General features: G+C 64.7%; 47 protein-coding genes and 1 tRNA gene (2 of these 48 cut by a window edge). 32 read left to right on the top strand and 16 right to left on the bottom strand.

Features of this window, described 5'->3' with window-relative positions; all coding sequences use genetic code 11:
- From UUA_RS02720 to UUA_RS02810, 19 genes are all read left to right on the top strand, one after another.
- Nucleotides 1-838: the 3' portion of a P-loop NTPase family protein gene (locus UUA_RS02720; RefSeq protein WP_008434062.1), read on the top strand. 74 nt of this gene lie to the left of the window's left edge; 838 of the gene's 912 nt are visible here — the last part of the coding sequence; its start codon lies beyond the left edge, outside the window; it ends in the stop codon at nucleotides 836-838.
- A complete protein-coding gene (locus UUA_RS02725) occupies nucleotides 839-2,377 on the top strand; it encodes a TIGR03016 family PEP-CTERM system-associated outer membrane protein (RefSeq protein WP_039953447.1) in 1,539 nt (512 codons plus the stop codon).
- A 7-nt stretch (nucleotides 2,378-2,384) separates the two neighbouring features.
- Complete coding sequence (locus UUA_RS02730; protein ID WP_039953448.1) at nucleotides 2,385-3,443, top strand: AAA family ATPase; 1,059 nt, start codon at nucleotides 2,385-2,387, stop codon at nucleotides 3,441-3,443.
- Nucleotides 3,440-4,351: an XrtA system polysaccharide deacetylase gene (locus tag UUA_RS02735; protein ID WP_008434067.1), complete on the top strand. Its 912-nt coding sequence runs from the start codon at nucleotides 3,440-3,442 to the stop codon at nucleotides 4,349-4,351. Before UUA_RS02730 ends, UUA_RS02735 begins: the two co-directional genes overlap by 4 nt.
- A gap of 11 nt (nucleotides 4,352-4,362) precedes the next feature.
- Complete coding sequence (locus UUA_RS02740; protein WP_008434068.1) at nucleotides 4,363-5,424, top strand: FemAB family XrtA/PEP-CTERM system-associated protein; 1,062 nt, start codon at nucleotides 4,363-4,365, stop codon at nucleotides 5,422-5,424.
- Nucleotides 5,425-5,427: 3 nt separating this feature from the next.
- The gene (locus UUA_RS02745) at nucleotides 5,428-6,678 is read left to right on the top strand and encodes a TIGR03087 family PEP-CTERM/XrtA system glycosyltransferase (protein ID WP_008434069.1); all 1,251 of its coding nucleotides are present in this window, start codon (nucleotides 5,428-5,430) and stop codon (nucleotides 6,676-6,678) included.
- On the top strand, nucleotides 6,675-8,243 hold the full coding sequence (gene xrtA / locus UUA_RS02750) for an exosortase A (protein WP_008434071.1): 1,569 nt from the start codon (nucleotides 6,675-6,677) through the stop codon (nucleotides 8,241-8,243). The genes UUA_RS02745 and xrtA overlap by 4 nt, the downstream gene beginning before the upstream one ends.
- Nucleotides 8,240-9,436: a TIGR03088 family PEP-CTERM/XrtA system glycosyltransferase gene (locus UUA_RS02755; RefSeq protein ID WP_008434072.1), complete on the top strand. Its 1,197-nt coding sequence runs from the start codon at nucleotides 8,240-8,242 to the stop codon at nucleotides 9,434-9,436. Before xrtA ends, UUA_RS02755 begins: the two co-directional genes overlap by 4 nt.
- 1 nt (nucleotide 9,437) lies before the next feature.
- On the top strand, nucleotides 9,438-11,387 hold the full coding sequence (locus tag UUA_RS02760; protein WP_008434074.1) for an XrtA/PEP-CTERM system amidotransferase: 1,950 nt from the start codon (nucleotides 9,438-9,440) through the stop codon (nucleotides 11,385-11,387).
- Nucleotides 11,384-12,703 carry a glycosyltransferase gene (locus UUA_RS02765; protein WP_081491492.1) on the top strand — a complete coding sequence of 440 codons (1,320 nt, stop codon included), beginning with the start codon at nucleotides 11,384-11,386 and terminating at the stop codon, nucleotides 12,701-12,703. The genes UUA_RS02760 and UUA_RS02765 overlap by 4 nt, the downstream gene beginning before the upstream one ends.
- Nucleotides 12,700-14,001 carry a TIGR04063 family PEP-CTERM/XrtA system glycosyltransferase gene (locus tag UUA_RS02770; RefSeq protein ID WP_008434078.1) on the top strand — a complete coding sequence of 434 codons (1,302 nt, stop codon included), beginning with the start codon at nucleotides 12,700-12,702 and terminating at the stop codon, nucleotides 13,999-14,001. Before UUA_RS02765 ends, UUA_RS02770 begins: the two co-directional genes overlap by 4 nt.
- Complete coding sequence (locus tag UUA_RS02775; protein WP_008434080.1) at nucleotides 13,991-15,196, top strand: carboxylate--amine ligase; 1,206 nt, start codon at nucleotides 13,991-13,993, stop codon at nucleotides 15,194-15,196. The genes UUA_RS02770 and UUA_RS02775 overlap by 11 nt, the downstream gene beginning before the upstream one ends.
- On the top strand, nucleotides 15,193-16,308 hold the full coding sequence (locus UUA_RS02780) for a pectate lyase (RefSeq protein ID WP_050981791.1): 1,116 nt from the start codon (nucleotides 15,193-15,195) through the stop codon (nucleotides 16,306-16,308). The genes UUA_RS02775 and UUA_RS02780 overlap by 4 nt, the downstream gene beginning before the upstream one ends.
- 3 nt (nucleotides 16,309-16,311) lie before the next feature.
- The gene (locus UUA_RS02785) at nucleotides 16,312-17,631 is read left to right on the top strand and encodes a putative O-glycosylation ligase, exosortase A system-associated (protein ID WP_008434084.1); all 1,320 of its coding nucleotides are present in this window, start codon (nucleotides 16,312-16,314) and stop codon (nucleotides 17,629-17,631) included.
- Nucleotides 17,632-17,635: 4 nt separating this feature from the next.
- Nucleotides 17,636-19,003 carry a glycosyltransferase gene (locus UUA_RS02790; RefSeq protein WP_008434086.1) on the top strand — a complete coding sequence of 456 codons (1,368 nt, stop codon included), beginning with the start codon at nucleotides 17,636-17,638 and terminating at the stop codon, nucleotides 19,001-19,003.
- Nucleotides 18,987-19,649 (top strand): class I SAM-dependent methyltransferase, encoded by a 663-nt coding sequence (locus UUA_RS02795; protein WP_008434087.1) that lies wholly within the window; start codon nucleotides 18,987-18,989, stop codon nucleotides 19,647-19,649. The genes UUA_RS02790 and UUA_RS02795 overlap by 17 nt, the downstream gene beginning before the upstream one ends.
- 115 nt (nucleotides 19,650-19,764) lie before the next feature.
- The gene (locus UUA_RS02800; RefSeq protein WP_153022995.1) at nucleotides 19,765-21,246 is read left to right on the top strand and encodes a lipopolysaccharide biosynthesis protein; all 1,482 of its coding nucleotides are present in this window, start codon (nucleotides 19,765-19,767) and stop codon (nucleotides 21,244-21,246) included.
- Nucleotides 21,247-21,402: 156 nt separating this feature from the next.
- The gene (locus tag UUA_RS02805; RefSeq protein ID WP_008434090.1) at nucleotides 21,403-22,227 is read left to right on the top strand and encodes a phosphotransferase family protein; all 825 of its coding nucleotides are present in this window, start codon (nucleotides 21,403-21,405) and stop codon (nucleotides 22,225-22,227) included.
- Between the two features lie 59 nt (nucleotides 22,228-22,286).
- Nucleotides 22,287-23,342, top strand: a complete 1,056-nt coding sequence (locus tag UUA_RS02810; protein ID WP_235605979.1) for a glycosyltransferase family 2 protein — start codon at nucleotides 22,287-22,289, stop codon at nucleotides 23,340-23,342.
- A 113-nt stretch (nucleotides 23,343-23,455) separates the two neighbouring features.
- On the opposite strand, the gene UUA_RS02815 is transcribed toward UUA_RS02810, so the two are convergent.
- Nucleotides 23,456-24,358: a polysaccharide pyruvyl transferase family protein gene (locus UUA_RS02815; protein ID WP_008434093.1), complete on the bottom strand. Its 903-nt coding sequence runs from the start codon at nucleotides 24,356-24,358 to the stop codon at nucleotides 23,456-23,458.
- 210 nt (nucleotides 24,359-24,568) lie between these two features.
- Between UUA_RS02815 and UUA_RS02820 the strand changes: the two genes are divergently transcribed.
- Nucleotides 24,569-26,296 carry an asparagine synthetase B family protein gene (locus tag UUA_RS02820; protein ID WP_039953462.1) on the top strand — a complete coding sequence of 576 codons (1,728 nt, stop codon included), beginning with the start codon at nucleotides 24,569-24,571 and terminating at the stop codon, nucleotides 26,294-26,296.
- Nucleotides 26,297-26,454: 158 nt separating this feature from the next.
- On the opposite strand, the gene UUA_RS02825 is transcribed toward UUA_RS02820, so the two are convergent.
- Together UUA_RS02825 and UUA_RS02830 are read right to left on the bottom strand one after the other, a co-directional pair.
- A complete protein-coding gene (locus UUA_RS02825) occupies nucleotides 26,455-28,512 on the bottom strand; it encodes an acyltransferase family protein (protein WP_008434097.1) in 2,058 nt (685 codons plus the stop codon).
- A gap of 207 nt (nucleotides 28,513-28,719) precedes the next feature.
- Complete coding sequence (locus tag UUA_RS02830; protein WP_235605894.1) at nucleotides 28,720-31,005, bottom strand: hypothetical protein; 2,286 nt, start codon at nucleotides 31,003-31,005, stop codon at nucleotides 28,720-28,722.
- A gap of 432 nt (nucleotides 31,006-31,437) precedes the next feature.
- On the opposite strand from UUA_RS02830, the gene UUA_RS02835 reads away from it, so the two are divergent.
- Together UUA_RS02835 and UUA_RS02840 are read left to right on the top strand one after the other, a co-directional pair.
- Entirely contained in the window at nucleotides 31,438-32,124 is a 687-nt protein-coding gene (locus UUA_RS02835; protein WP_235605895.1) for a phosphatidylserine decarboxylase, read from the top strand.
- Nucleotides 32,117-32,320: a hypothetical protein gene (locus tag UUA_RS02840; RefSeq protein WP_008434101.1), complete on the top strand. Its 204-nt coding sequence runs from the start codon at nucleotides 32,117-32,119 to the stop codon at nucleotides 32,318-32,320. The genes UUA_RS02835 and UUA_RS02840 overlap by 8 nt, the downstream gene beginning before the upstream one ends.
- Nucleotides 32,321-32,348: 28 nt before the next feature.
- Here the strand turns inward: UUA_RS02840 and prsT are convergent, their stop codons facing one another.
- The 7 genes from prsT to UUA_RS02875 all read right to left on the bottom strand — a co-directional run bounded on the left by prsT (nucleotide 32,349) and on the right by UUA_RS02875 (nucleotide 43,668).
- Complete coding sequence (prsT, locus tag UUA_RS02845) at nucleotides 32,349-35,108, bottom strand: XrtA/PEP-CTERM system TPR-repeat protein PrsT (protein WP_235605896.1); 2,760 nt, start codon at nucleotides 35,106-35,108, stop codon at nucleotides 32,349-32,351.
- Between the two features lie 84 nt (nucleotides 35,109-35,192).
- The gene (prsR, locus tag UUA_RS02850) at nucleotides 35,193-36,554 is read right to left on the bottom strand and encodes a PEP-CTERM-box response regulator transcription factor (RefSeq protein WP_008434104.1); all 1,362 of its coding nucleotides are present in this window, start codon (nucleotides 36,552-36,554) and stop codon (nucleotides 35,193-35,195) included.
- Nucleotides 36,551-38,632: an XrtA/PEP-CTERM system histidine kinase PrsK gene (gene prsK / locus UUA_RS02855; protein ID WP_008434105.1), complete on the bottom strand. Its 2,082-nt coding sequence runs from the start codon at nucleotides 38,630-38,632 to the stop codon at nucleotides 36,551-36,553. Before prsK ends, prsR begins: the two co-directional genes overlap by 4 nt.
- Nucleotides 38,633-38,699: 67 nt before the next feature.
- Entirely contained in the window at nucleotides 38,700-39,869 is a 1,170-nt protein-coding gene (gene wecB, locus UUA_RS02860; RefSeq protein WP_008434106.1) for a non-hydrolyzing UDP-N-acetylglucosamine 2-epimerase, read from the bottom strand.
- 239 nt (nucleotides 39,870-40,108) lie between these two features.
- On the bottom strand, nucleotides 40,109-40,993 hold the full coding sequence (locus UUA_RS02865) for a ThiF family adenylyltransferase (RefSeq protein ID WP_008434108.1): 885 nt from the start codon (nucleotides 40,991-40,993) through the stop codon (nucleotides 40,109-40,111).
- Between the two features lie 151 nt (nucleotides 40,994-41,144).
- Nucleotides 41,145-41,975: a PEP-CTERM sorting domain-containing protein gene (locus UUA_RS02870; RefSeq protein ID WP_039953450.1), complete on the bottom strand. Its 831-nt coding sequence runs from the start codon at nucleotides 41,973-41,975 to the stop codon at nucleotides 41,145-41,147.
- 628 nt (nucleotides 41,976-42,603) lie between these two features.
- Nucleotides 42,604-43,668 (bottom strand): nitroreductase family protein, encoded by a 1,065-nt coding sequence (locus tag UUA_RS02875; protein WP_008434111.1) that lies wholly within the window; start codon nucleotides 43,666-43,668, stop codon nucleotides 42,604-42,606.
- 505 nt (nucleotides 43,669-44,173) lie between these two features.
- On the opposite strand from UUA_RS02875, the gene UUA_RS02880 reads away from it, so the two are divergent.
- Both UUA_RS02880 and UUA_RS02885 read left to right on the top strand, forming a co-directional pair.
- Nucleotides 44,174-44,980 (top strand): N-acyl amino acid synthase FeeM domain-containing protein, encoded by an 807-nt coding sequence (locus UUA_RS02880; RefSeq protein ID WP_235605899.1) that lies wholly within the window; start codon nucleotides 44,174-44,176, stop codon nucleotides 44,978-44,980.
- A gap of 641 nt (nucleotides 44,981-45,621) precedes the next feature.
- Entirely contained in the window at nucleotides 45,622-46,362 is a 741-nt protein-coding gene (locus UUA_RS02885) for a hypothetical protein (RefSeq protein ID WP_008434115.1), read from the top strand.
- 532 nt (nucleotides 46,363-46,894) lie between these two features.
- Here UUA_RS02885 and UUA_RS02890 read toward each other — a convergent pair.
- The 6 genes from UUA_RS02890 to ftsY form a co-directional block, all read right to left on the bottom strand.
- Nucleotides 46,895-47,635 carry a PEP-CTERM sorting domain-containing protein gene (locus UUA_RS02890; RefSeq protein WP_008434117.1) on the bottom strand — a complete coding sequence of 247 codons (741 nt, stop codon included), beginning with the start codon at nucleotides 47,633-47,635 and terminating at the stop codon, nucleotides 46,895-46,897.
- A gap of 420 nt (nucleotides 47,636-48,055) precedes the next feature.
- Nucleotides 48,056-48,131: transfer RNA gene (locus UUA_RS02895), tRNA-Phe, on the bottom strand.
- Between the two features lie 82 nt (nucleotides 48,132-48,213).
- The gene (locus UUA_RS02900) at nucleotides 48,214-48,492 is read right to left on the bottom strand and encodes an oxidative damage protection protein (protein ID WP_008434118.1); all 279 of its coding nucleotides are present in this window, start codon (nucleotides 48,490-48,492) and stop codon (nucleotides 48,214-48,216) included.
- Between the two features lie 52 nt (nucleotides 48,493-48,544).
- A complete protein-coding gene (mutY, locus tag UUA_RS02905) occupies nucleotides 48,545-49,606 on the bottom strand; it encodes an A/G-specific adenine glycosylase (protein ID WP_008434120.1) in 1,062 nt (353 codons plus the stop codon).
- Nucleotides 49,603-50,676 (bottom strand): AsmA family protein, encoded by a 1,074-nt coding sequence (locus tag UUA_RS02910; RefSeq protein ID WP_008434121.1) that lies wholly within the window; start codon nucleotides 50,674-50,676, stop codon nucleotides 49,603-49,605. The genes mutY and UUA_RS02910 overlap by 4 nt, the downstream gene beginning before the upstream one ends.
- A 23-nt stretch (nucleotides 50,677-50,699) precedes the next feature.
- Entirely contained in the window at nucleotides 50,700-51,827 is a 1,128-nt protein-coding gene (ftsY, locus tag UUA_RS02915) for a signal recognition particle-docking protein FtsY (protein ID WP_008434122.1), read from the bottom strand.
- Between the two features lie 74 nt (nucleotides 51,828-51,901).
- On the opposite strand from ftsY, the gene rsmD reads away from it, so the two are divergent.
- From rsmD to UUA_RS02950, 8 genes are all read left to right on the top strand, one after another.
- The gene (rsmD, locus tag UUA_RS02920) at nucleotides 51,902-52,483 is read left to right on the top strand and encodes a 16S rRNA (guanine(966)-N(2))-methyltransferase RsmD (RefSeq protein ID WP_008434123.1); all 582 of its coding nucleotides are present in this window, start codon (nucleotides 51,902-51,904) and stop codon (nucleotides 52,481-52,483) included.
- Between the two features lie 28 nt (nucleotides 52,484-52,511).
- A complete protein-coding gene (gene coaD, locus UUA_RS02925) occupies nucleotides 52,512-53,063 on the top strand; it encodes a pantetheine-phosphate adenylyltransferase (RefSeq protein ID WP_235605901.1) in 552 nt (183 codons plus the stop codon).
- Nucleotides 53,056-53,559, top strand: coding sequence for a hypothetical protein (locus UUA_RS02930; protein ID WP_008434128.1), 504 nt, complete (start codon nucleotides 53,056-53,058; stop codon nucleotides 53,557-53,559). Before coaD ends, UUA_RS02930 begins: the two co-directional genes overlap by 8 nt.
- 92 nt (nucleotides 53,560-53,651) lie before the next feature.
- Nucleotides 53,652-53,912 (top strand): YfhL family 4Fe-4S dicluster ferredoxin, encoded by a 261-nt coding sequence (locus tag UUA_RS02935; RefSeq protein ID WP_008434129.1) that lies wholly within the window; start codon nucleotides 53,652-53,654, stop codon nucleotides 53,910-53,912.
- The gene (gene ggt, locus UUA_RS02940; protein ID WP_008434130.1) at nucleotides 53,909-55,633 is read left to right on the top strand and encodes a gamma-glutamyltransferase; all 1,725 of its coding nucleotides are present in this window, start codon (nucleotides 53,909-53,911) and stop codon (nucleotides 55,631-55,633) included. The genes UUA_RS02935 and ggt overlap by 4 nt, the downstream gene beginning before the upstream one ends.
- A 151-nt stretch (nucleotides 55,634-55,784) precedes the next feature.
- The gene (locus UUA_RS19210) at nucleotides 55,785-55,940 is read left to right on the top strand and encodes a hypothetical protein (protein ID WP_155943230.1); all 156 of its coding nucleotides are present in this window, start codon (nucleotides 55,785-55,787) and stop codon (nucleotides 55,938-55,940) included.
- 1 nt (nucleotide 55,941) lies between these two features.
- Nucleotides 55,942-56,814, top strand: coding sequence for an MBL fold metallo-hydrolase (locus UUA_RS02945; RefSeq protein WP_039953451.1), 873 nt, complete (start codon nucleotides 55,942-55,944; stop codon nucleotides 56,812-56,814).
- Nucleotides 56,814-57,671, top strand: the 5' portion of a protein-coding gene (locus UUA_RS02950) for a TMEM43 family protein (RefSeq protein WP_008434133.1). The gene runs 177 nt beyond the window's last position; the window shows 858 of its 1,035 coding nt (coding positions 1-858); it begins with the start codon at nucleotides 56,814-56,816; the stop codon falls past the right edge of the window. Before UUA_RS02945 ends, UUA_RS02950 begins: the two co-directional genes overlap by 1 nt.

A 57,671-nucleotide genomic window follows, 5' to 3' on the forward strand; every position in this document is an offset into this window, starting at 1 on the left:
GGCGGCACCGGCGCATTCGGCGCCGACGATCGAGCGTTTGTCCGGCAGGACGCAGGCAGGGGACCCGCCCACGGAAGCCGCGCCGCCCTGGCACGTGGATCCGGTGGCGCTCGAGCGCGCAGGTTTGCTCCCCGCTGGTGACGAGGCGAACGATCGGCTCGCCGATGAGCTGCGTCGCATCAAGCAGCCATTGATGGACAATGCCATCGGAAAAGGCGCCAAGGTGTTGCCGCACGCAGGGCGCATCGTGGTGACCAGCGCGGTGCCTGGCGAAGGCAAGTCCTTCACCGCAATGAATCTGGCCCTGAGCCTGGCGCACGAGATGGATTTCGACGTGTTGCTGGTGGACGGCGATATACCGAAATCCCATATCACCCGCGCTTTGGGGCTCGAAGGGCACCCGGGGCTGATGGACGTGCTGGTGGACGAACGGCGCCAGCCCGCCGAGGTCGTCGTGCGAACCGATGTACCGAATCTGCTGGTGGTGCCGGTAGGGCGACGCCATCCGCTGACTACCGAGTTGTTCGGCAGCCTGCGCATGGAGCACGTGCTTGAAGAACTTGGCGGTCGACACCTGCGCCGTCTGGTGGTGTTCGACTCCTCGCCCCTGCTGGCGACTCCGGAGTCGCAGGTGCTGGCTTCCCACATGGGCCAGGTTGTCATGGTGGTGGCCGCGGGCTGCACGGGCCAGCATGCGGTCGATTCGGCGCTGCAAAGTTTGAGCGACTCGCAATATGTCGGCCTGATTCTCAACATGAGCTGCCTGCCGGCAAGCGAGAACTACTACAACACCTACTACGGCCTGTATCCCCGGGTTCACCTGGCCGGGGAAGCCTAGATGCGTGTCCTGTCGGCGTCGGTTGTCCTGTCGTCGATTGCCCTGGGCGGCTGGCTGACAGGAGCTGCAGCCCAGAGCGTGGACCCCTCCATGCCGTCTGCGCAGAACTCGGCCGGCGGATTTGCCGGGAGTTCCGAGAATCTCCCGCCGGGCATCATCCCGCAGCCGAGCGTCGACTCCCCGGGCGTGGTCGTGGGCGTCACGCTCGGTGAGCTGTACACCGACAACCTCATGCTGGCGCCCAGCGGCAGACCGAAACAGACCGGCTGGATCACCGAGATCCAGCCGTTCATCAAGTCCGCCTACAGCGGGCTGCGGTTCTCCGGCGTGTTTGACTACACGCTCACGGGCTATCTGTATGAGGGGCAATCGCGCCACAACCAGCTGGCGCAGAATCTCGACACTCACGGCACGCTCACCCTTCTTCCGCAGCATTTCTTCCTCGACGGCAGCGCGTTGTACGGACGCGAGGTCGTCAACAGCGAATTGCCGGCCGGGTCCGGCACGTTCTTCCTGGACAACAACCGCGCCAATGTCGGGCGGGGCACGCTCAGCCCGTACTGGATCCAGGAGCTTGGCAACGTCGGCAGCGCGATGCTGCGTTACAGCTACGGGCGCGTGCTGTACAACACCAAGGGCATTCCGGCGCAAAGCAACGATCTGTTGATCGGCACGTCCGACATCACCAGCAACGCGGTGCAGTTCAACCTCGTAAGCCCGAAGGACCAGAAGTGGACCTGGAACTTTGGCTATGTCGACCAGCGCATCGAGTTCGATTCCGGTCGCAGCTCGCGTTTTTCGATCGCCAGGCTGGGCGGTGCGGTGCAGGTCCGTGACGATGTCAGCTTGCTGGCCGATGTCGGCAGGGAGAACAAATTCCTCGCGGACGGCACGGTGGACAGGCTGGGGGCAAGCTTCTGGGACGCCGGCGTTGAGTGGTCGAATACGCTGAATGATTTCAAGGTACTGGTCGGGCACCGGTTTTATGGTCGCAGCTACCAGTTGTCCTGGACGCGTACAGCCGCCTTGTTGACGACGGTCGCAAGTTATGTGGAGCGACCCACCGATCTCAACCAGCAGCTGCTGGGACAAGGAACGGACGCCATCCCGTCACTCGGGCTCCCCGTGATCCCCTCGCTCAGGGAGCAGCGGGTTTACCTCATGAAGCGCGCCACCGCATCGGCGGCCTACGAGATGCCCAAAGGTGTCTTGAGGGTGACGTTGTACGACGAGCGGCGCAACTATTTTCTGCTGAACAGCGGTCGGGAGAGAGTGACGAATGCGGATGTCGCCTGGCTGTTCAATATCGGGCCATTGACCACGTTGACCCCCACGTATGCCTGGCAGCGTTACCGCTACCGGGACGGGCAAACCAACTACAGCCAGTACGCGCAACTGGATCTCGTACACCAGCTCGATCCGAAGAACTTCGCCAGCCTGCGGCTGCGCCGCTATTCCCGCCATGTGCATGCCGTGTCGTCCGACGCGCACGGATACCGCGCGAACGTGGTTTTCCTGCAGTTCACCCATCTGTTCTGAGAACGGCATGTATCAGGCGTTTTACAAACTGCGTGGCAAGCCTTTCCAGTTGACCCCGGATGCGGGAATGCTGTTCCCCAGCAAGGGTCACAGGCGCGCCATGGCGTATCTGCTCTACGGTTTCGAGCAGGGCGAAGGCTTCGTGGTCATCACTGGTGCAGTCGGAACCGGCAAGACGCTGCTCATCCAGAAGCTGTTCGAGGAACTCGCGCAGCGCAATCTTGCCGTAGCCAGCATCGCCTCGGCCAACCTCGATGGCGACGACATCTTGCCGGCCGTGGCCGCGGCGCTTGCCCTGCCTTTTGAGGGGCGCGGCAAGGAGGCCCTGCTGCAGGATGTGAAACGGCACCTGATATCGCTGCATGCACGTCAGACGCATGCCCTGCTGGTGGTGGACGAAGCGCAAACGCTTACCCCGGCGGCACTCGAGATGCTGCGCATCCTGTCCAACTTCGAATTCAGGGGCCGAGCGCTCCTGCAGGTATTTCTGGTCGGCCAGACCGAACTGCGGCGCATCATCGTCAGCAACCACATGGAACAGTTGCGCCAGCGCATCATTGCTTCCCACCGGCTTGATCCCATGAGCGAGGAGGAAAGCCGCGCGTACATCCTGCATCGCCTGCATGCCGTCGGCTGGAACGACGACCCGGAACTGGCGCCCGACATTTTTACCGGGGTTTACCTGGCCAGTGGCGGGATCCCCCGCAAGATCAATCTCGTCATGGACCGCCTGCTGTTGCACGGTTATCTGGAGGAGCTGCACAGCCTGGACCAGACGGAACTCGCCATCGTGCTCGACGAGATCCACGAGGAGATGGCCGGCGCGCCGGCGACGCTGGAAGCGCCCGCCGTGCCCGGGGACCTGGATCTGACGCGTGCCGTCGTGCCATCGGATCCGGAAAGCGCACTTGCCGCGCTGGACCTGGAGCGCAACAGGATCATGTTGCAGTTGCTGCGCGAAGAGGTCCGACGCCGGGAGGTGCTGTTGGCCGCGCCGCCGCAAGCTTCAATCGCGCACGAGGCAGTGATCGCCGACACGCTACGTTCGGGTCAGGAAAACCAATGAGCACGGCGGCGCCACGGCCCGAGCCTGTCACCAACGCCATGACGGTGGATGTGGAGGACTATTTCCAGGTGGCGGCCTTCGAGCAGTGCATCCGACGCGAGGATTGGCCGCGCTGGCCCGTCCGCGTCGACGGCAATACCCGGCGCGTGCTTGAGCTTTTCGAGCGGCACGGCGTGCATGCCACCTTCTTCGTGCTGGGCTGGGTGGCGGAGCGCTTCCCCGCGCTGGTGCGCGACATCAGCGCCGCCGGCCATGAGATCGCAAGCCACGGGTTCGGCCACGAGCGCTTGACGAATCTGAGCCGGGCGGAGTTTCGCGACAGCATCACGCGCACGAAACTTCTGCTGGAGGACGTCACCGGTACCGCCGTGTATGGCTACCGGGCACCCAGTTATTCCATCGGACCCACCACGTTGTGGGCCCACGAGGAATTGCGCGACGCCGGGTACCGCTACAGTTCCAGCATCGTGCCGATCCATCACGACTTGTACGGCATGCCCGCGGCACCGAGATTCCCGTTCTTTGCGAAGCGCTCCGGCTTGCTCGAAATTCCGGTGACGACGGTGCGGCTGTGCGGGCGCAACTGGCCGTGCGGCGGTGGCGGTTATTTCCGCTTGTTGCCGTATGCGCTGTTCAGGCGCGGCCTGCGGCGCGTCAACCGGCGCGAGCGGCGCTCCGGAGTGTTCTATTTTCATCCATGGGAAGTGGATGCGCAGCAGCCACGGGTGCCCGGCGTGACGCTCAGGAACCGGGTGCGCCACTATTTGAACCTGCCCCGCACGGCGCCCCGGCTTGAGCGGCTCGTGCGCGATTTCCGTTTCGACCGCATGGATCGGGTGTTTCTCGCCCGCGCGCCCGCCGATTACCCGGTGGTGGCGCTGCAGGCCGTCGAACTCGGTGCGCATTGAGGGGATGCGAGATGCTCGACCGTGCGCACGACAGTCATTCCGCCGATCCTTGCACCATCAGGCGTCTGGAAAGGGGCGACGAACGGCGCTGGGACAACTTTGTCGAGGGTGCGCCGCGGGCCACGTTTTTCCACCGGGTGGCCTGGCGCGGAATCCTGGAGCAGGTGCTCGGACACCGCTGCCACTATCTGTACGCGGAACGGCACGGGGTCATCACCGGCGTTCTGCCGCTCGCGGAGATACGCAGCCGGCTGTTTGGCCACGCACTGATCTCGATGCCGTTCTGCGTGTACGGCGGAGTGGTGGCGGGCGACCTGGGCAGCGAGGCACGGCTCACCCGGGCCGCCACCACGCTCGCCGACGAGCTGCGCGTCGACTATCTCGAACTGCGTGACCGCGAGCTGCGCCATCCCGGCTGGCCGGTCAAGGATCTGTACGTGGGCTTCCGCAAGGCGATCTGCGCGGACCACGACAGGAACCTCAAGGCGATCCCGCGCAAGCAGCGCGCCATGGTGCGCAAGGGCATGGGCGCCGGCTTGCAGGTGCGCCACGACGGCAGCATTGCCGAGTTCTACCGGGTGTACGCCGAGAGCGTGCGCAATCTGGGTACGCCGGTGCTGTCGCGCAACTATTACACGCGGTTGCAGCAGGCGTTTGGCGAGGATTGCGAGGTTTCCGTGGTCACCCACCAGGGACAGCCGGTGGCCGCGGTGATGAGCTTCTACTTCCGCGATGAAGTGCATCCGTATTACGGCGGCAGTGTGGCGCGTGGCCGCGATCTGGCGGCCAACGACTTCATGTACTGGGCAGTGATGCAGCGTGCGGCCGAGCGTGGCGCCCGGCTGTTCGACTACGGCCGCAGCAAGCAGGACAGCGGTTCCTACCACTTCAAGAAGCATTGGGGCTTCGAGCCGCAACCGCTGCCGTATGCCTATTACCTGGTGCGCGCCAGGACGGTGCCGAATATCAGTCCCACCAACAGCAAGTACCGACTTTTCATTGAAGCCTGGAAGCGGCTGCCGCTGCCGGTGAGTTGTGCGCTGGGGCCATGGCTTGCGCGGGATCTGGGCTAGCGCATGCAATCGGTACTGTTCCTCTGCCATCGGCTGCCCTGGCCACCCAGCAAGGGCGACAAGATCCGCTCATACCATGTGCTGCGACGGCTTGCCGGACGCTACCGCGTGTACCTCGGCACGTTCGTGGACGATCCGGCCGACTGGCAGCACCTTGCGGCGGTCGAGGCCTTGTGCGCCGACGTATGTGTCCGGCCGTTGCCATCCTGGCGCGCGGGCTGGCGTGCGCTTGCGGCGCTGACGCGGGGCGAGCCGCTTACCGTCGGGATCTACCGCGACCGCGTGATGCGGCGCTGGGTCGAACGGTTGCTGGCCGAGCACAAGCTGGAGTTGGCCTTGTGCTACTCGTCGGGCGTGGCGCCGTTCGTCATGCAGCACACCCAGTTGCGCCGGGTCATGGATTTCGTGGACGTGGACTCCGACAAGTGGAACCAGTATGCGCAGCAGGCCGGTGCCGTGAAGCGCCTGGTGTACCGGCGGGAAGCGCGGCGGCTGGCAGAGTTCGAGTGCACGATCGCCGCACAGTTCGACGCCAGCGTGTTCGTCTCGGAAGCCGAAGCGGCGTTCTTTCGGCAGCTGGTACCGGAGTCGGCCGGCCGGGTGCACGGCATCCCCAATGGGGTGGATGCCGGATACTGGGATCCGCGGCGGGTCTGCTCCAGCCCCTACCGGCCGGGAGAACGGGTAGTGGTGTTTGTCGGCGCCATGGATTACCGCGCCAACGTGGATGCGGTGTGGTGGTTCGCGCAGGAAGTCTGGCCGCGGATCGCCGCCCGACGCCAGGACGCCCGCTTCTACATCGTGGGGAGCCAGCCGACGGCAGCGGTGCGCGTGCTGGGCCAGCTCGCCGGTATCACGGTTACCGGGCGGGTGGAGGATGTGCGGCCATACCTGGCGCATGCGCATGTCGTGACCGCACCGTTGCGGGTTGCGCGCGGCATCCAGAACAAGGTGCTGGAGGCGCTGGCCATGGAGAAGGTACTGCTGGCGACGCCTGCGGCCTACGCGGGCGTCGCGGATTTCGCGGGCCGTCAGGGTTGCATCGATGAATCGCCCGAGGTCATGGCGACTGAGGCCTTGCGTTGGCTGGATGCGCCACAGGCGGTGCGGGTGTCGGCGGCCCGCGCCGAGGTGCTGTCCCGCTATGACTGGGGGCGCAGTCTCGACACATATGAAAACGTGTTGCGCAATGTGCGGCACGGCGCAGCCTCCATGGATGTCATTGGCACTGCCGGGTTGGGAGTCTGCCCATGAACAGGCCGTTTGCCGCCGTGGCCGGCTTCTCCGTGCGCACGCCCGACTGGGTACTGGCCGCAGCTGCGTTCGCCGTCGCCGTCGTGGTGCTGCTGGTCTGCTACTGGCGGACCGTGCAATCGCTGGTATGGGCCTGGGCTCACGATGGTACTTACCAGTACGCCTTCCTGATCTTTCCGTTGAGCCTGTGGGTGGCATCCGGTCTGCGCCACCAACTCCAGGCGAGCGAGCCGGTGCCCAGCATCTGGGGCCTGGCGGCAGTGACGGCGCTGGTGTTCGTCTGGTACGCCGGCCGCCTGCTCGACGTCAATCTGGCGCAGCACTTCGCGTTCGTGGCGCTGTTTCCGGCGCTGGTGCTGGCCTGCTGGGGATGGCAGGCGTTATGGGTGCTGGCGTTTCCGCTCGGCTATCTGGTGGTGTTCGCGGTTCCCTGGGGCGACGCGCTGGTGGGGCCGCTGCAGGACATCACGGCGCATTTCGCCGTGCGTGCGCTGGAGTTGACCGGCACGCCGGTGCTGCTCAACGGCCGCGAGATCATCACGCCCTCGGCGGTATGGATGGTGGCTGATGCATGCAGCGGCGTGAAATTCTTCATCGCCTGCACGGCGCTCGGCTGTCTGTATGCCTACCTGATGTACCGGCGCTGGTGGAAGCGGGTGGTGTTCGTGGCACTGGCGGCGGTGGTGCCGGTCGTCGCGAATGGCCTGCGGGTGTATTTCACCGTGCTGATTGGCGAGACCTGGGGGCCGGAATACGCGACCGGCACGGACCACCTGATTTTTGGCTGGCAGTTCTTCGGCACGGTGCTGCTGCTGCTGTTGCTGGTCGGCTGGTTCTTCCGCGACCCGCCGGTGATGTCGGAACATTCCCTCGCCCGCGGCAACATGCCGGCCACTGCGCGCACCATGGTGTGGCCGGCGGCGGTGGCGCTGTTGATCGCGGGTCCGGCCCTGGCCGTCGGACTGGCGGCCCCGGTACCGCCGGAAACCGTGCAGCTGACCGCACCAACGATCGCCGGCTGGAACGGGCCACAGGCTGCCGCAGACGGCTGGCGGCCGATCTTCCGGGGGGCGGCGGGGCAGGTGCGTGTGTCCTACCAATCGGCCGCCAGCGGCGACGTGGTCGAGTTGTTTCATGCCATCTATACCGGCAAGCCGCGCCGGGGGCATACCCTGATCACCTACGGCAACGATCTCTACGATCCGGCGCGCGCGCAAATCCTGAGTCGCACCCGCCGGCAGCTCGACCTGGCCAGCGGATGGAGCACGACTGCCGCCGAGCTGCGGCTGGCGGGCGCGAGCGGCTCGCGGTTGGTGTGGTACTGGTATTGCGTTGATCGGCACTGCACCCGCTCGCCGGTGCTGGCGAAGCTGCTGCAGGCGTGGGCCGTACTGCGCGGGCAGCTGCCTCGTTCTTCGGTGTGGGCATTGTCGTCGCCGGTTGGCGGCGACGATGCCGATCGGGTGCGGACGAAGCTGCATGTCTTTGCGCAGGCGCTGCCCGTACCCGGCACGCCGGAGGTGCAGGCGCAGCAGTCACCCGATCTTGCGGGGAGCCAGCCATGAACGCCCGGCCGCTGATCGTGCATGTGCTCTACCGGCTGGACACCGGCGGCATGGAGCGCGTCGTGGTGTCGCTGATCAACGCGACGCATGATCGTTACCGCCACGCGGTGATTGCGCTGACCGGTTGCGGAGCGTTGCGGCACGAAATCGAGCATGCGGTCACCGCCTGCGTATCGCTCGGAAAGAAACCGGGCAAGGACTGGTCCTGCTATTTCCGCTTCTGGCGCGCGCTGCGCGCGCTGAAACCGGACCTGGTGCAGACCTACAACATCGGAACGCTGGATCTGGCGCCGCTGGTGAAACTGGCCGGCGTGCGCCGGCTGGTCCACGCCGAACACGGGCGTGACGCTGCCGATCCGCATGGAGACAATCGCACATACCATCGCCTGCGGCGCTGGATGGCGCCGCTGGTCGAGCGATATGTCGCGGTGTCGCCGGACCTGCGGGCGTGGCTCACGCAGCGGGTGGGCATTCGGTCGTCCAAGGTGACGTACATCGCGAACGGGATTGATACGGTGCCCTTCGACGTGCCGCGCCTCCGGTTCGGTGCGCGCACGCTGCTGGGCGGTTTTGCGCCGCCGGGCACCATGCTGGTTGGCAATGTGGCGCGCCTCGACAAGGTCAAGGATCACGCCGGTTTGCTGCTTGCGTTCAAGCTGTTGCGTGAGGAATGCGAGTCGGGAAATGCCGCGTGCCGCCTGATCATCGCCGGTGACGGGCCGCAGCGCGGGGAGCTGGAACAGCAGATCGTCCGGCTTGGCCTGACCGAAACGGTGCGGCTGCTCGGCAACCGCAGCGACGTGGCGCAACTGCTGGCGGAGTGCGACGTGTTTGCCTTGTCTTCCGTCGCCGAAGGCATGCCGATCACCTTGCTGGAAGCCATGGCCGCAGGGCTGCCAGTGGTTGCAACCGATGTCGGGGGCGTAGCTTCGGTGATCGAGGACGGGGTGACCGGTACGCTGGTGCCGCCTGGCGATCCTCACGCCCTGGCGGCGGCGCTGCACTTCTATGTCGCCGATGAGCCACTGCGGCGTCGGCATGGTGACGCCGGACGCGCGCGCGTCGCTGCGCATTTCAGCTTGCGCAGCATGGTGTCCGCGTATGTCGCGCTGTACGACGAACTGCTGGGTCGGCAGACGAATGCCGTGCAGCCACGCATGGTTTCCGGCCTGACCGGACACAAGGAGAACTGACATGTGCGGTCTGGCCGGGATCGTCTCGTCGCGGCATGCCGGCATGGATGAAAAAATCCTGCTGGCCATGCGCGACGCGCAGCGGCACCGCGGACCGGACGAGGCCGGGCTGTATCTCGGCAGGGGCGTGGGGTTGGGGCATCGTCGCCTGTCCATCATCGACCTGGGCCATGGGCAGCAGCCGATGGTGGATGAAGTGGCCGGTCTGGCGCTGGTCTACAACGGTGAGCTGTACAACTTCCCGGCGCTCAAGGCCGAACTGGAGGCGGCGGGTGTGGTGTTTCGCAGCCGCTGCGATACCGAAGTGCTGCTGCGCGCCTGGCAGCAGTGGGGTGAAGCCTGCCTGGCACATCTGGTGGGCATGTTTGCGTTCGCGGTGTGGGACATGCGTGCGCAGCGCATCCACCTGGCCCGCGATCAGTTGGGCATCAAGCCGCTGCATTACGGCTTCACCCGCTCCGGCGATCTGGTGTTCGCTTCCGAACTCAAGGGGCTGCTGGCGCATCCCGGCGTGGAACGCAGGCTCGATCCGCAGGCGCTGGAAGATTACCTCGCGCTCGGTTACGTGCCGGACCCGCGCAGCATCTATCGCGGAATCTTCAAACTGCCGCCCGGCCATTCGTTGAGCTGGCGCGCCGGCGAGCCGCGACCGGTGCCCCGCCAATACTGGGATGTGCCGTTCAAGCTTGCCGCCGACATGACGGCTGATGAAGCTGCAGTGCAGCTGCACGGCTTGCTGGACAGCGTCGTGGCAGGACAAATGGTTGCGGACGTGCCGCTAGGCGCGTTTCTTTCCGGCGGCGTGGACTCCAGCGCCGTGGTGGCCAGCATGAGCCGGGTGTCACCGCAACCGGTGCGCACTTGCTCGATCGGTTTCGACCACGGCGGTTTCGACGAGACCGTCTATGCGCGGCGTGTGGCCGAGCATCTGCATGCGCAGCATTTCGAGCGGCGAGTCAGCGCCGATGATTACGACCTGCTCGACACGCTGGCGGCGGTTTACGACGAGCCATTTGCCGACAGCTCGGCGCTGCCGACGTACCGCGTGTGCGAGTTGGCACGGACCCAGGTGACCGTGGCGCTGTCCGGCGATGGCGGCGACGAGGATTTCGCCGGTTATCGGCGCTACCGCCTGCATGCATGGGAAAGCGGCCTGCGTGCGCGCTTGCCGCTGGCGTTGCGCAAGCCGCTGTTCGGTCTGTTGGGCAGTCTCTATCCCAAGGCTGACTGGGCGCCGCGCCCGCTGCGCGCCAAAACCACGCTGCAGGCCCTCGCCCGCGGCGACGTGGAGGCGTATTTCCACACCGTCAGCACCACCCCGATGGCGCTGCGCCAGCAGCTGTACAGCGCAAGCTTCAAGCGCGAACTGCAGGGTTACAACGCGCTCGCCGTGTTCCGCGCCCACGCCGCACGCGCGCCCACCGATCATCCACTGCTGCTGGCCCAGTACCTGGACTTCAAGAGCTGGCTTCCCGGCGACATCCTGACCAAGGTGGACCGGGCCAGCATGGCGCACAGCCTGGAGGTGCGCGTACCGCTGCTCGATCACCGCCTGGTCGAGTGGGCGTCATCGTTGCCACCCGGGTTGAAGCTGAAGGGAGGTACCGGGAAATACATCCTCAAGAAAACGCTCGAACCGGACTTGCCGCACGACGTGCTGTATCGGAGCAAGATGGGTTTCAGTGTGCCGCTGGCAGCGTGGTTGCGCGGGCCGCTCGCACGGCGCGCCCGGGACGCCTTGCTTGCCGGAGCCATTGCCGAATGCGGGTACTTCGAACCGGCCATGCTCGATCGGCTGCTGCGGCAGCATGAAGCTGGCCGGCGCGATCACGGCGCGACGCTGTGGAGCCTGCTGATGCTGGACGCCTTTCTGCGCCGGATGCAGCAGCCCGCTGCCGCAGCCACCGCCGAGGCGGCACGCAGGGTCGTGGCAGCCGGGGTACAGCCATGAGGAACGTATCGGTCAACGACGTTGCCGGTGGTGTCATGTCGTCAGCAGAAGACACATTCGACGCGGCGCAGAAGAGTGCCGGGGCCGGCGCCGAGGCGGGTGGCGAACGCAGGATTCGCCTGCTGGTCTTCACCAGCCTGTATCCGAATGCCGCCCAACCGCGCCACGGCGTGTTCGTCGAAGAGCGGTTGCGCCATCTCGTGGATTCCGGGCGGGTGACCGCGACGGTCGTGGCGCCGGTGCCGTGGTTTCCGTTCCGGCATCCGCGCTTCGGGGCCTACTCGGCATTTGCCAGGGTGCCTGCGCATGAGCAGCGCCACGGCATCCAGATCAGCCATCCGCGCTATCCGGCCATTCCGAAGCTTGGCATGAGCATCGCGCCATGGCTGATGTATCGCGCCCTGCTGCCGGTTCTGAGGAAACTGCAGGCCGACGGGACCGGCTTCGACCTGATCGATGCCCACTACTTTTACCCGGATGGCGTGGCGGCGGCGCGGCTGGGTGCGGCGCTGGGCAAACCGGTGGTGATCACCGCGCGCGGTACCGACGTGACGTGGATCCCGCACTATCGTCGACCCAGGGCGCAAATCCGGTGGGCAGCGGAGCGCGCCGCCGCCATCGTGGCCGTATCGCAGGCGCTGAAGGAAAAAATCGCCGCCCTGGGCGTTGACCCGGGGAAGATCACGGTGCTGCGCAATGGCGTTGACCTTGATCGTTTCGGGCCACGGGACCGCGGGGCGATCCGTGCCGGATTGGGCCTCACCGGTCCGGTGTGGTTGACGGTGGGCCATCTGGTTGCGCTCAAGGGTGTGCACCTTGTCATCGCGGCGCTGGCGCACGTGCCCGAGGCGACGCTGCTGGTCGCCGGTGAGGGGCCGGAACAGCGCAAGCTGCGCGGCCTGGTGGACCGGCTGGGACTCCACGCGCGCGTGCGCATGCTCGGCGCCATTCCCCACGCGCAGCTGTGCGACTACTACAACGCGGCGGACGTGCTGGTGCAGGCGTCGAGCCGCGAAGGCATGCCCAACGTCGTGCTGGAATCGCTGGCCTGCGGTACGCCGGTAGTGGCCGCGCCGTTTGCCGGTGCCAGCGAGTTGCTGGATGTGCCTGAAGCGGGGGAGATCACTGCGCAGCGGAGTGCCGAAGGCATTGCCGCCGCATGGCTGCGCTTGCGCGACCGGGCGCCGGCACGCGCCGCCACCCGCGCCACGGCGGAGCGGCTGGGGTGGCCGCCGGTGGTGGAAGCGCAGCACGCACTCTATGCGCGGGTGCGATTGGCCGCTGCCGGTGGCGCGATGCCCGGAGCAGGGCCATGAACGACATCATGAACGTTGCGCCGCGTCAGGCTCGGCCAGGGGCGTCGGCTGACCAGCCGTTGCGCATCCTGCACGTGCTCGACCATTCGTTGCCCCTGCACAGCGGTTATACATTCCGCACGCTCGCCATCCTCGAGGCGCAGCGCGCGCTGGGCTGGGAAACGATGCAACTGACCGGCCCCCGGCAGGGCGACGACCCGCAGCGCGAAGAACATGTCGGCGACTGGATGTTCTACCGCACGCCGCCGGCCTCGGGTTTCCTGGCGAAGTTGCCGCTGGTCCGGTATCGCTGCCTGATGCGCGCGTTGCAGACCCGGCTTGCCGAGGTGGTGGACAGCGTGCGCCCGGACATTCTCCATGCGCATTCGCCGGTGCTGGATGCGCTGCCCGCGCTTGCGGTGGGCCGGGCCGCCGGCATCCCGGTGGTGTACGAGGTCCGTGCGTTCTGGGAAGACGCTGCGGTCGACCTTGGTACAGCGCGCGAGGGAGGGGCGCGGTATCGGTTGACGCGCGCGCTGGAAACCCGGGCACTGCAGCAGGCAGACGCCGTGACCACGATCTGCGACGGCTTGCGTGGCGACATGCTGGAGCGCGGCATTCCCGCCGACAAGGTCACCGTCATTCCCAACGCCGTGGACATTACCCGGTTTCGATCCACGGCCAGCGCCGATGTGGCGCTGCTGGAGAAATACGGACTCGTGCGCGGGTACACGCTGGGCTTTGCCGGCTCGTTCTACGCCTATGAGGGGCTGGACGCGCTGCTCCGGGCCATGCCGCTGGTGCTGCGCGCGGTGCCGCAGGCGCGCCTGCTGCTGCTGGGCGGCGGTCCGCAGGAGGCCGCCCTGCGCGCGCTGGCTGCCCGCCTCGGCCTCGAGCGCGAGGTGCACTTTGTCGGTCGCGTGCCGCACGGCGAAGTCACCCGCTACTACGGTGTCATGGACGTCATGGTCTATCCGCGCATCTCGCGGCGGCTGACGGAGCTGGTGACGCCGCTGAAGCCGCTCGAGGCGATGGCCATGGGCAAGCTGGTGGCCGCGTCGGATGTCGGCGGCCACCGCGAGCTGATCCGCGATGGCCGCAACGGCCACCTTTTCCCCGCTGGCTCGCCCGAGGCGCTCGCGCAGTGCCTGATCGAGTTGCTGACGACGCACGCGGCTTGGGACAAGGTGATCGCCAACGGGCAGGCGTTCGTCGAGCGCGAACGCACCTGGTCGGCAAGCGTGGCGCGTTACCGCGCCGTCTATGCCGACGTACTCGAGCGTCGCCGGCGCAGTACTGGAGGGGCACATGATCGCTGATACGCCTGCGGTGGTACTGGGTGCGGGAGTCAATGGCCTGGGCGTGGCGCGCAGCCTGGCGCACGCGCGGGTCCCGGTCTGGTTGCTGGATACCGATATGCGGCGTCCGCAAATGCATACCCGCGCGGCGAAGCCGCTGCCGATCCGTGCGACGCACGGTGAAGCGCTGGTCGAAGAGCTGGTGCGTCTGGGCACGACGCGGTTTTCCGGTGTGCGCCCGGTGCTGCTCCTGACCCAGGAGGAAAGTGTCAAGACCGTTTCGCGCCATCGCGATCTGCTGTCCGCCTATTACCGGTTCAGCCTGCCGCCCGGAGACGTCGTGGACACCTTGTTGCACAAACAGGGGTTCCAGCGCTGCGCCGAACAACTCGGCAGCCCCGTTCCGCCGCTGCTGCACATTCGCACGCTCGCGGATTTGTCCGCGCTCGAACACCTGCATTATCCGGTGGTGGTGAAACCCGGCGAACGGAATGTCGATTACGGGTGGCGCTTCAGGAAGGCGTACCGCGTGGAGAGCGCCGCGGAAGCTGCCGAGCTGGTCCGTCGCATCCTGCCGGTGATGGCCGACGTGGTGGTGCAGGAGTGGATCGAGGGCCCGGATTCGAACATCTATTTCTGCCTGCAGTACCTCGGCGGGCAGGGACAGGCGGTGGGGGCGTTCACTGGTCGCAAGATCCGCTCGTGGCCGCCACAGGTGGGCGGTACGGCCAGTTGCACCGCGGCGGCGGAAGTCCATGCAGAGCTATGCGCCATGACCACCCGATTCTTTCAGGCCGTGGGCGTGATCGGCATGGCCAGCATGGAGTACAAGCGCGATGCGCGCAGCGGCGAGTTCCGCATGGTGGAACCGACGGTCGGCCGTACGGACTACCAGGAAGAAGTGGCGAGCTTGAACGGCGTCAACCTGCCGTATGCGGCCTGGTGTTCGGAGCTGGGACTGCCGTTTCCGCCGCCTGCCGCTGCAAAGCGACCAGTCGTATGGCGGGTGCGCTCCGAGGACATGCAATCGGCAGCCGCCCAAGGTCAGCAGCTCACGCAGGGCTATCCGCGCGGCGGCCGGGTAGCCGATACCTTGTGCCGGTGGCGCGATCCCATGCCATGCCTGGCAGTGGGCCTGCAACGCGTCCGACGTGCGCTGCACAGCCGCACTTCGAAGATGCTGCCGGGATCGCTTGCGGCCAGGAGCAAGTCATGAACGCGGTCATCAGACTCCTGTCCGGGGGCCGGACAGGTCCGGCAGTGGATATGCGCTATGGGCTGCAGGCTGCCGCCGAATGGCTGGCGCGCGCCCAGGACGCCACCGGCTGCGGCGGTGTCAGCGCCTATTACGATGCAACGAAGCGGCAATGGGCTGGCGCCTATCCGGAAACCACCGGGTACATCATTCCGACCTTCCTGCGCTACGCGCAGTTTTCCGGCCAAGGCGATTATCGGGAGCGCGCCATCCGCATGGCCGAGTGGGAAACCGCCATCCAGCTCCCTGAAGGGGGCGTGCGTGCCGGTACGCTGGATTCAACTACGATGGTGCCGACCATCTTCAACACAGGGCAGGTGTTGTTCGGCTGGCTGTCCGCGTGGCAGCAGACGCGGGACGCGCGGTTCCGTGATTCGGCACTGCGCGCGGCAGACTGGCTGGTGGCTGCCCAGGACCCGGATGGTGCGTGGCGGCGTTTTGCGTCGCCGTTCGCCGTGCATGCCGTGAATACCTACAACACACGCGTGGCGTTTGCGCTGGCGAAGGCCAGTCAGGTCTTGCAGGAGCCGCTTTATCTGGATGCGGCGGTGCGCAACGTGCAGTGGGCGCTTGCGCAGATGCAGCCCAATGGATGGTTCCAGAACAACGATCTGGAGGACAACGATCGTCCACTGACACATACCATCGCCTACGCGACCCGCGGCATGCTGGAAGTCGGCTTGATCGCCGGCAACGACGCCTTCGTGGATGCTGCGGCGCGCGTGGCGCGAGCGGTTGCGCAAACCCCGCGCGGCGATGGCGCCTTGCCTGGCCGGTTGGATTCCGCTTGGCGGCCGGCGAGCCGCTGGACCTGCGTGACCGGCAACGCGCAAATGGCGATCATCTGGCAGCGTCTGGCGGCGGAAACCGGCGAGCATGGCTGGAAACCCGCGGCAGAACACGCCAATCGCTTCAATCTTTCCATCCAGGATGTGGCGGCGACCGACAGTGCGGTGCGCGGTGGAATGCCGGGCTCATACCCGCGGTCAGGCGGCTACATGAGAAACCGCTACCCGAACTGGGCCGCCAAGTTCTTCATGGACGCGCTCATGTTGCAACTACAGGCGGGCTAGCGCATGCGCGACATCGTCCTCGCCCTGCTCATCTTCGGAACGCTTCCCTGCATTCTGATGCGGCCCTATGTCGGCCTGCTGGTGTGGTCGTGGCTCGGCTACATGAACCCGCATCGCTTGTGCTACGGCTTTGCGGTCACCTTTCCGTGGGTGTACATGGTTGCGATCGCCACTGCAGCCGGCCTGTTGTTCAGCAAGGACAGCAAGAGGATTCCGTGGTCAGCGGTCAGCGTGTTGCTGCTGATGTTCCTGCTGTGGACAGGGCTGACCACTTTTTATGCGGTGGTGCCGGACTCGGCATGGATCAAGTGGCAAGAGTTCGCCAAAGTCATGGTCATGGTGTTTGTCACCCTGATCCTGGTGAACAGCCGCGAGCGCCTGCATGGGCTGGTATGGATGATTGTGGTTTCGCTGGGATTCTACGGCGTCAAGGGCGGCGCATTCACGCTGGTCCAGGGCGGCGCCAACCATGTGCTTGGGCCTCCGGGAAGTTTCGTCGCCGACAACAACGCCCTGGCGCTCGCGCTGTGCATGACACTGCCACTCATGCGTTATCTGCAGTTGCATTCGTCCTTGAAATCCGTACGTGTCGGCCTTGGCTTCAGCATGCTGTTCACCGGCATCGCGATCTTGGGTACCTACTCGCGCGGCGGCCTGATCGGTTTGGCTATCGTCGCAGGCGCCTTGTTCCTGAAGAGCCGCGGCCGGCTGGCCGTGGTGCTTGTCATCGTGATGGTTGGCCTGGCCGGTTCGCACTTCATGCCCGCACAGTGGACCGCGCGCATGGGAACCTTGCGCAACGCGCAGCAGACGGGTTCGGGTGAAACACGAATACAGTCGTGGCAGTTCTCGACCAACGTCGCCCTGCACCGACCCTTGCTCGGTGGCGGCTTCAACGTGTATCAAAGCACCCCGGCGTGGGAGCGCTACGGTCCGGCGGGTGCGGACCCGCGCGCGGTGCACAGCATCTATTTCCGGGTGCTGGGTGAACAAGGGTTCGTGGGGTTGGCATTGTTCGCCGCGCTGTTGTTCGCGAGCTGGAGAAACTGCAGCCGCGTGAGAAAGCGCTCCCGCGATATTCCCGACATGCGCTGGGCCTTTGATATGGCCTCCATGCTGCAAGTCTCCCTGGTGGCGTTCATGGCGGCGGGGACGTTCCTGCCGATGAGTTACTTTGACCTGAGCTTCCAGCTGATGGCGCTTTCCGCGGTGCTGGCGGACTTCTGCATGCAGCAGATCCAGAGCCGACAGTCGTTCGAGCTGCGCGCACCCGCGGAGTTGACCGCGCGTGGCGGCAAATTACCCCATCCGATCCAGGGCTGATGACATGGGGCGCGCCGTCCTGGTGATCGCGTTTCACTTTCCGCCGGCAGCGATGGGCAGCGGGCACCTGCGCACGCTCGGTTTTGCGCGCTATCTGCCGGAATTCGGATGGGACCCCATCGTGATGTCGGCGCGGGCATTGGCTTATCCGCGCACCGCGCCCGTCGCCGCTGGCGTCATTCCGGAAGGTTGCGAGGTACACCGCACGTTCGCGCTCGACGCCCGCCGCCATTTCGGAATCGACGGGAAATATCCCGGGTTCCTCGCGCAGCCCGATCGCTGGATCTCATGGTGGCCCGCGGCCGTCTCGCAGGGGCTGCGCCTGATCCGTCGTCACCAGGTGCGTGCGATCTGGTCCACCTATCCCATCATGACTGCGCATTGCATCGCACGGACCTTGAGTGGCATCACCAAGCTGCCGTGGATTGCGGACTTCCGTGACCCGGTGACCAGCTCGGTTGAAGCGCAAAACCCTTTCTCGGTTGCCTCGCAGCAGCGTTGGGAGCGACGTGTGCTGCGCGACGCGAAGCGAACCGTGTTTACTACGCCCGGCGCCATGCGCGACTGTGCCGAGCGCTATCCCGAGGCAGGTCGCGGCGGGCGCCTGTCGGTCATCGGCAATGGCTATGACGAAGCGGCCTTCGTCGACCTTCCACCCGTTCCGCCGCGAATGGATGGACGGCCGTTGACGTTGTTGCACAGCGGCTTGCTGTATCCCGAGGGACGCGATCCGGCGCCCTTTTTCAACGCACTGGCGCGGCTGAAGAGCGTCGGGCTGGTGGGGCCCGCACAGCTCAAAGTGGTTCTGCGAGCGAGTGGTTGGGAGGGCCGCTACCAGCGGGACATCGACAGCCTCGGGATTGCCGACATCGTGTCCCTGGCGCCACCCGTCGGCAACGGCGAGGCGCTGGCCGAGCAAGCCACTGCGGACGGATTGCTGCTGTTTCAGGGCAGCAAGTTCGACCGGCAGATACCCGCCAAGGTGTATGAGTACCTGCGCGTCGGGCGGCCAGTCTTCGCACTCGTGGGGCCGGACGGAGATACGGCGTCGGTGCTGCGGGATGTCGGTGGCGCAGTCATTGCGCCAACGGCGGACGTTGCTGCGATCGCGCAGCACTTGTCCGAATTCGTGCTCGCGCTGCGTGAAGGGCGGGCTCCACGCACGCGCCCGGAGGTCGTCTCCCGATACTCCAGGCGCGAGGGGACAGCCTTGTTGGCAGGGTTGCTGGATCAGGTATCGCGCCCGAATCTGCCTGGCGAAGGTGGTTCGTCGCCGACAACTGCCGACGCCGCAACAAGTCCCATGCACGTATCAAACCCAGAATTATCCGACGCCGGAACCGAGGGACAAGAGCATGAACTGGAACCCTGACGAGCATTACAAGAGCACCGCGGTTGCGGCCGACTATGACGCTAACAGGTTCTCGAGCATTCCGGGGCAGGTATTCAACTTTCTTGAAAAGCGGCTGGTCGCCAAGTGTTTCTCGCTGCTGCCTGAAGGCGGCACCATCGCCGATGCACCGTGTGGAACGGGGCGACTCGCGGAAGCACTGCTGGATGCCGGGTATCGGGTGCACGGCTTCGACATTTCCCGAGCCATGCTGGGGGTGGCACAGCAACGCCTGGCGTCGCATGGGGAAAACTTTACCTGTGAGGTAGCCAACCTGAAGGAATGCCCGCCGAGCGGCCCCATCTGCGATGGTGCATTGTGCGCGCGGGTGCTGATGCATTTTCCGCTCGAGCAGCAAGTGCAGTTCCTGACCGGGGTAGCCGGCCTCAGCCGGTCGGTCGTGGTCATCAATCAGAGTCTCGATTCCGGTTATCAACGGTTTCGGCGGAGGCTTAAACGGTGGATGGGGAATCAGCCATCAGCCAGATTCCCGATAACCGACGAAAACATCGGGCTTCTGTTGAAAAGGTCCGGCCTGCGTGAAGTGCGGCGCCATCGGCTGCTCCCGTTCATAAGCGAAGCGGTGTATATCGTTGCAAGGAAGGTCGACGTTCCGGACCACGGATGATCAACCATGCGATAAAGGTGGAGCGATACGGTGCGCAACGGCGATTGCGCCATTTTTTGGTTCCCGCTGTGACCGTGTCCGCCGCACGTGTGGCTAGAATTGGGGCTGGTGTCTTGTGACCAACAAGAGCCAAAAACAGGGAAACGGTGTGCGAAGGGCATTGTCGCTGTCCTTCGTCCAGCAATTCGTCGCATTTGTCTTCAGCTTCGGATCGGTCACGATCATAAGCCGGCTCCTCACCCCTTCCGAAGTCGGGGTATTTTCGATCGCCGCCGGCCTGGTCGCCCTGATCCACATGCTCCGCGACTTTGGGGTCAGTGAATACGTGATACAGGCACCGGTTCTGGACGAGTCGCTGGTGCGCACCGTTTTCACGATGAACCTCGTCATTGCGTGGTGTCTTGGCGGGATCATCGTCGCGGCCAGCGGTGCCGTCGGGACGTTCTACGCCGATATCGGTGTGACGCGGGTGTTGCGGGTTCTGGGCGCCGTGTTCTTCCTGCTGCCGTTCGGCACTACGGCAATGGCTTTGTTGAGACGCGACATGGAGTTCGGGAAGCTGACGAAGATACGCATCGGCGAATCCGTCGTGCGCAGCTGTACCGCTGTTGTCCTTGCGTATGCCGGGTTTTCCTACATGAGCATGGCATGGTCGGCGTTGGCGGGTATTCTGGTCATGATCGCTGGGTGCGCGGTTTGGGGCTGGCCATACCGCGTGCGGGGAGTGAGTTTCAGCCATTGGAAAAGCGTGCTGCACTTTGGCTCCAACCGGACGGTTTCGGACCTGGCCAGCCAGCTGGGCGACCAGTCCGCCAACCTGGTGATCGGCAAGATGCTGGGCATGACGGATGCCGGGTTGTTTTCGCGGGGATACGGCGTGGTCAACATGTACCGCACCAACGTCCTTGGTGCGATCGGAGCGGTTTCCTTTCCCGCGTTCGCACGCGAGCACCGTGAGCACGCCACGGCTCCGGATCTGTTCCTGAGGGCATTGGTTTACACGACCGGAATCAGTTGGCCGTTTTTTGCATGCGGTGTCATTCTCGCTTATCCGGTCATCAACATCTTGTTCGGCGATCAATGGGATGCGGCAGTTCCATTGATGCGTTGGCTGTGTTTCGCCGCATTTATCGGGACATTGATGTTCCAGTGCAACCGGTTCCTGGTTGCGCTGGGGCGGGTAAGGGCCGTGACCCGCGTGGAGGTTCAATATCAAACCGCCAGGGTCGGCATTACCATCGCGGCAGCCTTTTATGGTGTCACTGCGGTTGCGGCTTCACAGGTTCTTGTCTATATCATTGCTACCGTGCTGTATTGCCGGAAAATGCGGAATTATGACGCGCTGGCGGTTCGCAAGTGTGCCAGGGCGCTGGTTCCGAGCATAGTGGTCACGCTGGGTGCCTGCGCCATACCGGCGGCGGTGGTGCTCTGGCCTGAGCTGATGGCGCGACACATGCTTTTTGCGTTTGCAATGGCTCTCGTCGGAGGTGGTGCAGGGTGGTTGCTGGGCCTCGCGGTCGCACGCCATCCCTTGCTGGGCGAGCTCAAGCGTGTCGTTTCCCATGTTTCCTCGCGTTACCACCTGGTGCGTGGCTAGGCCGTGATCGGACTGGACATCGCAGGAGTACTCAACGCGCGCTTCAGCTGCGCCAACTGCCGCGCGTCGGGGAGCTGGGTCGCGGTGACAAGGTCCATGTCAAGGCAAAACTCGCGTATCCAGCGGCTGCGATGCGTGCGCTGTCAGGAGCAGATCGTGGCCAAGGTGAGTCGAAGGGATGACTTGCGCAACGATGCCCGTGCGGAGGCGCGCCGTGAGTACGAAACCCTGTGCACACTCCAGCACGTGTTTCCCCAGGATGAACACTTTGGAACATTGGTGTCGCTGGGCTACCTGGAAGTCGCGGGGCATGGAATCATGATCACGCGCCATTTTCACGGCGACAATTTGGCCCAACACCTGCGATCCCTGGGTGAGCCTGACGCGCAGGAGGCATGCCGTGCTGCGGGGGGGTGGTTGCGCCGCCTGCATGAGAGTGGCGCCACGGACGGACAGGCGAGCATGCTGGGTGTGGCGGACAAGCTCGATTATCTGGCGGCCACCTACGGTGCGGTCCTGCGTCGGGATCGCGAAACGCGGACTGCGTGGCGATGTCTGGAACAAGCAGGTTCGCGTACTGACGCAAGGGGGTTCCGCGTCGTGCGCCAGCATGGCGATTTCAAACCCCAGAACATGCTGTGTGACGGTACCCGATACATCGGGTTGGACATCCATTGGCAGAGTATCGGACCGGCAGTCTATGACCTTGCACCGTTCCTGAACCATCTCTGGCTTGTCAGCCGTACGCTTGGAGGTTTGCTTACAAATCGTCATTACCGGCAGCGGGAGTCGGTGTTCCTGGCTGGGTATGGGTATGGGTATGGGGATGACGCCCAGGCCGTGTGTTGGGCACAGTTGTATTTCGCGCTGTGTTACCTGGGCGCTTATCGCCAAAAGGGGCGTCTGGCGGCGAGCTATGCAAGGGGGCGGATTGGACCATTGGTGCGGGAGCTTGCGCAGCAGCTTGGGGAAGTTTCCTGAGCTGAGGAAGTGTTGGTGAACACCGCTGGTGCCGTGCGTGGGTCCTTCACAGGCTGCTGATGAAAATGCGTGTCGCGGGATGGGCCGGGGAACCCGTGTTCTCAGCAATCCGTATGGTGCAATTGGCCGAAGTCAACGTCGCCTGGAGAAGCCCCTTGAGTCCAAGTATCTCCGTCGTTATCCCTGCCTACAACGCGAACAAGTTCATAGTCCGCGCACTGGCCAGTATCGAGAGCCAGACGCTCACGCCTGACGAGGTCATCGTCGTGGACGACGGATCCACGGACCACACGGCGCTGCAGGTGGCGGAATTTGCGCGGCATTCGAAATTGGCGCTCGTGCTGGAGCGCCAGCCGAACCGGGGGTCTTCTGCCGCGCGCAATCATGGTATCCGCAGGGCAGCTGGTGAATTGATAACTTTCCTGGATGCAGATGATCTGATCTACCCCGGATTTCTGGAGTGCACAGTTTCGGGCCTGACCCGGTTTCCCAACTGGGCGGCGTGCTTCAGTGATCGTGATGTTGTGGATGCAGATGGCAAGTTCATCTCCCACGACCTGGACCATCCCATGTTTCGGCAAATTGTGAAGAAGGTCATGGGTGGCAGTTTTTTCGAATTGGAGGACGGTGACCTGTTTTCCCACATGATTGCGGGCAGCGTCATTCCGATGACCATCACATGCCGCAAATCGCGCATCGATGAAGTTGGCGGCTTTGATGAGACATTGCTGTTCAATGAAGACCGTCTGTTCTTTCTTCAGCTGATCAAGAAGAAGGGGAAGCTGGGCTATTTCAATGAATCATTGGGCGTATGGCAGCGACATGCGGCAAACAAGACCAGCGCTTCCAACGCGATCAACGCCATAAAATATTCAGACGTGATATTGCAGAAGCTGATGGCTGACAAGGACAGTCTCGACCTTTCACCAGCTGAAATCGATGGCGTGCAGGCCGCACAGCGCAGGTTGGCTACTCAGTGGATATACGCGGCATCCCGTGCGCGGTCCCGGTCCACGATCGCTCTCGGTCGTCGCTTCCTGGTGGAACGTCGTATAACGATGGGCTGTTTCTTGAAAGCAATTGGACGCTATCTCATTTCCTCGCCAAAAAGTTAGCTGCAGATATGGGCGGCCGTGTCCCACTGGCGCAATCGCCATCCGTGATGGAGGCCTTGGACATGCTGCAACCTCACAGGCACGTGGGGCGCGGAGTACCGTCAGGTGCACGATCAGGAGAAGTCCGCTTTGAACTGCTCCAGCTTATCCATGAGACGGCTTGAAGCTTCATCGAATACGCTGTCTTTGCTCAGCATCAGCGATGGCTCCCTGACCATTCGCTCGAACTGTCTGACAAAACTTTCGATTTCCCTGTTTGTGCTCTTGGCAGGCGGTGGTGTCCAGGTTGTGGAACCAAGCCCGATCTTGCAAAGGGATCTTTTGGTGACAATTTTGAGCTGGTCCAGTTTGGAGTAGTTATAGTCCGGGTCCCATGCGCCATTCAGTCGGACCGGGGAATATTTCAGGGCAAGTGATCCAGCCCAGTCGAGCCACTTTGGCTGGAGGATATGGTCATACAGCACGACCGGCATCCAGGGTATTCGGAAGGAGTCTGCCAGGATGGCGCCGTGCATGGCTTCGGCAATGATTGCTGACGACCTGGCTATCTCCCCGAGCACAGTGTCGACGTCCTTTCTTGGGTCGATGTAGCGTATGCCGACATCTCGACAGACCCGCTCCCAGTCCAGGTTCCAGGCGCTCAAGTGGTGAGGGATGAAGGCAATGCCGGATCGTTTCGAATCATCTGCACGGAACACGGTGGAAACCAGCGCCGCGGGGTCTGTTACCGCATATTCGCCGGGGAGCCCGAGCCTCGCCGCGGTTAAGGGGCCACGAACGCAGTAAAACTTCCACTTTTCGTCTACCGTTGGCAACGCGGAGCCATAACCTGCGCCCGACCCGAATACGATCTTGTTGGGACCTTCTGGAATATTGTTGTTCAGCAATGTCCCTATTCCAACAAAGATCTCGGAATCATCGTCGTTGATCACGTTGGGTATCAACTTTGGCCACAACCAGGGGTTAAGGTCATCGCCAAAGTTCCCGCGCCTGTCGATGTAATAATAGAGCTTCATGGCGACATGCATTCTTCGTGATCGGAAGCGGATCCCGGATCCAGCCGTGAATGGCTTGCAGGGCCCGATGGGATGACGTCAGTTTCGGTAATCGTCAAGGTGAAGTCTGCGCAGGTGCGCTCGAATCGTCAATAATTGTCTGGATCGCTGACGAACGCTGCGACGACTTGAAGTGCAACCTGGCAACGCAAGCGCTTGGGGATCGGACTTGTGCTGAACGCGCTATCAGTCTTTCTTGCCGGCGGGGACCCCGAAGGCGAAGCCCGGGCGGAACGTTCGTTCGGGCGCCAGGGGTTTTTCCGCGCCCGGCGAATCGAATGGGCTGGCGGCAGCGTTGTCGCCTGGGGGTGCCCAGGACAGCGGCAGGTCGAGGATTGTCTGGTTCAAACCTCATCGGGGACCGCCTGTTGCGTCGGCCCGTTGTGGTTTCGCGGCCATTTTGGTCGCCGTGCGTTGGTGGCGCTGCTTGACGAAGTCCACGCAGAGGGGAGTCTGGAAGAAGGCGCATTGCGCGGCAATTTTGCGCTGTTCCTCGACACCGGCGAACATACCTGGTTGCTGAATGACGCGTTCGGGTTTGTGCGTATTCACACCAGCGCAGATCGCCGCTTTTTCAGTACCAGTTGGCTTGCTGCCTGCGCTTATCTGCAGCGCGTCGAAGTTGACGCTGCCGCGGCCATTGAATACGTGCTGCTGGGCGCTTCGCATTCTTGCCATTCGGTGGCGCGCGGCGTCGATTTGCTTCCCCTTGGCCACGCCCAGGACTTGCGGCGTCGGCGTACGTGGCAGCGCTTTCCCGATGGGTTTGGTTTGCACGACGCCGGGTTTGTCTCGCTGGATGCGGCTGTCGGAGCTATCACTGAACAGCTGCATACGGTGTCGAATGAGGTGGCTGCGGCCTTTCCGGGTCGGGTCAACGCGGCTTTGTCGGGCGGGTTCGATTCCCGCCTGATTGTTGCGGGGTTGCTCGCGGCAGGCATGCAGCCGCGTCTGTTTGTGTATGGTGACGCCGATTCCTCCGATGTGGTCATAGCGAGGGCGGTGGCTGTTGCGGCCGACCTCGAACTCGAAGCAATTGACAAAGGCGTGGTGGATCACGACCTGCCGGTGCCGGACCTCGAATCACTGGAACAGAGCGTGCTGTTCTTCGATGGCTTGCCCAACGACGGCATCGATGATCCGGGCGCCGATCGCCGCACTCGATTGCAGCAAACCGCCGGTGGGTGCATCGCGCTCAATGGCGGTGGCGGCGAGATCTTTCGCAACTTCTTCCACCTTCCGGATTGTGCGTTTTCTGCACGCGACATCGTGCGAGCGTTCTACCGCGGCTTCAGCCGAGGCGTCTTTCGCGAGCCCGAGGGCTTGGCGAACTATGAAGCGCGACTTGCCGCGTCGATACGGAATATCGTGGGCATGTCCCCGGCCGGGAACGAACGTCTATCGCGCGCGCAGGTCGAGCTTCTCTACCCCTTGTTCCGCTGCCACTACTGGATGGGCGTCAATAACAGTGTGGCGGTGCGCCACGGGTACTACGCGACGCCACTGGTGGATCTGGCGTCCGTGCGCCTGGCTCTCCGCGTGCCGTTGCGCTGGAAGAATGCGGGTGCCCTGGAAAGTCGCCTGGTCGCCGCATTGCATCCGGCTATTGCAGCGGAGCCTTCGGCCTATGGCTTTCGCTTCGATGTCGGGCCAGGTTGGCGGGCCAGACTGGCCGAGTGGACGGCATGTGCTCGTCCGGTGCGGCTGCGGCCTCTGATCAACGCCACCCGCCGGCACCTGCGGAAGGCTCGGGTTGCGCCCGCGTTGCTGCAACGGTACCGCGCGCTGCTGCCTGGGGAGTGGCGCATGGACCAACTGCTCGATCTCACTCAATTGGTGGATGATCGTGCCCTGGGACGCGCTCTTGCCGTCGAAGTAGTGTGGCGGCGGATACTGTAGCCGGCATTGACCCGTCGATCGCGGGGTGCGTGAGAACCTCCAGGCACCCTGTCGAATCTGCGCAAAGTTTCAGCTGCCAACCCCTCTCGCTCTGGATGGCGCGTCAGAGTTTTCACGGGCGCCAGGCATGCTTTCGGGTCTTCCTGCACTCGCCATCTTCACTTTCTCGCGAGCCCACTGTTCGATATGGCGTTCATATGCGCAACAAACGCCGGGTAAACCAGCAGGGCTCCCGCAGCACTCAGGTGATCCGAGTCGTAGTAGAGGAATTCATGCTGCATTGCCCAGGGGCATATGTCTTCGTTGCACAGCGCGTTGCCGACCTCCAGCACCGACGACAGCGGATACCGCGCGGCAACCGACTTGAGTATCGAATCGGCTTCCGCTTGTTGCCGCACGTAGCCGAGTCGCGTCACCGCGCCGGAGTTCAGCCGTTGGTCCGACGGATTCACGGCAAATCGAATGCTGGCCTTGGGGACCGACGTGCGTTGGTGCGGGTTGTCCTGCATGAGCACGACGGGGATGTCCAGCGCCTGGTAAATCGCGAGCGTTTCGCCCAATGTGGTGCGCAACGCCTGGGCGCCGGTGATGGAACGCTGGACGTGAATCTTTCCCGCGCCAATGTAGCTTGCCCAGGCTTCAATCAATACGACGGCCTTGGGGCGCATGTCACTCGCCATGCGGGTTGCTTTTTCGCTCAGCTCGCGACATGCATCCGGATAATCGGTGTGCACTGTAACGTTCGTCAGTGGCAGGCAACTCCCGATGGACGAGAAAACAATTCTCGTATTTGTAGCCTTGCCGTACTTGTCCAGGGTTGGAATCATGGCTCTCGCATGACTGTCGCCATAAGCCAGAACCAGCGTCCTGGAGTGTATGTCGCCAATGTCGCAGTACCACTTGTCCGGCAGGTACGCATCGTGGCGCTGTCTTTGCAGAAGCGTCATTTTTGTCTGCGGGTTGAAGCAGTCCCCAGAGTTGGCGAGGGTGCCCATCTGCATGGATTTCACATACTGTTCGGCTCTGACCGAAACGAAACTTGCTGGCCGGTCCGGCAGCCCTGAGGCCGTGTAGACCGCCAAACCCGCCACACCCAATGCCGCAACGGCGACCGTAAGGCTAAGCGCCGTGTATCCTCGCCGACTCCTGCGGATTGGGTCCTCGAAGTAGCGGTAGGTCAGCCAGGCCAGCAGGATCGACACCACCACCAGCACGAGCCTGGACGCGTGGCGGAACGTCGGGTTGCTGTCGCCAAACACGATGACCACCAGCGAGAGCAGCGCCCAGTGCCACAGATACAGCGGGTAACTGATCAGCCCCACCCATACCGCCGGGCGCCAGCTCAGCACGCGTCGATTCAAGAACGTGCTCGACCCCGCATTGACGATCAGCGCCGTGCCGAGCACCGGAAGCAGCGCCCAGAAACCCGGAAATGCGCTGGTGGGCTCGATGAGAGCCAGCGCAGCAATGATCAGGGCAATTCCTGCCCAGGATTGCGCAGGGCGCCACTTGTCCAGCCAGGGCACGCCGTGTCGGTGCCCTGCGGCGAGCCATGCGCCCACCATGAGTTCCCAGGTACGGGAGAGCGGGGAATAGAAGGCATGGGTGATGTGGCCGCTGAGGACCAGTGATACGTTCAACACAAAGGTCAGTGCCGCGATCAGGCCAATGGACATCAGCAATGACCAGCGCCGGCGGGTGATCAGCCATAGAAGCAGTGGCCATGCGATGTAGAACTGTTCCTCTACCGACAAGCTCCACAGGTGCAACAGTGTTTTGTCGATCGATGCATGATCGAAATAACCGGCTTCACTCCATAAGGTGAAGTTCTCCACATAGCCGGCACCGGCCGCAACGTACTTCCCTAGGCGCTCATATTCCGAAGAGAACAGCACCAGCCAGCCGATGACGAGGCAGGCAATCAGTACCAGGATGAGCGATGGAAAGATGCGGCGTATCCGGCGCTGGTAAAAGTCCGCCAGCAGTTCACGAAACGTCGAAAACTCATTGTTCTCGATGGCCTTGAGCAGGATCCCCGTGATCAGGTAACCGCTGATGACGAAGAAGACGTCGACGCCAATGAAACCGCCTGGAAAGTTCGCTGGTGAATAGTGGTAGGCGACTACCGCCAGTACCGCCAGCGCACGCACGCCGTCGACGTCCGGGCGATAAAACCCCTTCGGGCGCACGGCATTGAAGACGTCTCGGATAGCCATCGACGGATTTTTCAGCCTGGCGACGAATTGTTCCCTTCGATTTACGGCCGCCTGCGATCAACGCACCAGGGAGACCGCAAGGCCGGCGGCGCAGATGGCCTGTATCGTGAGCGTTGCGAACGCAGGCGGCGGCCCAGACGCGAGATGCCTAAGCAGAGTGCATGTACCGACCGCACGGCAGCGCCACGGGCGCTATGCAGTCACGCGTCACTGCGGCACGGATCGTGGCAGCACCGCGAAATTGGGGTAGTTGTTGTAGCCGGTCGTGCCGCTGGGTTTTGCGCTGCGCGATTCAAAAATATTCCATGCCTCGTGCGCATTGGGCACGGCGCTGTCGGCAGCGGCGGCCAGCCCAACCTGCAGATTGGCCGGATAGCCCGTTGCCGATTGCGGATACCCATGCATCTTGCCCGCTTGCCACGGGGTCTTTTCCAGTGTTCCCATGGCCGTCACCATGGCCGGCGAATTGCAGGCCAGCCCGACCAGACTCGGGAACGTCGCCGCGTATATGGCACTGTAGGAGGGCAGGTAGGTCTTCCCGGTGGGCTCGGTAACTACGAGCGTGTAGGCGGAGGCTTCCAGCCAGCAATAGCCCTGCGTTGGATGGGCCTGCCAGTCGGTCATCAAACCGATCTCGAACTTCGCCAGCCAGTCGCGCAGCTCCGCGGCTCCCGTAAAGCCCAGCTCCGCCGCGTGGCCCGCCGACCAGGTGAAGAAGTTATGCATCCACGGCGCCATCGCGTTCCTGGTGCCACCCAGCACGCTATAGCTGTGGCCACTATCCAGCAGTCCCAGCGGATTGGCGTTCGGATTGTGGGTGTACTGCTGGTTCCAGTCCGCCAGCGAGTTCTCCACATCCGCCTTGAACTCGGCTTTCAGCGGGTAGTCATCGGGCAATAACCACGCCGCTTCCGCCATCTGCCGCAGCGTCCATGCCTTGCCACGCACCTGGCTGTGACTTCGGTCAATCAACCCCTTTTCATAATTGCGGTACTCCGGGTTTGACCAAAGCTCGTTGAGTGAGGCCGCAAACGCCAACTCGGACATGTAGTAGTACGAACCCGTCACCATGTATGGCACGTATGACTGCGCCGGCTGATGCGCGTTGTCCCAGAGGTTCGGGTTACCCGTCGCATAGGCGGTTGATGTGCAATTCGTCACCACGGTGTTGTTCACGCAGGTCGGCAGCAGATCGCGCCGGTAGGCAGCAACCTTCTCCTGGTGGGCTGAAGATCCTGTCAGCGACTGCTTTGCGACGCCACTGGCATAGGTCCAGGCCGCGGTCGTGACGTTGGGATGCTTCTGGATGCTGAGTGGCCAGCCGGTTGTCTGGTCCCGGTAATGGATACCGTAGGCACCCAGCGCATCGGTGTTGGCCAGCATCCAGTTGTAGGCACGCAGGTCCGGGTCGACGATGTACACGCTGGTCCAGCGCGGCAGCGGCCCAATCGCCGCCTGCGCTCCGGCCATGTGCATCTTCTGGGTCTGGTCGCAGTGATCCAGGGGCGCGCAGGCCTGGCGCAGGCTGGCCAGGAACTTCTCGTCGGGCGTCAGCGGCATGTAGCGCGACACCGCTTTGCTGGCCTGTATATAGTCGATGTCCTGCTGCAAATAGACTTGCGGCTGGACATGGTTCCACCACAGCACCTGGTGCCAGCGCGTGTACGCGTACTGCGTCAGGGCGGGGCTGGTGTAGCCCGCGCTCCCCGAGGTCAGGGTCGCCGTGTACTGTGGCTGCGCCTGTGGCATGTAGGCCCAGGTGTTTTCCACGATGACGTCGGTTTGTACCTGGCGCACGGTGCCATGCGAGCCGTTCGCATAGGCGCGCACCGCAAAGTAGATTCTCAAGTTCGGGTTGGTCGTGCCATCCGCCGCCGTCACGGGGCCGTTGATGATCCATTCGCTGGTCTGGGGGCCGGAAAGCCACTGGTTGCATTGGGTGCCCCAGGGCTTGCACGCGTTCGTGTCTTTGGCCGTCTGCAACAGGGCGCGGGCGTTTGCGGTGTATTTGCGGCCGCCGATGTTGAGTGACACGCTGGTGTCGTAGCTTGTTGCAAGCAGTTGCGACAAGCTGATGGGATGGTCCAGTCCGGTCACCGCTGGCGAAGGGCCGGTGGAAAGCGTCAACGGTAGCGTTGCATTGCCCGGCAGCGTTGGAGCCATCACTGTCAGCACCGCATGGCGCAGGCTGCCGTCCGGATGGGTAGCCTTGCTGTCCACCTGCAAGGCTATCGGCTGGCCCTTGAGGGTGGCGGTTACCGTCCAGCCACGGGGTATGTCGCCAGCCTTGAAGACCTGGCCGAAGGTGACGGGAACATTGGTCTGCGCTTGCGCGATGGTGCTGATCACGTTGTCCGTCACCATCGTCGCCGCTCGCGCCGGCACCGCACCAAGCATCAACACGCAGCCGGCGCATCCACACAGCATTTTCGCAGCGGCTCGGCCAAGCCGGTTTCGCTGGTTGAATCGTCCGGCCTGCTCGATCATGCGCATGGGCTTGTCATTCTGCGGTCTCGTGATGTCGCACCAGGTGCTCCGGGCTTGATCGCATCGAGTCAGGCTGCCTCGACAAATGCGGCCTGTTGCCGACCATGTGCTTGCCCCATGGGTTTGCCTTGTACAGAACCTGGTGTCAGCGGGATGTGAGTTGCCGCTGGGAAAGCTGCCGCTTCGTGTCGCCCGGCAAGCCTGGCAGCAGCTTCGCTCCTACGCTAACCTGATGGCCAGCCGTCGCTCTGTCTCCACCGGATCGTGAGCGTGTCGCCATGTCACTTTGCCGAAGCGAACGCGGGGTTTCCTCCCGCCGGATTTGCCGCAGTTTCACGGATTCGACCTGGATCGGATCGACCTTGCCGATTCGCCGTATTGCACGGTTTGTTGTCGGCAGGAAGTCAGACATGATGTCCAGTCCGCACTGAAATGACGATGCTTGTCCTGCAGATCGTGACCCTGTGTCTGGTGAGTGCGGCCATAGTGCTCTGGGCGCTTTATTTTCCATATCCATCACCGCTGATACGGCGCTGGCTTCCGCCGCGCCGACGCTGGCCGGAAAAGCAGATCCGCACGTGGCTGAAGCAGGGAAAATTCCAGCGTGCGTTTCTGCGCCATTTTTACCGTGATCCGGAGCGTATCGCGCCTCCGGGCAACAGCATGCTGGCTCCGGCAGACGGGCTGGTGACCGGTGCGCAGACACATGGAGGCGTGCGCTATCTGGTGATCGCGCTCAGTTTCTGGGACATGCACGTCCAGCGCAGCCCGGTGTCCGGTCGAGTGCTCAAGGTGGAATCGCACGGCGACGGCTTCATGGACGGGGAGGGGCGGGAGTTTGCGTTTCTGCGGGAGAAATCCTGCCCGGTGCAAAAGCGTCTGGTGATTGCGACAGGTGCCGGGCAAGTCGCGGTGCGCCTGATTACCAGCCTGGCCGCGCGGCGCATCGAGACCTGGGTCAGCGAGGGCGAGGAGATCGAGCGTGGGCAGAGGCTCGGCCGGATCCTGCTGGGGAGCACCGTGGTGCTCGAGCTGCCGTCGACCGTGAACCTGCTGGTGCGAACGGGCGACCGCGTCTGGGCCGGGGAAACGGCGGTTGCAGAAGGTGTGGCTTCCCATGAATGACTTCTTGTGGTCATCCGGCCATCTGGGTTGGGGCGTTTTCGCGCTCGCCGTTTTCACCGGCCTGTGGTGGCTGCTGGGCGACCTGTACTGGCGCCTGCAGAGCGTCCGGATCGGTCGGTTCCTGGTTACGCTGGCCACCGGGTGGGCTGTCGGGGTTGGGCTGATTCTTCTGGGCTTCCATTTGGGAAGTCCGTAGGAACGCGAAACCACCGACGGCTTCCCACCTACTTGGCGGCCACGCCGGTCAACTCGCGATACAGTTTTTCCGCGGCTGGCCTGTCTTGAAAATCGGCGCCTGATTTTTGCAGCGCCGCGAGCGTGCCGAGCGCGCCGGCAGGGTCGCCGGTGCGCGCCTGGGCCACGGCCAGATGGTATTGGATCGCCGGTGTCTTGGGTGTCGCCTTGGCTGCTTGCAACAGGATCGGCAGCGCCCGCTTGGGCTGGTTGTGCGCGATCAGCGCCCAGGCGTAGGTGTCCGCGATGCCCGGCGATCCAGACGCCAGTTGGTAGGCCCGCTCCGCGAGTGCCAGCGCCTTGGGATTGTTTTGCTCCGTGTAGATCCAGGCGAGGTTGTTGAGTGCGCTGACGTTGGACGGGTACGCCTTCAATACCTGCTCGTACTGGCCGGCAGCCAGCGCGTTCTGCGTGCGGTTCAGGTAGTAGCCGGCCAGCAGCAAGCGGGTGGCGGCATCGTCCGGATGCTTGGCCAGCCAGTCGCGTAATACGCCTTCCGGCGCGCTGGCCCCGCTTTCGCTCAACGCCTGAAAGCTCTTGACCACCAGCGGCCGGTCGTACTGGAGCTTCAGTCCCTGCTGGTAGGCCTGGGCGGCCTCGCGATAAGACTTGTTCGCCATGTACAGGTCGCCCTCCAGCGAGAAGCCCGTCGCCCTGGTGGCGGCCTGCTTCTGCAGCGTTTGCGCGAGGGCAATGGCGCCGGGCAGGTCGTGGTCCTGCAGCTTCAGGAATGCCCGCAGCGCCACTGCCGTCGCTTGACCCGGATCGGCCTTGATCACCGCGTCGAGATTGCCTGCGGCAGCCTTCGTGTCTTTGCCGAGGATCTGCGCGCGTGCCAGGTTGGTGCGGTACGAGAGCATCTGTGGCGCGAGATTCACGGCTTGCTGCAGCGGCTTCAAGGCTTCACCGTGATGGCCGGCGTTGAGTTCCGCCGCGCCGAGGGCATTGAGCGCCACCGGGTTGCCGGGGTTGGCCGCCGCCAGCTGCCTGGCCGTGTTCAGGGCTTCGTCGAATTTGCCGCTTTCGCTGTCCAACGCCACCAGTGCGATGTACGCGTTGATGGACTTCGGCGCCGCGTCGATGGCCTGCTTGAATCGCCTGGCGGCTTCGGCCTTGTCGCCCTGCAGCGCGGCGAGCTGGCCGAGCGCGGTCATCGCCGCCGCGTTGTGCGGGTCCTTTTTCAACACCGTTGCGTAGCGGCCAGCGGCGGCTTCGTAATGGCCTTCGATTGAATCCAGGCTGCCCAGGCTCAGCAAAGCGGCAAGATTCTCCGGGTCCAGCTTCAGGGCTTCGGAGTACTGGGCGCGCGCTTCCGGGCGCTGACCGGCCGCGACCAGCGCGGTCCCATACATCAGGTGCGCGGTGCTGTTGCGCGGATTGCCGGACGCGTAGGCGGCTGCCACCTTGACTGCCTCGGCCTGGCGCTGCTCACGCAGATAGGTCATGACCAGCAGGCTGTTGCGGCGCGCCTCGGTGGAGGCGTTGCCCGCGGGAATCTCTCGCAGCAGGCGGATCGCTTCCGCTTCGTTTCCGCTGGCGAGGGCGTTGCCCGCGCCGGCAAGTCGGGTGTCGGACGGATTGCCTGCACTGCTTGCGGCGGCTACCCCACCCGGTGAACCGGCACCCGCGGTGACGGCTCTCTCCAGCATTGCCAGCAGCTCGGTATCGGACAGCGCCCCCGGCGCGACCGGTCGAAGTGTATCCAGCGCCTGGCGCGAGCGTCCTTCACGGTAGAGCGTGAGTGCCAGCAACTTGCGCACATCGGCATTCTTCTGATCCATGCCCATGGCGTTGCTGAGGTACATTTCCGCCTGGCCGTAGTTACCCTGCGCATAGTTGACCGCACCCATGAGCAGCTGCGCCTGGGCGTTGTCCGGCGACACCTTGAGTACCTGCTGAAGCTCGGAAATCGCGGCGTCCAGCTCTCCCTGCCTATACAGCACCATGGCGTGCAGATAGTGCGGATACGGTTGCTGCGGCGACATTTTTTCCAGCGCCTGGATGCTGGCCAGCGCCTTGTCGAACTGCTTCTGCTGTGCCTGTGCGCTGGCCAGCCGGGTCAGTGCGTAGAAGCGCTCTTGCGGCAACCAGTCAGGGTTCTTGAGGCCCATCACCTTCTGGTAGTCCGCTTCGGCGCCGGCGAAGTCGCCGCTGTCGAATGCCAGGTCGCCCTTCGCGACCCACGCCTGCGGATTGTCCGGCGCGGTGGCCAATGCCTGTTGCAGGTACCTGGCGGCGGAAGCCGGATCGTTGGCGGTGGCCGCCAGCTGGGCCAGTCCCACCAGCGCGCCCGGGTTTTTCGGGTCTGCCGACAACGCGACCAGGTATGCTTGCCGCGCCTGGTCGAGCTGCCTGAGCGCGCGATAGGCGTCGCCCCGCAGCACGGCTACGCGTGCCTTGACCCTGGACTGATAGGGCTGGTCGGGGGGCAGGGTTGCGAGCAGCTTGTCGTACTGCTGCGTCACCAGCAACGCGCGTCCCACGGGTACCGCCCAACGTTCTGCCGGCACCCCGTTCGCCTTGGCGTTTTGCAGTTCGCTCAGGGTGTCCGCCGGATTGCCCAGCATCAGCGAAGCCTGCCCGAGCAGCAGCCAGGCCTCGCCGTTCTTGTTGTCGCGTTGCAGGACCTTTTTGGCCTCGATGTAGGCCGCGCGATACTCCCCCTTGGCCTGGTATCTGGTGCCGGCATCGACGCTGCCCTGCCTGCTGGCGAGGCCGCAGCCACCGAGTGACAAGGTGGCGCACAGCAACGCCAGGCCGTGACGAACGATCCGCGTGTTCAGCCTGATCAAGCGCATATCTTCACCCCCAGTTCGCCGCGCGCCACGCGCGGGTCAATCTATTTCGGTAGGTTTCTTCAAGCCGTGCTTGTCCAGAAGGTCATAGAGCGTCGGGCGACTGATTCCGAGCAGGCCCGCGACATGCGAGAGATTGCCGCCAGCCCGGGTCAGGGCCAGCTGGATCGCGTGTTTTTCAGCGTCGTTGCGTACTTTGCGCAAATCCGGAATATCGCTGCCGGCCGCACCGAGATGCAGCTCCTTCAATTCGATCTGCTTCCCGTCCGCCATGATGACTGCGCTGTTGACGACATTCTCCAGTTCGCGCACGTTGCCGCGCCACGGACACGCCTCGATCGCCTTGAGCGCCTTAGCAGTGAAACCATGAACTGCGCGGCCGTGGCGGCTGGCCGCCTGTTCGAGAAAATGCCGCGCCAGCGGCGCTATGTCGCCGGCGCGTTCACGCAGCGGCGGAAGCCGGATGGTCACTTCGCTGACGCGGTAGAACAAATCCTCGCGGAAACGCCCTGCGCTGATCAGCGCCGGCAGGTCCTGGTGCGTCGCGCAGATGATGCGCACGTCCACCGGAATCGGTTCACGCCCACCGATGCGTTCGACCACCCGCTCCTCGAGAAACCGCAGCAGCTTGGCCTGCAGTGCAAATGGCATGTCGCCGATCTCGTCGAGCAGCAGGGTGCCGTTCACTGCCAGTTCGATCTTGCCCTTGGTCTGCTTGTGCGCACCGGTGTAGGCGCCTTTCTCGTGGCCAAACAGCTCGGCTTCCAGCAGGGTTTCAGGAATGGCAGCGCAGTTGATCGCCACGAATGGGCCGTCGGACCGCGTGCTCAAGCGGTGCACCGCGCGCGCGAACACCTCCTTGCCGGTGCCGGTCTCGCCGAGCAGCAGGACGGTGGCGTTGGAAGGACTGACCTTCTCTATCAGCCGGAAGGCATCGAGCATGGCCCCGCTGCTGCCGATGATGCCTTCGAGCGTCGTGGTCGACTGGCTTCTGAGCTTGCGGTTCTCGGCCTCCAGCTCATGCACCCGGAAGGCGCGATCCACGATCAGTCGCAGGACTTCCAGCTCCAGTGGCTTGGAACAGAAATCGTAGGCGCCGCAGCCGATGGACTTGACCGCGTTGTCGCGGTCGCCGTTGCCGGTGACCACGACGATCTTGGTGTGCGGCGCCTCCTGCAGGATCTCCGCGATGGTGGCGAAGCCCTCGGCGGTGCCGGTGGCGTCAGGGGGCAAGCCCAGGTCCTGCAGCACCACCGCCGGCTCGTGGCGGCGGAGCAGGGCGAGCGCGGTCGGACGATCACCGGCCATGAGCACGTCGTAATCCTCGAAGCTCCAGCGCAGCTGGCGCTGCAGGCCGGCATCGTCCTCGACGATCAACAGGCAGCGCTGCTTCTGGTTCATGGGGCGGTCTGCACTTGCCCAGCCGCCATGGCGGCCCCGGCGGGCTCGGCCAGCGGCAACTGGATGGTGAATACGCTGCCCTGGCCCGGGGTGCTGTTCACGCGCATCGTCCCACCCAGCGAATGCACGTATGCGCGAGCCTGATAGGCGCCGATGCCCATGCCCCTGCTGGCCTTGGTGGTGAAGAATGGCTTGAATAACCGGTTGCGGATGAAATCCTCGTCCATGCCTGCTCCGTCATCCTCGATTTCAATGGTGGCGAGCCCGGGTTCGTGTCTGACTCTCAGCAGGACGTGGCCGTGGGCCTGCGCTGCGTCCTGGGCGTTGCGGATCACATGCCCGAGCACGGTGGCCAGCTGTTCGGTATCCGTCTGCACCCACAAGTCGTCCGCCACCGGCCGGTACTCCGGCCGCGGCGACTGCGCGCGGCACTCGTCGAGCGCCTTGTCGAGCACCGTCGCCAGCGCCACGCGACCGTGTCTGGCCGGCGCCGCGTCGCCGCGCAACTGCTCGAGCAGGTGCGAGACGCGCTGCACCGAATTGGCTACCGTGGCGAGCATGTCGTCCACGAACGCCGGGTTGTGCTTGTGGCGCTCGGCGTTCTGCAGCAGCAGCGATTGCTGGGCTGCGAGGTTCTTGAGGTCGTGCATCAGGAACGCGGTGAGCCGGTTGAAGCCTTCGAACTGGCGTGCCTCGGCGAGGCGCCGGGCATCGATCGCCTGCGCCAGGATGCCGGCCACCTGACTGCCGGCAGCGCGCAGCAGATCGATATCTTCCCAGTCGAACGCACGGCGCGCGCGCGCGCGCGCCAGCACCACGAAGCCGACGAGCCGGTCTTCCAGCACCAGTGGCACCAGCAGCCAGGCGCGCGGCAACCCGGCCAGTTCGGCCGGCGCCTGCAGTTGTTCGTCGCCCAGCGGCGGCGGTTCGTCGAGGTCATAGATCCACCGGCGCGTTCGCATGAGTCCGAACGCCGGCATGCCGGCCGGAAGCTTCAGGCCGGCTGGCGTTGGCATGTTCCAGCGCGCCTCCGGCACGAAGTCGTCGGCATCGTCGCGCATGAACAGCGCGCCGGCCGGGCTGTCCATGATCTGCGCGATGGCGTGGACCGCGCGCTGCGGCAATTCCGTGTCGCCGGCGGATAGTGTCGCGGTCAGGCGCAGCCATTCCTCGCGATAGTCGTGGCGGAAACTGAAGAAGTTCTTGTGCAGGAACACCCGCAGGCGCGAGCGCGCCTGACCGGAGAATGCGATCAGCAGCACCAGCAGCAGCGCGAAGCAGACCAGCGTGATTTCCGCCACCCGGCCCCAGTCGCCCCCGTACAGGCGCACGTAGTAACCACCGATCGCCGTGCCGATGATGTAGATCGCGACCACCAGCAGGCTGGTGGAATAGAACACCGCGCGCCGCGACACGCCCACATCCAGCGACCACTGCGGGTTGCGCGCCGCCGCCACCAGCAACAGCGGCACCAGCAGGGCATCGATGAAGCCGCGCGCTGCCCATGCGCTGACGTTGAACTGCCGGTAGAGCACCGCGTAGGAGTACAGGAAGATGTCGTAGGCGAACAGCAGGCCGAGTGCGATCACCAGAAACTTGAGCGCCCAGCGTTGTTGCGGTTGCACGTTGCGGTAGATCTGTTCGAGCAACACCACGCCACTGAGGGCGAGCACCAGCACGCCGACCAGCGGCACGTTGGCGCTGAACGGCAGGCCGGTCGCCTGCGGCAGACCCGTCACCGGCCACAGGCAGTAGAGCGCGAGCACGATCCAGAGTGCATGCGCAACAACGCGCAGATCGCGCAGCAGGCCGGATATCGGCCATGCGCTGAACAGGGCACTCACGAAAACGATCCAGGCGCCGTAACGCAGAACCTCGGCCAGCAGTACCCAGTGGGCCGCCACCGTCCGCTGCCACTCGGCGTAAGCCAGAAACGCGCCCCACAGGGCCGAGGCCATCGCCGCCAGGATCAGCAAGGCACCGGTGCGCTGACCGCGCCAACCGATGCCCAGCAACGCCGCACCGGCGAGGAACGCGGCGGCGACGGTCAGGTAACTGGTGATGATGATGACGTGCATACCTGGACGATCCCCAGTGCGCCACGCGGTTGTCTGCGCTCAACCTGGCATGTGCCTGCGGCCGGGTTCAGGCACTGCCCAGCGTACGCTGATTGGCGGCTGCGGGAACCGTCGTTGCTTCGGCAACGCGAGGCGGCACGCTCAGCAGGCGCCGGCGAATGTCGGCCGCCACGCGTGCCGCGGTGTGTCCGTCCCAGAGTTGGGGCTTGCGTCCATGCGGCCAGCGGCCGGCGAGAATCTCGTCCACTGCCGGCACCAGCTCGGCGGCGGTCACCAAGCGATTGGTGCCCTCCGTGATCGTGATCGGCCGCTCGGTCGTGGTGCGCAAGGTGAGGCAGGGGATACCGAGATAGGTGGTTTCCTCCTGGATGCCACCCGAATCCGTGATGGTCAGGCACGCACCGCACACCAGGTTCATGAAATCCACGTAGCCGAGCGGCTCGATGACTTGCAGGTTGGGCGCCTCGGCCAGTTTTGGCCACAGGCCGAAGGCTTGCAGATTCTTGTGGGTGCGCGGGTGCACCGGGAACACCAGCGGCAATCTGACCGCTATGCGGGTCAGTTGATCGACCAGCGCCGTGAGCGGCCCGGCTGCGTCCACGTTGGAAGGCCGGTGCAGGGTCACCACCGCGTAGGCGCGATTCTCCAGCCCGAGTCGGCGCCGCTCGCCGCCGGCATCGATGCGTTCGCGCATGAGTTCGTAGGAATCGATCATGATGTTGCCGACGCGGGTGATCTTTTCCGGCGGCACGCCTTCGGCGGCGAGGTGCTCGTCCGCGTCCGGCGACGGCGTCCACAGGATGTCCGCCAGCGTGTCGGTCACCAGACGGTTGATCTCCTCGGGCATCCGGCGGTCGCCGCTGCGCAACCCGGCTTCCAGATGCGCGACCGTGATGTGCAGCTTCGCGCCGACCAGCGCGCAGGCCATGGTTGAATTGACGTCCCCGACCACCACGACCAGGTCCGGTCGATCCGCGGCGCAGGCCGCTTCGTAGGCAAGCATCACATCGGCGGTTTGTTTCGCGTGGCTGCCGCTGCCTACGCCCAGATGCAGATCCGGCGGCGGCAACTTCAGGTCACGGAAGAAAGCCTCCGACATGTTCTGGTCGTAATGCTGGCCGGTGTGCACCAGCCGCAGGCGGCACCACGGCTGCCCATGCAGCACGTGGAACAGCGGCGCGACCTTCATGAAGTTGGGTCGCGCGGCCGCGATCAAGTCGATCCTGATCCGCTGCATGACGGGCACCCCTCGGTTCCATGGCGGGTTGAGTGTAGGACGTTGCCGGCATTCCGGCGTGGTCCAGCGGAAGTCTCGCGCTGTCATTGCAGGATCTTGCCGGCTCGCCGGTCGGCAACGGTTCGGGGCGGGCAAGCGTCACGAGTGCGGCAAAGCACGCAAGTCGGACGAGAGGAGTTGCCGCTGCAACTCCAGATCCGGCGGCAGGTAGACGCAGTCCACGTGTCCATGCGTGTCGCTCAGTGGCGCATGAAACGGCGACGCGCCATGGACAGGATGAGTCGTTGCAGCGGGTTGTTGTTGCCCCCGGGCCGCCACGTGCGTGCGAGCTTGTTGCGGTAGGCATCGAAGTGCAGGCCGTGAGGCGCCGCGAGCACCTTGCCCCTGCCAAGCAGGATCTTCAACGCCTGGGTACCGGCTATGCCGGCGCAGATTTCACATGCCATGGGCGTCGACGGTCCCCGGTGGTTGACCAGGTCCACCGCCGACGGGTCGACCAGATAGCCTTGATGCAGCACGGCGGGCGCCAAGCCCACCATGAAGCGCAGCAACTGCTCATCGGTCGTTCTACCTTCCAACCGGAAGTACTCCTCAAATGTCATGTGACCGGGCAGGAACGCCAGTACCGCCGCACCCATGCCCAGCGGCGCCGCGGTAACCGCTGGAATGCCGTGCTTGGCGCAGAGGGCGAACAGCCTGGCGCGGATATCGAGTACGAAAAAGTCCAGCCCGTCGACGTACAGATCCACCCCCGCCAGGAACTGCTCCATGTTGTCGAGGGTGACGCCGCCGGGGAACTTGTTGATGTCCAGATCCGGATTGATATCCCGCGCCATCCGGGACACCACGTCGACCTTGGGCTGGCCAATGGTCGACTGGAATGCCCCGGCCTGCCGGTTGAGATTTTCCGTGCCGAAGCGGTCGAGATCTGCCAGGTTGAACGACTGGATGCCGAGTCGGGTCAGCGTCAACAGATGGCTGCCGCCAACACCACCGAGTCCGGCGATCGCCACGCGCATGGAGCGAAGCTTTGCCTGCTCGGTCGTGGTTATCCAGCCGATCGTCCGGCTGAATGCCGTTGCATAGTCGAACGGTTCAGTCGGGTCCGATGCATCAGACATCATGAGACATCTATCCTCGGCATTACTGCGCAAAGCCCTTGCCCGAGCGGTACGGCGGGCCCGCCAACGTTCAACGCATACGTACGGTTGATGGCGCCGCTTCGGGAAGCAGCGCCATCAACCGTCAAACCGCACGCATCATGAGGTTCCTGCTCTATGCGTGTCCGTCAGCTTCTTTGCCGCGCCGCCGTACCAGCAGGCCCAGAAAGGCCAGGCCAAGGCCCAGCAGACCCATTTCGCCCGGCTCGGGCACTGTTCTGCCGATCAACGTGGCGGTTCCCGTAATCGGGTAGTGGCAGATGTTGGTCGGATCCGGTGAGATACTCGTGCACGTCCGGACTGCGCTGAACAGGAACTCCGAATTGAGCGTGAAGTCCGCGAATCCGCCCAGCCCGTCGGCTTGCGTGTGGGTCTGGAAGAAGGGGGCTGCCGGACCTCCGGTAGCATCCAGGAACCCGAATCCGGTGGATCCAGACAAGGGATTGGCGACAGTGCCAACGACGGTGGAGAAAAGCTGCGCGGTGCCCGCAAACCCAAGCACCGAGCCCGTATGGCCGGACAAGGTGAGCCACGGCGTACCGACCCCGGCTGTCGTCGGATCCAGCACATTGAAGCTGCTGGTGTTGTCAACGAAAAAGCTGATGGACCCAAGACTGAACTCAGCTTGGTTACCAGGGCCGGGGGGGCTGGGGGGGAAGGCGGTCACCGTGTACTGGAAGGTGAAGTTGAGGTCGCAGCCCGGGCAGAACGTTGCCTGGTTTGTTCCGTTGAACGAGGCAATCATCCCGTAGCCGGTCAGCACATCGTTGACCTTCGAAACGCTCGTTTCCCGGAAATTGATTGCCTGGATGGTCAGGTCCAACGGACTGCTGGGATCCCACACGACACCACCTACATTGATGGGAGTCGCAAACGTCGATCCGCTCCATGCACCCAGCGCCAGCGCGCATGCGAGTGCGATTCCGACACTTTTCTTTTTCAACATGATGTTTCCTCCACCGAGAACCAGTCCGGGTAATCGCAGTGGCCGTGGCGCCCGATTGACGTTGCCCTGCAAATTCCTGAAAGCAACGGGCATGCCATAAATGCAACATGATGTTTTATAAGATATTTACTATGCAAGGCTGGCGAATTCGCTCAACATTTGTAAGACGTTCCGACACCATGTCGCACCGGGCCATGCAGAGAGCTGCGTGCTTCAACCAGATGCCCTGTCGTGGCGTCACCGCTGGCTGCCTCCTCGGCGCGTATTCAACCTGTTGAATGGAAATATGTTTTTACGTCAAGGCCACGCCTGAGCCACCGGCAGCCGAAGCAGTTTTCCGCCCATCCCGTCGAGCGGGGGGCGACCCGACATGGAGGTAATGGACTGTTTTAGCTGCAGTTTGTTTGGCGACGCCGACTGCAATCCGCGTTTGTAAAGGATTTCGACACGGGGTGGAAATCACCTGTCCGTCACCCTCGCGGCATGCAACCGCAAGGGCAACGGAAGGCGCGGCTGACATGCTGCTGCTTCGACGTTCCATCGCCGGCGCCCGTTGGATGGGTGAAAAACCAGGGCCGCTCAATGCCTGAGGGCCGTCGCATACAGGCGAAGGTCGCGCCTGGCCAGGCTATTGGAGGGCACCAAAACTTTCGAGCGCTCGTCGCCCGCTGCGACCGCGCGGTGCGGACCGTGCGTGGCCAAGCCGCAAGAACACGAGCCCGTACCCCGGCGCGCACAGGTCGTGCAGGGCCGGGCCCAGACGTGAGAGCGGCCGCTGAAAGGCCGGTTCGACGGCTACGAACCCCAGGCCGAGAACTCCCGCCGCCGCATACGGCTGGACCGACAACCCGTCGAGGGTGGCCTGAAGCCACACGCGCTGCAGGGCACGGCCAGCCGCGAGTACATCGGATCGCGTCGTGGACGACATGACAAGCAGGCAGAGACCGGGCGACAACCGGATTGGCAGCCAGGCCGAGCGCCACCCCAGAACCGACGCCGCGCCCAGCCGGTTGAACATGCTCATCATCGCGGGGCGACGCAACATCTGAAAGACCGGGCGCAACGGCGGCTCCACGGCCAGCGTCGCCGGGGCCAGGCCTTCCTCGCAGGCGGAGTGCCAGCCGACGGCGAAGTGGATGCTCGAAAACAGTTCTGCGTGCAGCGTTGGGCTCCTGAAACGCAGCGTCTCGGCTTGCCTGATGACGTCCAGTGCCGCCTTTCTCTCACGCGGCGTCTGTGGCCACCAGAGCCGCTGCCCGGGAATCAGCTGGGCCTGCGCATTCAGGTGCGCTTGCGCATCGGCGGTGATCGGGCCGCTCCAGGGAAAGCGGCGGTCGGTGTGACGCTGCGTGATGGCACCAGCCAGCGGCTCGAGGGGAGACTGTTCGGGATCGTGGCGCCAACGGATGCGGGCGACCCACAGCTCGTCGTCGGGCTGCGGGAAGGGTTGCAGGTCCGCCACATAACCGAGCGACCGTGCGTGGATGATCATGTTTTCCAGGCACGCGCCGGCGGCCAGGTCACTGAGGACAAATCGGGTATCGGACCCGTAGCCGCTGCGGCTGGCGTCGATCCGAAGGTCCAGGTCGTCGCCGTGCCACGCGAAACGCCACGGCTGCGAATTGTCCGCCGAGGGTGCGGCAATGCCTGCGCACAGAATGCCTTCTTTCGTATGCCGATCCACGGTCCGCATCCGTCCGATATGACAAGTGCTCCCAGCCGATCACGGTTACCCTGCGTACCTGGCAATCAGCTCGCCCACGTGAGCACTATACGCAGGGGTAGAGGCGTGCACCAAGATACGTCTTCCAGGCGAGACCGTTGTGATCGACGTCGGCGGGTACGTGGCCACTGCCAGGCCAACACCATCGTGGCAACGCTCGCGTGCCGCATGCCGATGTTCGGCTGCCGACATGCAGTGCGAAGCGGGACACGATCGGGTTCCCGAAGGTCTCCGCTATGGCGACGCTGTTCACACAATCATCGTATATGGAGTTGTACAATCGAGCGCGACGCGAGGTCTTTTGCACTTGAATGGCCACGCCTTGTCAAGCCTCGTTGCATTGGTCGCGTGGCGACGACACATCCATCGCAATACCGACACCCGTCTTGGACGACGTCGACAGACACGGGGCCACTCCGTGTTGTCAAGAGGGCAGTATGCCTTGAAAAAACCTGTCCCTGACCGGCATTGAAGTATGAACCCAATCAGATCGGTAGAAGTGCCCGAGACAGTCGTCGACATCACGATGCGTCTCAACCGTCCGGCGGTGCTCGGCAGTGAGTCGCCCTGTTTCTGCGCGACCAGCCTTGAGCAGGTGGAATCGGCCTGGCGACTGGTGTACGAGCGCTATTCGCAAATGGGGCTGATTGACGAAAACCCGTTTGGCATGCATGCCGTCCCCTCTGCCGTGGGAAAGCATACGTGTGTGATATGGGGAGCGGAGGGACAGGAAGTCGGCTATACGATGACACTGTTTCGCGACAATCCCATGGGACTCGCGCTGGATAGCGTATACGGAGGACCTCTGGACGAATTGCGGCGAAAGGGTCGTCGCCTGCTTGAGGTGGGAATGCTGGCGGATCGTCGCCGGGGCGCGTCGCGTGGTGTCGGGGTTCTGTTCGGCATGATGCGCTGGGCCATCCACCATGCATTGCATGCCGGCTTGACCGATATCGTCATCGGGGTGCATCCGCGGCATGTCCAATTCTATGTACGTTGTTACGGCTTCGAGCAATTCGCGGCGCCGACAAGTTACCCCATGGTGCGAAACAATCCGGTGGTGCCTTTGCGCCTTCGTCTGCTCGAGGGGCTGGCGAAAGACAAGTTGCCACGAGGGCTCGCTGATGCGCATGACAACCCGCTATCCGCCAGCAAGTTCTCGCATCGCTTTGGGTTTGAGCCCGAGCAACTGCGCGGCTCCCTGATCGCGGGCTTTTTGAAAGCCAGCTATGGTGTTGATCCGTGCCGGATGGCCGGTTCGGGGCTTGCCTGGTCGGCCTAGGCTTGGTGGCAGTCTCTGCCGGGTCGAACGTGCAAGGCGTCGAGCAGCTCGAATGTCGGCATCGCCAGGGCACTCAGCAGATGCATGGCATGGCCAATGGGCCATCAACCCGCCACATCCTTCCAATAGGGCGCAAGCTCGCTGAGCAGGCGTGGCGGAATCGTTGGCCGCCGCCGCAGCACCGGCCTGGCGTCATCATCCATGCAGGACTACGCCGGGCTGCGGGTGATCGCGGGCGTCCTGAACCTGCGTCCCTCTTGGACTGCCAACGTACGCGATCTCTGGCGACGGCGCGGATCAACCTTTGAAACGGTTCGTCCGCAGTCCCGCGGCAACGCGCAAAAAACGCCCCGCGCCTTGGTTGGCGCTCGAGCCTGGCGGGTCTGTCCTGTAATCCCTGTTCGCCCCGGGGCTGCGTCGCCGGTGGTGAAACTGTCGAAAGAATTTACAAAATTGCCGCGTTTGTTGGCTGGAAAAAAACACTAATTAAATCGAATCAGTGGCTTGCAGGCTTGGCCTGAAATGTGCTTCTAAAACTGCCTACGAAGGCGTGCTTGCTGGTAACGATGGATACCGGGGGTTCAAAGGTCCCGGGCTGCCTGGCGACGGATGGCGACAAGTCTCAACGGAGGTCAAACACCATGAAAAGGATCCTGGTTCTGACAGGCATTGCTCTGGCCGCACTGGTCGTCCTGCCCTCGCAGGTCGCTGCGACCCCGATCTCGGCCAGCATGAGTCTCAACACCGTTTATACCGGCATCACGCCGGATGGCAGTGCGCCTTGGCTTACTGCCGAGTTCACATCTTCGGTGGGTTCGAGTACGGGAACGCTGGTGTTGACCTCCCGCTTGACCGGGCCGGATTTTGTACAGGGGTTGAACAGCGCCAAGTCTGCGGTCGGCTGGGCGTTCTATCTCAATCAGGCGCTCTCTTCCTCCGGAATCACATGCACCGCAGGTGCTTGCGCGGGCAACGGCGCGCTGTACAACGGGAGCGGTTTCGATACCGCCTCAGTGCCGGGTATGTTCAACCTCGCGTTCGGCTGGTCGTCCGGCAGCCGGTTCATGGCCGGCGATTCAGCGACCTATGATCTGACGTTCGCACACCTGCTGACCGGGAATCCGTTTGTGGAGAACGCCAGCGGCTGGTCATCGGTGGCACACGTGCAAGGCATCATCGGTGGCGCTGACTGCAGCGGCTGGATCGTGGCGGGGAATGGAACCGGCGCCAGTGGCGGTGCGCGATGCGTCGACCCTCCGCACGTGTCGGTGCCGGAGCCAGGTGAACTGGGCATGTTCAGCCTCGGTCTGCTGCTTGCCGGATTATTCCTGGGAATGAAATACGTGCAGGCTCGAAAAACCCGCTCGACAAGGTGGGCTTGAACGTTGCAGTAGATGGTGGCCGGGGACGGAATCGAACCGCCGACAAGGGGATTTTCAGCAGATTGACCTTGCCCTCGAATTCCGTACCCCGTCTGTCCGCGCCCTTGATCTGGCATTGCCGGCTCTCGCCTTGACCCAGTTGAGCAAGGTCTGCTCAACCAGCACCAGCGCGTCTTGGTCACCGAGACCTGGCTCTGGCCGCACTCGACCAGCCGCACCGCTTCTTGTTTGAGTTCGAGCGTGTAGCGCGTCTGGGTTGTCTTCGTCATGGCGTTCTCCTTGCGTGGATTGAATCACACGGCAAGGGGTACGTTTCTCGCGGGCAAGGTCAATGAAACGGCCTCCTTTTCCCAGCCATCCGGAAATGGAGGCGGTCGACCTGAGGTGCGACGGTGTTGTGACGCGTACAGTGTGTCCGGACGACCCGCCGGCGCGCCTGCTCATGCATCCGACCGGACTCGGTACTGCGAGTCGCATAAAAGCACACCCCGTTGCCGGGGGTGTGCTTATCCAAGTTGAACCGAGCAACGCTTCAGGCAAGGCGGCGACGCAAAGCCACGAACGCCCCGATCAACAGCGCCCCAATGCTCAACAGGCCAAGGGAGCCGGGCTCCGGCACGGAGGTCGAACGCCCGTTGAATGTCGTGTCGTCGATGCCCCAGGCGTCACTGGACAAGTTGGTCAGCGTGAGGGAGCTGAACGGTGACGTGTCGGTGAAGCCGAAATACGCGGCTCCCCCGTCCACGTTGATTGCCGGCGTGAAGAGCTGGCTGGTGCCGTCGCTGAAGGTGACCTGCAGGGCGTTGGTGCCGCTGAAAACTGTCTGCAGACCGGTCAGGAACGTCCCGAAGGAATGCGTCGGCGTGGCAAAGGTGAAGGTGGCCGAGCCCATGGCAAAGCCGAGCCACTGGCTGCCAGCGGAGGTCGTATTGAAGCCGTAGAGGTTGCTGAGCGTGGTGTTGCTGATCCCCGAAAACCCGGGCCCAAAATTCGTGCCGGTCAGCGTGATCGACACCCCTGGCGCGGCGGCGATGGGTGAATAGTAGCCGGTTGCCAGACTCTCATAGGTGATCGTGTGGGTGGGGCCGAACACGGATGCCGCGGCGAGGAAGCTCGCCTGGGCGGTGTTCGAGTTGGGGAACGGGCCGGTCGTGAGCGCACCATCGTCCTGCCCGGAAAAGGTGGTGGTAGTAGCGTGCGCGGCGCCGATCGCTCCGGCAGCGAGCAGCCCCGCGAGGATTGTCGTACCCCAACGTCTCGTCGGCAGGTTCATGAGTAGTGCCTCCGTCGAAATGAAAGCCCCTGACGCGTTTTAAAAGCATGACCTATGCCAAAGATGAAATGGCTTGTAAATCAGGGAGCTGATTGCCCGCGAGTGAGCTACGCGCCGAAAAAATGTAAGGCTCTCCGACGACTTTTCGGACGCAGCATGGGCGGTGGCTGCTTTCGCCTGTTGCCGGAGAAACACCCAAATCCGGTGTACGCACGTGATCCGATCCGCCCGTTGCGGAAAACTTCCTGAAGTGAGGAACAGGCGGGGCAGGTGACCCGGCAGGCATCGCGCATGTGGGACGCGCCCGGTTTTTGTACCCCAAGAGGACGGGCCTGGGGCAGACGGAATGGCGGGGAAGACTGGCAGCAAGCCCGTCAGGTGCGAAGCGCGTCAGCCGATGGCTGCAAACCCGCATGAACATGGTGGCCGGGGACGGAATCGAACCGCCGACACGGGGATTTTCAATCCCCTGCTCTACCAACTGAGCTACCCGGCCGGGAAGCTGGCGATCAGGGCAGCCGCGATGGCTTGCCGATGATGCGTGGAGCCGCGCATTAGACCGAATGCGCGGCTTTTCGTCAAGACTCCAGGTTGGGTGGAGTGAAGCCGGCGGCATGGTCGAAGTCGCCGCCGAACAGGAATTTCTCCATCTGCTCGCCGAGGTATTTGCGCGCCTTCGGGTCGAGCGGGTTGAGCCGGTATTCGTTGATCAGGGTGGTCTGATGGGCCAGCCATTGCTGCCAGGCACGCCTGGAAATCTCGGCGTAGATGCGCTGGCCGAGCGGGCCGGGCCAAGGGGCGAAGTCCAGGCCTTCGGCGTCTATGCCGAGCTTGGTGCAATGGATGGTACGGCTCATGGTTCGGATCCTGGTGGGAACTGTCACGGTGGTGCGCAGCCTGCGGGCCGGCTCAGGCGTTGTCGTTGATCTGCAGCAGGAGGCTGCGCACCGGGGCGGGCAGACCGAGTGCGCCCAGTTCGTCGGCGCCGCACCAGCGCAGCTGCGGATTATCGGCGATGCCGCGCTGCGCTGTCGCGCGGTCGAACAGCAGCGGCTCGATGGCGAGCCGGTAGTGGCTGAAGACGTGGGTGAACGGGGCGAGCGCCTGCGCATCGTCGACCCGTGCGTGCTGCTGCGCGATGCGCCAGGCGCCGTCCGGGTCGCTGGCTTCGGGCAGGCTCCACAGGCCGGACCACACGCCTTGCGGACCGCGCCGTTCCAGCAGCACGCGGCCATGGCAGTCGCGCAGGACCAGCATCACGGTGGCGCGGGTGGGGATGGATTTCGCCGGTTTGCGGCTGGGCAATTGCGCGATGAGGCCGTCGCGGCGGGCGACGCAGTCGGCGGCCAGCGGGCAGGCCTCGCAGCGCGGGCGCGCACGCACGCAGACGGTGGCGCCCAGATCCATGATCGCCTGGGTGTAGTCGGCCACGCGGGTCTTCGGCGTGTGCGCCCCGGCGTGTTGCCACAGTTGCTTGTCCACCGCGCTGTCGCCGGGGTAGCCGTGGATGCCGTGGTAGCGCGCCAGCACGCGCTTGACGTTGCCGTCGAGGATGGGGAAGCGCAGCCCATGCGCCTGGGCGAGGACCGCGCCGGCAGTGGAGCGGCCGATGCCCGGCAGGGCGGCGAGCGCGTCGAAGTCGCGCGGCAGTTCGCCGTGGTGCCGTTCCACGCAGAGTTGTGCGGCGCGATGCAGGAAGCGCGCGCGACGGTAGTAGCCGAGGCCCGACCACAGTGCCAGCACGGTGTCCTCATCGGCGGCGGCTAGATCGCGCAGGGTGGGCAGCGCGCGGACGAAGCGCTCGAAGTAGCCGATCACGGTGGCCACCTGGGTCTGCTGCAGCATCACCTCGGACAGCCATACGCGGTAGGCGTCGCGCCGACCATCGTCGAGCGCGTGCTGCCAGGGCAGGTCCTTGCGGCCGTGCCGGTCGAACCAGCGCAGCAGGCGGGCAGCCAGCGACGCGCTCATGGCGAGGGTTTGCCGGCGGCAGGCTTGGTTGCCGGCGCGGCGGCCGTGGCGGCAGCGGCGGGCACGGCCGCGCCGGCACGGATGGTCAGGCCTTCGATGCTGATGCCGCCGGCCTGGAACTGCGCGAACTCGGCATGGCCGCTGCCCGGCGGCACGCTCAGCTGCGGCCCCTGCGGGTTGTCCAGCTGGCTCCACCAATGCACCAGCGCCAGCGGCGGCAGGCGCAGGTCGGCGTGGTTGGCGGGGCCGTCGAGCTTCAGCGCAAGCAGCAGCGGGTTGCTCTGGTCGGCAGGGGTCAGCAGCAGCGAGACGTCGTACTGGCCGGCATTGGCCTGGTCGAGCTTGCCGGCGAGGTTGGCGGCGGCGTCGGCGGCGCCGTGCCAGTGCGCGTTGCCGGTGAGCGCGAGCGTGGTCGCGCTGCCCTGCGACAGGTGCAGGGTGATGTTGTCGAGCTGCAGCGCGTTGCCCTCGATGCGCGGCGTGGCGGACAGCCGCAACCGCAGTGGCGTGCCTGCGGCGGTGGCGGCGGACACGCTGAGCGGGAACGGCTGACCGGAAACCAGGCTGCCGGCTTCGAGCGAGACATTGCCGAGCAGCACCTGGTTGCCGCGCACCACGCTGCCGCGGCTGACGCTGACGCCGGTGTCGATGCGCGGGATGTTCGGCGGCACGCCGTTGGGCTGCGCGGGCAGCGCGGCGAGCCATTCCTGCAGCGCGTCGAGGTCGACCCGCGGCGACTCGATGTGCAGTTGCGAGATTACCGTGGGGCCACCCAGCACGGTATGCCACGGCAGTACCAGCTGGCCATGCGCGGCCAGCAGGATCGGTGCGCCGGCGCCAGCGGCATTGAGCGTGATGCCGTCAAGGTCCAGCGCCGGTCGCGGGAACAGGGTGGGGCTGGCCGGGCTGGCCAGGTTCAGTTCGAGCCCGGCGCTGCGCGCCTGGGATTGCAGCATGCGGGTGAAGCGTTCCGGCTGCAGCAGGATGTAGACCGCGATCACCGCGGCGAGCAGCAGCGCCAGCGCGAAGCCGCCGAGGGCCAGCAGGGTCAGGCGCAGTCGGCGCGGCATGCGCTCAGCCTCGCCGGCATGATTCAGTCATGGCCCTGCGCCTCGCCGCCGAGGCTTGCCGGCAGCAGACCGTCAACGAACGCGGCGGCCTCGAACGGACGCAGGTCGGTGGCGCTTTCGCCCAGGCCCACGAAACGGATCGGCAGGCCGAACTCGCGCGCCAGCGCAAACACCACGCCACCCTTGGCGGTGCCGTCGAGTTTGGTCACCACCAGCCCGGTGACGCCAACGATCTGGCGGAACTGGCGCACCTGGCTGACCGCGTTCTGGCCGGTGGTGCCGTCGATCACCATCAGCACTTCGTGCGGCGCATCGGCGTCGAGCTTCTTCAGCACGCGGGCGATCTTGCCCAGCTCGTCCATCAGCCCGCCTTGGGTGTGCAGCCGGCCGGCGGTGTCGGCGATCAGCACGTCGGCGCCGCGCGAGCGCGCGGCCTGCAGCGCGTCGAAGATCACGCTGGCGGCGTCGGCGTCCTGGCCCTGCGAGATCACCGGCACTGCGTTGCGCTCGCCCCAGGTCTTCAATTGCTCGACCGCGGCGGCACGGAAGGTGTCGCCGGCGGCCAGCATCACCGCGCGCTGCTCGTCGCGCCAGCGGCGCGCCAGCTTGCCGATGGTGGTGGTCTTGCCGGCACCGTTGATGCCGACCACCAGCACCACGAACGGCTTCCTGCCGCCTACCTGCAGCGGCTGCTCGACCGGCTTGAGCAGGGCCAGCAGCGCCTGGCGCAGCGCGGCCAGCAGCGCCGGCGCGTCGGCGAATTCGCGCTTGTGCATGCGCTTGCGCAGGCTCTCGACCAGCTCGGTGCTGGCCTCGATGCCGACGTCGGCGGTGATCAGCGCGGTCTCCAGCTCGTCGAGCAGGTCGTCGTCGAGCTTGGGATGGCGCACGAACAGCGAGCCGAGGCTGCGTGCGAAGCCGCTGTCGGCCAGTCGTTCGCGCCAGCTGCGCCTGCCCGGCGCCGCCGCTTCGGCGGCCTCGGCGGCCGGCGCCACGAAACGCTCGGTTTCGGGTCGGGTTTCCGCCGGCGCGGCGATTTCGGCCAGTGCCTCGTGCAGCACGCCACTTTCCGGCGCAACGGCAGCGGCGTGCTCCGTCTGCTTGTCGGCAGACGCCGCTTCGGTGGGCTTTTTCTTCCAGAACTTGAGCATCGCGGCGGTGATTCAAAGACAATGGGCGGCATGCTAACACTCCAACCTGTACTGGCCGCTGAGGGCGCGGCGGCATGAATGGCGCGCGCCGCAGCGGGTCGGGGCGCATCCGCATCATCGGCGGCAGCCTGCGCAATTCGCGGTTGGAAGTACCGGAGCTGCCCGGCCTGCGGCCCACCCCCGAACGAGTACGCGAAACCCTGTTCAACTGGCTGGCGCCGGTGCTCGGCGGCGCGCGCTGCCTGGACCTGTGCGCCGGCACCGGCGCGCTCGGCATCGAGGCGCTGTCGCGCGGCGCGGCCAGCGTGCAGTTCGTCGAGCGTGACAGGCAGGCGGCGCAGGCACTGCGCGCGAACCTCGCGCGGCTCAAGGCCGACGGCGGCCAGGTGGTGGCGCTGGAGGCGGAGGCGTTCCTGCACGGCACAGCGCAGGCGTACGACCTGGTCTTCCTCGACCCGCCGTTTGCGCTGGAGTTGTGGCCGACGCTGGCGCGCCAGCTGGAACAGGGTGGCTGGCTGACCGAATGGGGCTGGATCTACGTGGAGTCGCCGCGCAGCCAGGCTCCGACCCTGCCGCCGAACTGGCAGCTGCAGCGCGAGGGTCACGCCGGCGAGGTGCGCTTTGCGCTCTATCGGCGCGCGCTTCCGTTAAGCTAGAGTCATAACCACTGCCGCTTCCCTTCTCGTGAGCAAAACTTTGGGCAACTCGCGCCTGGCCGTCTATCCAGGCACCTTCGATCCGATCACCAACGGGCACACCGACCTGGTGACGCGGGCGGCGCACCTGTTCGACCACGTGGTGGTGGCAGTGGCCGACAGTTCCAGCAAGGGTCCGGGTTTCAGCATCGGCGAGCGGATCACCCTGGCGCGGCTGGCGCTGGCCGACCTGCCGAACGTGGAGGTGCGCGGCTTCGACTGCCTGTTGGCCACCTTCGTGCAGGAGGTCGGCGCCGGCGTGATCATCCGCGGGCTGCGCGCAGTGTCGGATTTCGAATACGAGTTCCAACTGGCCAGCATGAACCGGCATCTGATTCCGCAGGCGGAAACGCTATTCCTGACGCCGGCCGAACAATACAGTTTCATCTCCTCCTCGCTGGTGCGCGAGATCGGCCGCCTCGGCGGCGACATCTCCAGTTTCGTGCATCCAGCGGTACAACAAGCCATGCGGCAGCGCTGGCAACAGAGCCGTTCCGACTTCAACAAGCAACCCGAAACAAAAGGTGACCACCATGCGTAAGTTCGCTCTCATCGCTGCCCTCGCGCTGACCGCCAGCCTGACCCTGAGCGCCTGCGGCAAGCAAGAATCGGCCGAGCAGGCCGGCCAGCAGACCAGCCAGCAGGCGACCAAACCGACCGACCCGAACGATATGAAGGCGTGGAACGCCTACCTCGGCCAGATCGTGCAGAACAACATGCAGGGCATGAAGGCCGACCGCCCGTACCCGTACTTGGTGCCGGGCGGCGATTCCGAAGAGGCGGTGGCGGGTCGTGGCCGTCAGCTGTCGAACGTGGAGGACACCGTGGCTCGCGGCGTACTGCCGGGCAACATGCTGGTGTTCGCCGGCCCGGATTCGGCCAAGACCGCCGACCTGGTGGCTGCGGCGTTCAAGGATGCCAAGCCCGGCTCGTTCAAGGACGTGATCGTCCTGTTCATCGGCGACCAGGCCGACCAGCAGCGCGTCGACGACGTGCTGAAGCCGACCGGCGCCACGGTGCGCTTCGTCGCGATGTAAGCACGCCGCCGCGGGTGCAGCCGCGGGAAGGGGAGGCTGCGCGTTGGCCTTTTCCCCTTCCCGTTTCCTTCGTCCGCCGCGGCCCCGATCCCATGTCCCTGAAGATCCTCGACACTTGCGTCAATTGCGACGTCTGCGAACCGGCCTGCCCGAACCAGGCGATCTCGCTGGGTGAAGAGTTTTACGTGATCGACCCCTCGTTGTGTACCGAATGCATCGGTCATCATGACGAACCGCAATGCGTGGCGGTATGCCCGGTCGAATGCATCATCAGCGATCCCGATCATGCCGAATCGCGCGAGCAGCTTGAACTCAAGTATCGCCAGCTGATGGCCAAGGAGTCCGCGGCATGAGGTTTTCCGTGAACTGGCGCGTGCTCGCCCTGAGCCTGCTGCTGGCTGGCGGCAGCGCGTTCGCCGCCGACGGCTCGCCGAAAGCGGCGCCGCCCGCACCGGCCCACGCCGGGTCGCTGCGTCCCGGCCACGCGGCCGTCGCCAGTGCGAACTTCCATGCCACCGAAGCCGGCCTCGAAGTGCTGGCCAAGGGCGGCAATGCGTTCGACGCGGCGGTGGCGGTGGCGTCCACGCTGTCGATCGTGGAGCCGGAGAGTTCCGGCACCGGCGGCGGCTTCATGGCTGTGCTGCACCTGGCGAAGGACGGCCGCGATGTCTTCATCGACGCGCGCGAGACCGCGCCGGCCGCGGTGAACCCGAGGGATTACCTCAACCCGGACGGCAGCCCGAACCGCGACGCCGCGCTGCGGGGGCCGCTGTCGGCCGGCATTCCGGGCCAGCCGGCCGGGCTGGCGCTGTTGTCCGGCCGCTATGGACGGCTGCCGCTGGCGCAGTCGCTGGCTCCGGCGATCCGCATCGCGCGTGACGGCTTCCAGCCGGACGAGCGTCTGCGCGGCGCGATCGCCGGCACGCAGAAGGATCTCGAGCGCTGGCCCGCATCGGCCGCCAAGTACCTGCCGGGCGGCAAGCCGCCGGCGAAAGGCGCGGTGTGGCGCGACCCGGACCAGGCGCGCACGCTGGAACTGCTCGCTGCGCACGGCCACGACGGTTTCTATCGGGGCGAGACCGCGCAGAAGCTGGTCGATGCGGTACGCGCCGCCGGCGGCAACTGGACGCTGGCCGACCTGACCGGCTACCAGGCCAAGGAACGCACGCCGATCAGCGTCGACTATCGCGGCTACAAGATCGTCACCGCGCCGCCGCCGTCCTCCGGCGGCGTGGCGATCGCCGAGATCCTCAACATCCTCTCCGGCTACGACCTGACCAAGATGGATGCCGCCACGCGCGCGCACTACATCATCGAGGCGATGCGCCGCGCGTTCCGCGACCACAACGACTACCTGGGCGACCCGGACTTCGTGCAGATGCCGCTGGACATGCTGCTGTCGCCGTACTACGCCGCCGGCCTGCGCCAGGGCATCCTGCCCGACAAGGCCACGCCGTCGTCCATGCTGCCGCGCGCGGAGGCGCCCGAGCCGGGCATGCACACCACCCATTTCTCGATCATCGACGCCGACGGCAACATGGCTGCGGTGACCTCCACGGTGAACTACACGATGGGTTCGGGCTTCGTCGCCGCGGGCACCGGCGTACTGCTCAACGACGAGATGGACGACTTTGCGCTGGTGCCGAACAAGCCGAACGTGTACGGCCTGCTCGGCAGCGCGGCGAATGCGCCAAAGGGCGGCAAGCGCATGCTGTCCTCGATGTCGCCGAGTATCGTGATCGGCCCCGGGCGCACCGCGGTAATCGGCTCGCCAGGCGGCTCGACCATCATCACCCAGGTGCTGGAAGGCATCCTGCACTTCATCGACGGCGAGAGCGCGCAGCAGATCGCCGCGCACAAGCGCTTCCACCACCAGTACCTGCCGGACGTGGTGAAAGTGGAGGACGGCACGTTCGACGCCGCCACCAGCGAGGCGCTGACGAAGATGGGCTACACGTTGAAGCCGCGCGAATCGTGGGGCTTCATGAACGTGGTGACCTGGGACCGCGAGGCCAACAAGCTCGACGCCGCCAGCGATCCGCGCCGGCCGTCGGGGCTGGGCAAGGTGCAGTAGGCCCTTCGAAAAACTGGCGATTGCTCGTCATCCCGGCGAAAGCCGGGATCCAGCGCCCAGGGTTTCGGTGAGTCAGAGTCACTGAGTCCCAGCTTTCGCTGGGACGACGGTCCTAATCAAGGGTTTTCGAGGTTCCCAGCAAGGTCAGACCATGGAATTGTTTTCGCTCACCGGCAACTCGCAGCAACTCGACGGCGGCGCCATGTTGTTCGCCCCATCCATGGGCCTCACCCCGCGCGTTGCGCGGGGCCGCCTGCGGCGTCCGGATTCGCTCCCGGCGAATCCGTCGGCAATGCGAGATATCTGATATGGAGCTCTGGTCCCTGCTCGGTAATTCTCAGCAATTAGACGGCGGCGCCATGTTCGGCAATGCGCCCAGGGCGCTGTGGTCGCGCTGGATCGCGCCGGATGCGGAGAACCGGATTCCGCTGGCCTGCCGCTGTCTGCTGGTGAGGGATCTGGGCGGGCGCAACGTGCTGTTCGAGACCGGCATCGGTGCGTTCTTCGAACCGGCGCTGCGCGAGCGTTACGGCGTGGTGGAGTCGCGGCACGTGCTGCTGGATTCGCTGGCCGGGGCCGGGCTCGGTCACGAGGACATCGACGTGGTAGTGCTGTCGCACCTGCACTTCGACCATGCCGGCGGCCTGCTGGCGGCATGGGAGGGGGGCCAGCCGCCGCGGCTGCTGTTCCCGAACGCACAGTTCGTGGTGGGTGCGGAGCACTGGCGCCGCGCGCTGCAGCCGCATCCGCGCGACCGCGCCTCGTTCGTGCCCGAGCTGCAGCCGCTGCTCGAAGCGAGCGGCCGGCTGGAGCTGGTCGAGGGCGAATATTCGCGGACGCTGGGCAAGTCGGTGCGCTTCTTCTTTTCGGACGGCCATACGCCCGGACTGATGCTGGCCGAAGTCGGTGGCGTGGTGTTCTGCGCCGACCTGATCCCGGGCCGCTTCTGGGTGCACCTGCCGATCACCATGGGCTACGACCGCTACCCGGAGAAGCTGATCGACGAGAAGCGCGTGTTCCTGGAAGACAAGCTGGCGCGCGGCGTGCAGCTGTTCTTCACCCACGACCACGATTGCGCGCTGGCGCGGGTGACGCGCGACGGGCGCGGCCGCTTCGGCACCGCCGACGAGCAGCGCGTCCTGCGCGGCATGCCGCCGTCCCGCCAGACGGGAGCGGGCTGATGAAAGGGCGCAAGACGGGCTCCCTGCAGGGGCTGGCATGGAATGTCCTCGGCGCGCTGCTGCTGCTGGCCGGCATCGGCCTGGCGGCAACCACCGAACGCAGCCTGCTGAACTACCGCGCGGTAGCCGGCCTGCATGGTGGCGAGGTGATCGACCTCGGCTCCAACTCGCCGCCGGCCGGCGGCGAGCACGGTGCGATGGCGCGCGTGACCGGTACGCCGACGGTGGTGGAGGCGCCACGCGATCCGGATTTCAACCTGCGGGCGAATACCCCGGTGCTGGTGCGCCATGTGGAGATGTTCCAGTGGCGCGAGGTGCGCGTCGGCAGCGGCGTGCACTACGAACTGGACTGGGTCGACCATCTGCTCGATGCCGGCCATTTCGAGGAGCCGCACGGTCACGCGAACCCGCCCAGCTTCCCGCTCAGCGGCAAGCAGTTCGACGCCGGGCTGGTGCGGCTCGGCGGGTTCGGGCTGGGGTCCGTGCTGCTGCATGCGATACCGGGCACGCAGCAGGTTGCGCCGGACCCCGGCGCACTGCCGGCGAACCTGGCGGCCAGCTTCAGCCGCTACCAGGACTACCTGGTGACCAGCGCGCGGCCGGGCGACCCGCGGCTGGGCGACGTGCGGGTGAGCTGGAACGAGGTACCGCTGCAGGAGCTGACGGTGGTCGGGCGCGTTGACGGCGACCGGCTGGTGGCGGCCACCGACGCCGCGGACGGCAAGGGTTACGTGGTGCAGGTCGGCGACGTGCCGGTGCTGGACATTTTTCCGGATCTGCCGGTTCCGCCGGAGTTCGTGACGAGCTGGCGGATCCTGGCGGTGTTGCTGGCGTCGGCGGGGGTGTTCGTGCTGCTC

The sequence above is a fragment of the Rhodanobacter thiooxydans LCS2 genome (assembly GCF_000264375.1).
GTDB lineage: Bacteria > Pseudomonadota > Gammaproteobacteria > Xanthomonadales > Rhodanobacteraceae > Rhodanobacter > Rhodanobacter thiooxydans.

Bases quoted from the DNA above. Each gene is read 5' to 3' on its own strand.
- UUA_RS02725 (WP_039953447.1), top strand. From the start codon at position 839: ATGCGTGTCCTGTCGGCGTCGGTTGTCCTGTCGTCGATTGCCCTGGGC.
- UUA_RS02730 (WP_039953448.1), top strand. From the start codon at position 2,385: ATGTATCAGGCGTTTTACAAACTGCGTGGCAAGCCTTTCCAGTTGACC.
- UUA_RS02735 (WP_008434067.1), top strand. From the start codon at position 3,440: ATGAGCACGGCGGCGCCACGGCCCGAGCCTGTCACCAACGCCATGACG.
- UUA_RS02740 (WP_008434068.1), top strand. From the start codon at position 4,363: ATGCTCGACCGTGCGCACGACAGTCATTCCGCCGATCCTTGCACCATC.
- UUA_RS02745 (WP_008434069.1), top strand. From the start codon at position 5,428: ATGCAATCGGTACTGTTCCTCTGCCATCGGCTGCCCTGGCCACCCAGC.
- xrtA (WP_008434071.1), top strand. From the start codon at position 6,675: ATGAACAGGCCGTTTGCCGCCGTGGCCGGCTTCTCCGTGCGCACGCCC.
- UUA_RS02755 (WP_008434072.1), top strand. From the start codon at position 8,240: ATGAACGCCCGGCCGCTGATCGTGCATGTGCTCTACCGGCTGGACACC.
- UUA_RS02760 (WP_008434074.1), top strand. From the start codon at position 9,438: ATGTGCGGTCTGGCCGGGATCGTCTCGTCGCGGCATGCCGGCATGGAT.
- UUA_RS02765 (WP_081491492.1), top strand. From the start codon at position 11,384: ATGAGGAACGTATCGGTCAACGACGTTGCCGGTGGTGTCATGTCGTCA.
- UUA_RS02770 (WP_008434078.1), top strand. From the start codon at position 12,700: ATGAACGACATCATGAACGTTGCGCCGCGTCAGGCTCGGCCAGGGGCG.
- UUA_RS02775 (WP_008434080.1), top strand. From the start codon at position 13,991: ATGATCGCTGATACGCCTGCGGTGGTACTGGGTGCGGGAGTCAATGGC.
- UUA_RS02780 (WP_050981791.1), top strand. From the start codon at position 15,193: ATGAACGCGGTCATCAGACTCCTGTCCGGGGGCCGGACAGGTCCGGCA.
- UUA_RS02785 (WP_008434084.1), top strand. From the start codon at position 16,312: ATGCGCGACATCGTCCTCGCCCTGCTCATCTTCGGAACGCTTCCCTGC.
- UUA_RS02790 (WP_008434086.1), top strand. From the start codon at position 17,636: ATGGGGCGCGCCGTCCTGGTGATCGCGTTTCACTTTCCGCCGGCAGCG.
- UUA_RS02795 (WP_008434087.1), top strand. From the start codon at position 18,987: ATGAACTGGAACCCTGACGAGCATTACAAGAGCACCGCGGTTGCGGCC.
- UUA_RS02810 (WP_235605979.1), top strand. From the start codon at position 22,287: ATGAAAATGCGTGTCGCGGGATGGGCCGGGGAACCCGTGTTCTCAGCA.
- UUA_RS02815 (WP_008434093.1), bottom strand. From the start codon at position 24,358: ATGAAGCTCTATTATTACATCGACAGGCGCGGGAACTTTGGCGATGAC.
- UUA_RS02825 (WP_008434097.1), bottom strand. From the start codon at position 28,512: ATGGCTATCCGAGACGTCTTCAATGCCGTGCGCCCGAAGGGGTTTTAT.
- UUA_RS02830 (WP_235605894.1), bottom strand. From the start codon at position 31,005: ATGCGCATGATCGAGCAGGCCGGACGATTCAACCAGCGAAACCGGCTT.
- UUA_RS02835 (WP_235605895.1), top strand. From the start codon at position 31,438: ATGCTTGTCCTGCAGATCGTGACCCTGTGTCTGGTGAGTGCGGCCATA.
- UUA_RS02840 (WP_008434101.1), top strand. From the start codon at position 32,117: ATGAATGACTTCTTGTGGTCATCCGGCCATCTGGGTTGGGGCGTTTTC.
- prsR (WP_008434104.1), bottom strand. From the start codon at position 36,554: ATGAACCAGAAGCAGCGCTGCCTGTTGATCGTCGAGGACGATGCCGGC.
- prsK (WP_008434105.1), bottom strand. From the start codon at position 38,632: ATGCACGTCATCATCATCACCAGTTACCTGACCGTCGCCGCCGCGTTC.
- wecB (WP_008434106.1), bottom strand. From the start codon at position 39,869: ATGCAGCGGATCAGGATCGACTTGATCGCGGCCGCGCGACCCAACTTC.
- UUA_RS02865 (WP_008434108.1), bottom strand. From the start codon at position 40,993: ATGATGTCTGATGCATCGGACCCGACTGAACCGTTCGACTATGCAACG.
- UUA_RS02870 (WP_039953450.1), bottom strand. From the start codon at position 41,975: ATGTTGAAAAAGAAAAGTGTCGGAATCGCACTCGCATGCGCGCTGGCG.
- UUA_RS02875 (WP_008434111.1), bottom strand. From the start codon at position 43,668: ATGCGGACCGTGGATCGGCATACGAAAGAAGGCATTCTGTGCGCAGGC.
- UUA_RS02880 (WP_235605899.1), top strand. From the start codon at position 44,174: ATGAACCCAATCAGATCGGTAGAAGTGCCCGAGACAGTCGTCGACATC.
- UUA_RS02885 (WP_008434115.1), top strand. From the start codon at position 45,622: ATGAAAAGGATCCTGGTTCTGACAGGCATTGCTCTGGCCGCACTGGTC.
- UUA_RS02890 (WP_008434117.1), bottom strand. From the start codon at position 47,635: ATGAACCTGCCGACGAGACGTTGGGGTACGACAATCCTCGCGGGGCTG.
- UUA_RS02900 (WP_008434118.1), bottom strand. From the start codon at position 48,492: ATGAGCCGTACCATCCATTGCACCAAGCTCGGCATAGACGCCGAAGGC.
- mutY (WP_008434120.1), bottom strand. From the start codon at position 49,606: ATGAGCGCGTCGCTGGCTGCCCGCCTGCTGCGCTGGTTCGACCGGCAC.
- UUA_RS02910 (WP_008434121.1), bottom strand. From the start codon at position 50,676: ATGCCGCGCCGACTGCGCCTGACCCTGCTGGCCCTCGGCGGCTTCGCG.
- ftsY (WP_008434122.1), bottom strand. From the start codon at position 51,827: ATGCTCAAGTTCTGGAAGAAAAAGCCCACCGAAGCGGCGTCTGCCGAC.
- rsmD (WP_008434123.1), top strand. From the start codon at position 51,902: ATGAATGGCGCGCGCCGCAGCGGGTCGGGGCGCATCCGCATCATCGGC.
- UUA_RS02930 (WP_008434128.1), top strand. From the start codon at position 53,056: ATGCGTAAGTTCGCTCTCATCGCTGCCCTCGCGCTGACCGCCAGCCTG.
- UUA_RS02935 (WP_008434129.1), top strand. From the start codon at position 53,652: ATGTCCCTGAAGATCCTCGACACTTGCGTCAATTGCGACGTCTGCGAA.
- ggt (WP_008434130.1), top strand. From the start codon at position 53,909: ATGAGGTTTTCCGTGAACTGGCGCGTGCTCGCCCTGAGCCTGCTGCTG.
- UUA_RS19210 (WP_155943230.1), top strand. From the start codon at position 55,785: ATGGAATTGTTTTCGCTCACCGGCAACTCGCAGCAACTCGACGGCGGC.
- UUA_RS02945 (WP_039953451.1), top strand. From the start codon at position 55,942: ATGGAGCTCTGGTCCCTGCTCGGTAATTCTCAGCAATTAGACGGCGGC.